Annotated in this window: 50 protein-coding genes (2 of these 50 cut by a window edge); 17 read left to right on the top strand and 33 right to left on the bottom strand. The window is 71.8% G+C overall.

The genetic code is table 11. The features are described from left to right. The 5 genes from ACFW5B_RS11055 to ACFW5B_RS11035 form a co-directional block, all read right to left on the bottom strand. A protein-coding gene (locus tag ACFW5B_RS11055) for a zinc-dependent alcohol dehydrogenase family protein (RefSeq protein ID WP_386436618.1) crosses the window boundary here: on the bottom strand, positions 1–446 show its beginning. It extends 583 nt beyond the left edge of the window; 446 of the gene's 1,029 nt are visible here — the first part of the coding sequence; it begins with the start codon at positions 444–446; its stop codon lies beyond the left edge, outside the window. A 120-nt stretch (positions 447–566) separates the two neighbouring features. Continuing rightward, positions 567–818: a hypothetical protein gene (locus ACFW5B_RS11050; RefSeq protein WP_386436616.1), complete on the bottom strand. Its 252-nt coding sequence runs from the start codon at positions 816–818 to the stop codon at positions 567–569. 101 nt (positions 819–919) lie between these two features. Continuing rightward, positions 920–1,360, bottom strand: a complete 441-nt coding sequence (locus tag ACFW5B_RS11045; RefSeq protein ID WP_386436613.1) for a hypothetical protein — start codon at positions 1,358–1,360, stop codon at positions 920–922. A gap of 211 nt (positions 1,361–1,571) precedes the next feature. Beyond that, positions 1,572–2,531, bottom strand: a complete 960-nt coding sequence (locus ACFW5B_RS11040) for a hypothetical protein (RefSeq protein ID WP_386436610.1) — start codon at positions 2,529–2,531, stop codon at positions 1,572–1,574. A gap of 134 nt (positions 2,532–2,665) precedes the next feature. After that, entirely contained in the window at positions 2,666–4,129 is a 1,464-nt protein-coding gene (locus ACFW5B_RS11035) for an amino acid permease (protein ID WP_386436607.1), read from the bottom strand. Between the two features lie 769 nt (positions 4,130–4,898). Here ACFW5B_RS11035 and ACFW5B_RS11030 point away from each other — a divergent pair. After that, on the top strand, positions 4,899–6,287 hold the full coding sequence (locus tag ACFW5B_RS11030; RefSeq protein ID WP_386436605.1) for an NAD-binding protein: 1,389 nt from the start codon (positions 4,899–4,901) through the stop codon (positions 6,285–6,287). Positions 6,288–6,696: 409 nt separating this feature from the next. Here the strand turns inward: ACFW5B_RS11030 and ACFW5B_RS11025 are convergent, their stop codons facing one another. Together ACFW5B_RS11025 and ACFW5B_RS11020 are read right to left on the bottom strand one after the other, a co-directional pair. Beyond that, positions 6,697–8,328 (bottom strand): helix-turn-helix domain-containing protein, encoded by a 1,632-nt coding sequence (locus tag ACFW5B_RS11025; RefSeq protein ID WP_386436602.1) that lies wholly within the window; start codon positions 8,326–8,328, stop codon positions 6,697–6,699. A 211-nt stretch (positions 8,329–8,539) separates the two neighbouring features. Beyond that, complete coding sequence (locus ACFW5B_RS11020) at positions 8,540–9,736, bottom strand: acyltransferase family protein (RefSeq protein ID WP_386436885.1); 1,197 nt, start codon at positions 9,734–9,736, stop codon at positions 8,540–8,542. Between the two features lie 493 nt (positions 9,737–10,229). On the opposite strand from ACFW5B_RS11020, the gene ACFW5B_RS11015 reads away from it, so the two are divergent. Continuing rightward, on the top strand, positions 10,230–11,063 hold the full coding sequence (locus ACFW5B_RS11015; RefSeq protein ID WP_386436599.1) for an undecaprenyl-diphosphate phosphatase: 834 nt from the start codon (positions 10,230–10,232) through the stop codon (positions 11,061–11,063). A 593-nt stretch (positions 11,064–11,656) separates the two neighbouring features. Continuing rightward, positions 11,657–13,624, top strand: a complete 1,968-nt coding sequence (locus ACFW5B_RS11010; protein ID WP_386436596.1) for a SpoIIE family protein phosphatase — start codon at positions 11,657–11,659, stop codon at positions 13,622–13,624. Positions 13,625–13,717: 93 nt separating this feature from the next. Here ACFW5B_RS11010 and ACFW5B_RS11005 read toward each other — a convergent pair whose 3' ends face one another. Next, a complete protein-coding gene (locus ACFW5B_RS11005; RefSeq protein ID WP_386436593.1) occupies positions 13,718–14,542 on the bottom strand; it encodes a hypothetical protein in 825 nt (274 codons plus the stop codon). Then, on the bottom strand, positions 14,542–15,816 hold the full coding sequence (locus tag ACFW5B_RS11000; protein WP_386436590.1) for a VWA domain-containing protein: 1,275 nt from the start codon (positions 15,814–15,816) through the stop codon (positions 14,542–14,544). Before ACFW5B_RS11000 ends, ACFW5B_RS11005 begins: the two co-directional genes overlap by 1 nt. 360 nt (positions 15,817–16,176) lie before the next feature. On the opposite strand from ACFW5B_RS11000, the gene ACFW5B_RS10995 reads away from it, so the two are divergent. Further along, positions 16,177–17,124 (top strand): fumarylacetoacetate hydrolase family protein, encoded by a 948-nt coding sequence (locus tag ACFW5B_RS10995; protein ID WP_386436587.1) that lies wholly within the window; start codon positions 16,177–16,179, stop codon positions 17,122–17,124. On the opposite strand, the gene ACFW5B_RS10990 is transcribed toward ACFW5B_RS10995, so the two are convergent. From ACFW5B_RS10990 to ACFW5B_RS10980, 3 genes are all read right to left on the bottom strand, one after another. Further along, on the bottom strand, positions 17,121–17,939 hold the full coding sequence (locus ACFW5B_RS10990; RefSeq protein WP_386436584.1) for an IclR family transcriptional regulator: 819 nt from the start codon (positions 17,937–17,939) through the stop codon (positions 17,121–17,123). The two genes, ACFW5B_RS10995 and ACFW5B_RS10990, sit on opposite strands and share 4 nt — an antisense overlap. Before the next feature lie 254 nt (positions 17,940–18,193). Next, the gene (locus ACFW5B_RS10985; RefSeq protein WP_386436581.1) at positions 18,194–19,372 is read right to left on the bottom strand and encodes a MalY/PatB family protein; all 1,179 of its coding nucleotides are present in this window, start codon (positions 19,370–19,372) and stop codon (positions 18,194–18,196) included. 118 nt (positions 19,373–19,490) lie between these two features. After that, positions 19,491–21,674 carry a SpoIIE family protein phosphatase gene (locus ACFW5B_RS10980; RefSeq protein ID WP_386436578.1) on the bottom strand — a complete coding sequence of 728 codons (2,184 nt, stop codon included), beginning with the start codon at positions 21,672–21,674 and terminating at the stop codon, positions 19,491–19,493. Positions 21,675–21,944: 270 nt separating this feature from the next. On the opposite strand from ACFW5B_RS10980, the gene ACFW5B_RS10975 reads away from it, so the two are divergent. Next, positions 21,945–23,915 carry an amino acid transporter gene (locus ACFW5B_RS10975; RefSeq protein WP_386436575.1) on the top strand — a complete coding sequence of 657 codons (1,971 nt, stop codon included), beginning with the start codon at positions 21,945–21,947 and terminating at the stop codon, positions 23,913–23,915. Between the two features lie 37 nt (positions 23,916–23,952). Here the strand turns inward: ACFW5B_RS10975 and ACFW5B_RS10970 are convergent, their stop codons facing one another. The 3 genes from ACFW5B_RS10970 to ACFW5B_RS10960 form a co-directional block, all read right to left on the bottom strand. Continuing rightward, positions 23,953–24,690, bottom strand: a complete 738-nt coding sequence (locus ACFW5B_RS10970; protein ID WP_386436572.1) for a VOC family protein — start codon at positions 24,688–24,690, stop codon at positions 23,953–23,955. Between the two features lie 95 nt (positions 24,691–24,785). Then, positions 24,786–25,595: a hypothetical protein gene (locus ACFW5B_RS10965; protein ID WP_386436569.1), complete on the bottom strand. Its 810-nt coding sequence runs from the start codon at positions 25,593–25,595 to the stop codon at positions 24,786–24,788. 85 nt (positions 25,596–25,680) lie between these two features. Continuing rightward, the gene (locus tag ACFW5B_RS10960) at positions 25,681–26,532 is read right to left on the bottom strand and encodes a LysR family transcriptional regulator (protein ID WP_386436566.1); all 852 of its coding nucleotides are present in this window, start codon (positions 26,530–26,532) and stop codon (positions 25,681–25,683) included. A 70-nt stretch (positions 26,533–26,602) separates the two neighbouring features. On the opposite strand from ACFW5B_RS10960, the gene ACFW5B_RS10955 reads away from it, so the two are divergent. The 6 genes from ACFW5B_RS10955 (at position 26,603) to ACFW5B_RS10930 (ending at position 35,498) form a co-directional block, all read left to right on the top strand. Continuing rightward, on the top strand, positions 26,603–27,646 hold the full coding sequence (locus ACFW5B_RS10955) for a DMT family transporter (RefSeq protein ID WP_386436882.1): 1,044 nt from the start codon (positions 26,603–26,605) through the stop codon (positions 27,644–27,646). Between the two features lie 102 nt (positions 27,647–27,748). After that, positions 27,749–28,858, top strand: a complete 1,110-nt coding sequence (locus ACFW5B_RS10950) for a CapA family protein (protein ID WP_386436563.1) — start codon at positions 27,749–27,751, stop codon at positions 28,856–28,858. A 149-nt stretch (positions 28,859–29,007) separates the two neighbouring features. After that, complete coding sequence (gene lanKC / locus ACFW5B_RS10945) at positions 29,008–31,605, top strand: class III lanthionine synthetase LanKC (protein WP_386436560.1); 2,598 nt, start codon at positions 29,008–29,010, stop codon at positions 31,603–31,605. Between the two features lie 58 nt (positions 31,606–31,663). Then, positions 31,664–31,792, top strand: a complete 129-nt coding sequence (locus ACFW5B_RS10940; protein WP_093638117.1) for a SapB/AmfS family lanthipeptide — start codon at positions 31,664–31,666, stop codon at positions 31,790–31,792. Positions 31,793–31,917: 125 nt separating this feature from the next. Further along, on the top strand, positions 31,918–33,693 hold the full coding sequence (locus ACFW5B_RS10935; RefSeq protein ID WP_386436556.1) for an ABC transporter ATP-binding protein: 1,776 nt from the start codon (positions 31,918–31,920) through the stop codon (positions 33,691–33,693). Then, positions 33,690–35,498: an ATP-binding cassette domain-containing protein gene (locus ACFW5B_RS10930; protein ID WP_386436553.1), complete on the top strand. Its 1,809-nt coding sequence runs from the start codon at positions 33,690–33,692 to the stop codon at positions 35,496–35,498. Before ACFW5B_RS10935 ends, ACFW5B_RS10930 begins: the two co-directional genes overlap by 4 nt. Before the next feature lie 60 nt (positions 35,499–35,558). Here ACFW5B_RS10930 and ACFW5B_RS10925 read toward each other — a convergent pair whose 3' ends face one another. The 16 genes from ACFW5B_RS10925 to ACFW5B_RS10850 all read right to left on the bottom strand — a co-directional run bounded on the left by ACFW5B_RS10925 (position 35,559) and on the right by ACFW5B_RS10850 (position 49,938). Further along, complete coding sequence (locus ACFW5B_RS10925; RefSeq protein ID WP_386436551.1) at positions 35,559–36,146, bottom strand: LuxR C-terminal-related transcriptional regulator; 588 nt, start codon at positions 36,144–36,146, stop codon at positions 35,559–35,561. A 542-nt stretch (positions 36,147–36,688) separates the two neighbouring features. Further along, complete coding sequence (locus tag ACFW5B_RS10920) at positions 36,689–38,392, bottom strand: cholesterol oxidase substrate-binding domain-containing protein (protein WP_386436548.1); 1,704 nt, start codon at positions 38,390–38,392, stop codon at positions 36,689–36,691. 205 nt (positions 38,393–38,597) lie between these two features. Next, entirely contained in the window at positions 38,598–39,008 is a 411-nt protein-coding gene (locus tag ACFW5B_RS10915) for a gas vesicle protein K (protein ID WP_386436545.1), read from the bottom strand. Positions 39,009–39,139: 131 nt separating this feature from the next. Further along, positions 39,140–39,349, bottom strand: a complete 210-nt coding sequence (locus tag ACFW5B_RS10910; protein ID WP_386436880.1) for a gas vesicle protein — start codon at positions 39,347–39,349, stop codon at positions 39,140–39,142. Between the two features lie 74 nt (positions 39,350–39,423). Next, positions 39,424–40,242 (bottom strand): GvpL/GvpF family gas vesicle protein, encoded by an 819-nt coding sequence (locus ACFW5B_RS10905; RefSeq protein ID WP_386436542.1) that lies wholly within the window; start codon positions 40,240–40,242, stop codon positions 39,424–39,426. Next, positions 40,239–40,664, bottom strand: coding sequence for a gas vesicle protein (locus tag ACFW5B_RS10900; protein WP_386436540.1), 426 nt, complete (start codon positions 40,662–40,664; stop codon positions 40,239–40,241). The genes ACFW5B_RS10905 and ACFW5B_RS10900 overlap by 4 nt, the downstream gene beginning before the upstream one ends. A gap of 30 nt (positions 40,665–40,694) precedes the next feature. Then, positions 40,695–41,810 carry an SRPBCC family protein gene (locus ACFW5B_RS10895; protein ID WP_386436537.1) on the bottom strand — a complete coding sequence of 372 codons (1,116 nt, stop codon included), beginning with the start codon at positions 41,808–41,810 and terminating at the stop codon, positions 40,695–40,697. After that, on the bottom strand, positions 41,803–42,372 hold the full coding sequence (locus ACFW5B_RS10890; protein ID WP_386436534.1) for a hypothetical protein: 570 nt from the start codon (positions 42,370–42,372) through the stop codon (positions 41,803–41,805). The genes ACFW5B_RS10895 and ACFW5B_RS10890 overlap by 8 nt, the downstream gene beginning before the upstream one ends. Before the next feature lie 29 nt (positions 42,373–42,401). Further along, positions 42,402–42,659: a gas vesicle protein GvpG gene (locus ACFW5B_RS10885; protein ID WP_386436531.1), complete on the bottom strand. Its 258-nt coding sequence runs from the start codon at positions 42,657–42,659 to the stop codon at positions 42,402–42,404. A 70-nt stretch (positions 42,660–42,729) separates the two neighbouring features. Further along, complete coding sequence (locus ACFW5B_RS10880; RefSeq protein ID WP_386436529.1) at positions 42,730–43,443, bottom strand: GvpL/GvpF family gas vesicle protein; 714 nt, start codon at positions 43,441–43,443, stop codon at positions 42,730–42,732. Positions 43,444–43,446: 3 nt separating this feature from the next. Next, positions 43,447–43,887 (bottom strand): gas vesicle structural protein GvpA, encoded by a 441-nt coding sequence (locus tag ACFW5B_RS10875; RefSeq protein ID WP_386436526.1) that lies wholly within the window; start codon positions 43,885–43,887, stop codon positions 43,447–43,449. Between the two features lie 79 nt (positions 43,888–43,966). After that, entirely contained in the window at positions 43,967–44,275 is a 309-nt protein-coding gene (locus ACFW5B_RS10870; protein ID WP_386436523.1) for a gas vesicle protein, read from the bottom strand. Between the two features lie 214 nt (positions 44,276–44,489). Further along, positions 44,490–45,119: a nucleotide exchange factor GrpE gene (grpE, locus tag ACFW5B_RS10865; RefSeq protein ID WP_386436520.1), complete on the bottom strand. Its 630-nt coding sequence runs from the start codon at positions 45,117–45,119 to the stop codon at positions 44,490–44,492. Continuing rightward, on the bottom strand, positions 45,116–47,011 hold the full coding sequence (gene dnaK, locus ACFW5B_RS10860) for a molecular chaperone DnaK (protein WP_386436517.1): 1,896 nt from the start codon (positions 47,009–47,011) through the stop codon (positions 45,116–45,118). Before dnaK ends, grpE begins: the two co-directional genes overlap by 4 nt. 384 nt (positions 47,012–47,395) lie before the next feature. Then, positions 47,396–48,457: a type III polyketide synthase gene (locus ACFW5B_RS10855; RefSeq protein ID WP_386436514.1), complete on the bottom strand. Its 1,062-nt coding sequence runs from the start codon at positions 48,455–48,457 to the stop codon at positions 47,396–47,398. A gap of 272 nt (positions 48,458–48,729) precedes the next feature. Beyond that, positions 48,730–49,938 (bottom strand): cytochrome P450, encoded by a 1,209-nt coding sequence (locus tag ACFW5B_RS10850; protein ID WP_386436511.1) that lies wholly within the window; start codon positions 49,936–49,938, stop codon positions 48,730–48,732. Positions 49,939–50,366: 428 nt separating this feature from the next. Between ACFW5B_RS10850 and ACFW5B_RS10845 the strand changes: the two genes are divergently transcribed. The 6 genes from ACFW5B_RS10845 to ACFW5B_RS10820 all read left to right on the top strand — a co-directional run bounded on the left by ACFW5B_RS10845 (position 50,367) and on the right by ACFW5B_RS10820 (position 55,319). Next, positions 50,367–51,098 carry an SDR family oxidoreductase gene (locus ACFW5B_RS10845; protein ID WP_386436508.1) on the top strand — a complete coding sequence of 244 codons (732 nt, stop codon included), beginning with the start codon at positions 50,367–50,369 and terminating at the stop codon, positions 51,096–51,098. A gap of 178 nt (positions 51,099–51,276) precedes the next feature. Further along, entirely contained in the window at positions 51,277–51,960 is a 684-nt protein-coding gene (locus ACFW5B_RS10840) for a CBS domain-containing protein (RefSeq protein WP_386436505.1), read from the top strand. A 170-nt stretch (positions 51,961–52,130) separates the two neighbouring features. Further along, positions 52,131–52,811, top strand: a complete 681-nt coding sequence (locus ACFW5B_RS10835; protein WP_386436502.1) for a CBS domain-containing protein — start codon at positions 52,131–52,133, stop codon at positions 52,809–52,811. A 112-nt stretch (positions 52,812–52,923) separates the two neighbouring features. Then, the gene (locus tag ACFW5B_RS10830; RefSeq protein WP_386436499.1) at positions 52,924–53,631 is read left to right on the top strand and encodes a response regulator; all 708 of its coding nucleotides are present in this window, start codon (positions 52,924–52,926) and stop codon (positions 53,629–53,631) included. Positions 53,632–53,723: 92 nt separating this feature from the next. Beyond that, entirely contained in the window at positions 53,724–54,620 is an 897-nt protein-coding gene (locus ACFW5B_RS10825) for a universal stress protein (RefSeq protein ID WP_386436497.1), read from the top strand. Between the two features lie 75 nt (positions 54,621–54,695). Continuing rightward, on the top strand, positions 54,696–55,319 hold the full coding sequence (locus tag ACFW5B_RS10820; protein WP_386436494.1) for a CBS domain-containing protein: 624 nt from the start codon (positions 54,696–54,698) through the stop codon (positions 55,317–55,319). A gap of 12 nt (positions 55,320–55,331) precedes the next feature. Here the strand turns inward: ACFW5B_RS10820 and ACFW5B_RS10815 are convergent, their stop codons facing one another. Both ACFW5B_RS10815 and ACFW5B_RS10810 read right to left on the bottom strand, forming a co-directional pair. Continuing rightward, entirely contained in the window at positions 55,332–56,576 is a 1,245-nt protein-coding gene (locus ACFW5B_RS10815) for a SpoIIE family protein phosphatase (RefSeq protein WP_386436491.1), read from the bottom strand. 11 nt (positions 56,577–56,587) lie between these two features. Further along, positions 56,588–56,672, bottom strand: partial view of a GYD domain-containing protein gene (locus ACFW5B_RS10810; protein WP_386436489.1) — the final stretch only. It continues 236 nt past the right edge of the window; only the last 85 of its 321 coding nucleotides appear in the window; its start codon lies off the right edge, out of view — the gene reads right to left on this strand; the stop codon is at positions 56,588–56,590.

Genomic DNA, 56,672 nt, shown 5'->3' with positions numbered 1-56,672 from the left:
GACTCCGGGAGCGGATAGGCGAAGTCCGCGGGCACGACGGCGGCTTCGGCGAAGCCGCCGTCGGCGTCCCAGCCGGTGTACACCGAGGACGGACAGAGGTTCTCGTGGCCCGCGCGGCAGTAGCGGCAGACTCCACAGGTGCCGCGCAGCCACGCGCCGCCCACCCGGTCCCCGGCCCGGAACCGCGTCACGGCCCCGCCCGTCGCGGTCACCCGGCCGACGATCTCGTGCCCCGGCACGGTCGACGCGCGGTGCGGAGGCAGGTCGCCCTCCGCCAGGTGCAGATCCGTACGGCAGACACCGCAGGCCTCCACCTTGAGCAACAGGTCATCGGGGCCCGGGTCGGGAGCGGGACGGCGGACCGCTACCAGCGGCCCGGAGGTGACCGGGCCGGGATGGCGGACGGCCCAGCCGGACAGTGCGTCCGGGCCTGAAACGGGGGCCATGGCTCCAGGATGGCGCGCTCCGGGGAGCCGGACAAACGGTGCGCCGCGCCGGTCTGCCGACGCTCGGCCGGTTCGCCGCGCGGTGGCTCCGCGCAGCGTTCCGCCGGGGGCCGGGCCCGCTCAGCCGAAGGGCGTGATCAGCTTCCGCAGCAGCCTGGCGAGCGGATGCTTCCTGGCGGCGGGAGGGGCGCCGGGAGCGGGACCGGGAGCAGGGGCGGCGGCCGTGTCCGGCGGTTCGACCGGCGGGGCATCCGGCCCGCTCCGGCGCTGCGCCGGAGTCTGGGGTGCGGGCGGCTTCGTGTGCTTCGTGCGGCTGCGGGCGGCCTCGGCGCGGACGAGCGCGCCAAGAGCGGCAAAGACGTCGAGGGGCATGCCGAATCTCCTGCGGTGGGGTGCCGAGAGCTGATGACGGCAGGCCGCAGTCGCCCCGGGCCCCGCTGCGGGGAGGAGGGGGCGGATGCGGCCGGGCCTGCTCAGCAGCGCAGGACGGCCACGCACTTCGGTGATGCGGGAACGGCGGCCGTGACGACAGCCGTGGAAGAGGCGCTCCCCGACGTGGTACGGGTCTCCTCGGGAAGGGAGTCCCCGAGTGCTTTGCCACCGGCCCCCGTGGGGACCTGGTGGCGGAGATGGCAGGCCGTTCCGTCGCACTTGCGCCGGACGCCGCTGCCCGGATGCTTGCCGTCGCCCTCCGTGGACGCCAGCACCTGGCCCGCCGGAATGCAGGGCCGTTCGGCCTGCGCGGAAACGGCGGGGGCGCCGGAGCGGGGCGGGCAGCCGACGGCATCGGGCGCCACCGCTTCGCAGCACCCGATGCTGAGCGCGGCGTGCAGCAGGGCCAGTAACACGAGCAGCATCAGCACGCGCCGGCCGCCGGATGCCGCGGAGCGGCCGGTGCCGGCGGTGTGGCGCATGCGCATCTCCCAACCCTCTTCGGGAGGGGATCGATCCCCCGAAAGAGGACAGGGCACGCCAAATACGCCGCAAGGAGCGACAAAACCACCCGTTCCGGCTATGTGCTCCTGTGTGCAGGCCGTACGCATACGCCGCGCTTCGCACGTCCGTCCGCACGCAGGCGCGGTGGGACGCCGGCTGGTGCCGCCCTTCGGCGCCGCCGGCCCGCGCCTACCGGTCGGCGTCGCGGGTCGCGTACCGGCTGTGGTAGTGCGAGAACCGCTCCACCGGGTCGCCGTCCAGGCTCCACGGCCAGGGCGTCACCACCCCTCCGGTGGCGCGCAGCGCGGTCCCGGCCTCGGCCGTGCGGCCGGCCTTGATCAGGGCGTAGGCCAGCAGGTTGAGATCGGCCAGGGCGGCCGCGTGGGTGAGGAACCCCGGGCCCGACCAGTAGTGCGCCGCCTGGTCGAGGGCCTTGGTGGCGTCGGGGCGCCGCCAGATCTCCGCGGCGCCGACCGCCATCAGACCGCCGCCGGCGAGCGCGCGCTGGTGGCTGCCGACGAGCGCGGTGAGTTCCAGACCGGCGGCGGGGGCGCTCGGCGGCATGGCGGCGCGGACCCCGTCGAGCAGATCCAGGACCAGGGCGCTGGAGCCGCACTCGTCCGGTGAGAGATACCCGAGAGCCTGCAGATGCGCCTCGCGGTTCCATGGATCGCGGGCCTTGATCTCGCGCCAGACCGCCGACAGCTCCGTGGAGGGGCGCTGCTCCAGGCGGAGCGTGGCGAGGAGCAGGGTCCACGGTGTGGGGTCGGCGGGGAGGAGCTCGGCCGCGAGCCGGCAGGTCTCATCGGTGACGTGCAGATCGACGCCGGAGCCCTGCTGCCGGGCCTGGAGGAGATCCGACCAGGCGTGCAGCAGCAAGGCGTGCGGGTCCTGCGGGCTGTGCTGTCGCCAGATGCCGGGCAGCGACCGGCCGGCGGAACGGGCGAGAACCGAGAGCCGGTGGGCCTTGCGGTCCCAGTCCTGGCCGGTCTCGCTGAGTACGTCCGCCATCGAGGCCATCACGGCGGTGTCCAGTGAACCGCGGGACCAGCACGTCTCGACGCGGCGGCGGACCTGCCCCAATGTGCGGTCGTCGAGCTCGGGGACCAGGCGGGGAAGGCTGCCTTTGCGGCGTCTGAAGACGGGCATGAATACGGGGGCCTTCCGGTTGGGAGTCGTCTGTGGAGTTGAGCAGGCGTGCTGCCGGGGGGTGGCTCTCCAGGCGAGACTACGGGCAGGGGTATGCATAGGCATACCCCTGCCCGTATGGCAGACCAATCAGGTCAGCTGGAGGTGAGGCTCTCCTTCTCGGCGGAACCGCGGCCGAGACGGTCGCGGACCAGGGAGACCGCCACCACCACGGCGGCGAGCAGCACCGACAGCAGGACCTGGATCCGGCCGCCGCCCTCGCTGTCGTCGGTGAGCATGTAGACCAGCACGAACGAGATCATCGCGATCGTCGCCCAGGTCAGGTACGGGAAGAGCCACATCCGGACGATCAGCTTGTCCGGGCTCTCGCGGAGGATGATCCCGCGCATCCGGAGCTGGGAGAAGCAGATGACCAGCCAGACGAAGAGCGCGACCGCACCCGAGGAGTTCAGCAGGAACTGGAAGACCGTGGTCGGCCACAGGTAGTTGAAGCCCACCGCGATGAAGCCGAAGAGGACCGAGGCCAGGATCGCGGCCTGCGGGACACCACGGGAGTTCGTCCGGGCGAAGGCCTTCGGGGCGTCGCCGCGCTGGCCCAGGGAGAAGGCCATCCGCGAGGCGGTGTACAGGCCGGAGTTGAGGCAGGAGAGCACCGCGGTCAGCACGATGACGTTCATGATCTGGCCGGCGTGCGGGATGCCTATGGAGTCCAGGGCCGCGACGTACGAGCCCTTCTTCTCGATCGACGGGTCGTTCCACGGCAGCAGGGAGACGACCACGAGGATCGAGCCGAGGTAGAAGATGCCGACCCGCCAGATGACGCTCTTGGTGGCCTTGGTGACCGCGCGCTCCGGGTCCTCGGACTCACCGGCGGCGAGGGTGACGATCTCGCTGCCCATGAAGGAGAAGACGACCATCAGCACACCGGTGAGGATCGCGGTGGGTCCGTTCGGCAGGAAGCCGCCGTGCGAGGTGAGGTTGGCGAAGCCGGTTGCCGCGTTCTCGGAGCCGGGCAGCACACCGAAGATCGCCAGACCGCCGAGGACGATGAAGGCCGCGATGGCGACGACCTTGATGCCCGCGAACCAGAACTCGAACTCACCGAACGAGGAGACCGAGGCGAGGTTGGTGGCGGTCAGGACGACCATCACGATCAGGGCCCAGGCCCACTGCGGGACGGCCGGGACCCAGCTGGTGAGGATCGCGGCACCGGCGGTCGCTTCCACGGCGAGCACGACGACCCAGAAGAACCAGTACAGCCAGCCGATCGAGAAACCGGCCCAGCGGCCGAGTGCCCGGTCCGCGTAGGCGGAGAACGAACCGGAGGTCGGGTTGGCGGCCGCCATCTCACCGAGCATCCGCATCACGAACACGACCAGCGCGCCGACCAGGGCGTACGACAGCAGGATGCCGGGGCCGGCCGCGGCGATGCCGGAGGCGGACCCCACGAAGAGGCCGGCGCCGATGACCCCACCCACGGCGATCATGGAAAGGTGGCGGTTCTTGAGGCCCGACTGCAGACCAGACTGCTCCGGAGACTGCCCGTGCCCCGACGGGGTGGGCGGAGCGGCCACGGGGCTGGGGGGAGGTGTAGTCATCTTCGACTTCCATTGCGGGTTGGAGGGGTCATGCACGGGGTGACTGCTGGGTCGCCTCGGTGTGGACGGACGAAAGGGCCGGCCGGAGGTGGTGGCGATAGTGGCCCTGACGAACTTCGAAGGCCAGACGGGGAGTCGCGGCCTTCGGATGCCTGCGCGGGTGGGGGAGCGCTCCTTGCGCCTCCGCGCTACTGCCCGTCCTCCTCGTGAGAGGTGAGCCGCATCACGTCCGGATTGGGATTTGCGTAAGCGTATGTGGCGGTGCTCGGCGGCGTATTTGTGAGAGTGGACAAATTCGTTCCGGATGGCTGTCCGTCCGGCTAATGCGGAGGACGGGAACGGGGGGCTCGCGCTGCGGGCGCACGAGGGGCGACCGCGGGCGCCGACGGCTTCCCGCGTCGTCCCGGAGCGCCTCGGGACGGGTGCTGGTGCGGACGGACAACGCCGTCGGGGAAGCCTTGGCCGCCGGAACAGAGGCCCCGGAGCGCCCGCGCCCTAGCGTGAGTTCGGCCCTGGGGCCGGTCGGCCGGCCCCGCCGCCGGCCGACGAGCAAGGGGACTCCATGGCCACCCTTCCCTCCGCCCGACAGACCCGCACCGCTCCGGCCGCCGCGCCGTCACCCACACCACCAGGGGAGGGCGGCCGCAGTGGGACGGGGAACGGAATGTCAGGTGAATGGAGCGCTGAATCTCCGCCGGAATATTCGACGGGCGAAGACGTGGAAAACGGTCCAAGTCCGGTAAATCGGGCGGATCGAGGTGCCGGAATCGTGGTGATCGGCGCGACCACGCTCGCGCGCCGGGTCTGTGCCTCCCTCGGGGAGAGCGGTCACCCCGTCGACCACCTCGCGGCACCGGACGACCACGACCTCCGCAGGGCGCTCTCCGCCCAACCGGCCGGGGTCGCCGTCCTGGTGGGCGACGATCTGTCCGCGCTGCGCTACGCCCTCGCGGTACGCCATGTCTGCGACACCGTCCGGATCGTCGTCACCGTCTTCGACCGCACCGTGGCACAGCAGCTCCGGCTGCTGCTGCGCGACTGTGTGCCGGTCTCACCCGCCGACCTCCTGGCACCGACTCTGGCCGGTCTGTGTGTCGACCCCGACGCGCTGGCCGTATGGGACGACGGGAACGGTGCGGTGGCGGTCCGTCCGCGGCAGGGCCGGCTGGTGGAGACCGTCTGGCGGGCGAGCGCGGCCGCCCGGCGGCGGGCGCTGCTGGGACGGCTGCGCGGGCAGCTGCAGCCCCATGACGCGGACGCCCGCCTGCTGCTCATCGGGCTGCTGGGCATCGTCGGCGTCCTGGTTCTGGACTGGGTCTGGCTGGTCGCCGCGTTCCACAAGCCGGTCAGCACCGCCTTCCTGGAAGCCGCCCGGGTCGTGGCCGGGGTGGGGCCGGCTGCGCCGCACGCCGGCCATCCCGGGTACGAAGTGGTCTCCGGGGTGGCGATGCTGGTGACGGTGGGCTTCACCGCGCTGCTGACCGCGGGCATCGTGGACCGGATGTTCGGCCCGCGGCTGGTCGGCGTCCTCGGGCCGCGGGTGCTGCCGCGTGCCGGTCACGTCATCGTGGTGGGGCTGGGACAGGTCGGTCTGCGGCTGTGCCAGACCCTGCGGCAGCTGGGGGTCCCGGTCGTCGGGGTCGAACGCGAGCCCACCGCCCCGAACTTGCGCCTCGCGCGGTCGATGGGGATACCCGTGGTGCTGGCGCACGGCGAGGACCGGGCCGTGCTGGCCCGGCTCGGCCTCGGGCGGGCCCGCGCGCTCGCCGCCGTCGGCTCCGACGAGCTGGACAACATCGCCGTCGCGGTCGCCGCCCACGGCGTGGCACCGGACGTCCGGGTGGTGCTGCGGGCCGGTGAGGACGAGGCGACCGCCGAGACCCGTTCGCTGCTTCCGCTCGGGCTGACCCGCGACATCGTCCGGACCAGCGCGGCCTTCGTGACCGCTCATCTCACGGCCGGGACGGCCGGCGCGGAGCCGCGCCGCGTGGTGGCCGGCGCCGACTGGGACCATGTCGATCTGCCCGGCCGCGGTCTGGTCGGCTGGCCGGTCCCGGCCGGGGACGACTGCGGCCATGTGCCCGGCGGCGGCGAGCCCGACGGCGGCCGGAGCGCCTGGCCGGGCGCCCCGGCGGTTCCGCCTCAGTCCTCGCCGTAGGCGCCTGCGTCGGACGGCACGCACGCCCTGTTCGGTCCAGATGATCTTGCCGTTCGGGGTGTAGCGGGTGCCCCAGCGCCGGGTGAGCTGCGCGACGATGAACGGTCCGCGTCCGCCGTCGTCGGCGGTCCGGGCGTGACGCAGGCGCGGCGTCGTCGGACGGCGGGCCGGTCAGCAGGGTCTTGAGCACGTTCCCGCCGATGTCCTTCAGCGTCTCCCCGGGCACCGCGAGGGCACTGCACTCGTCATCGCCGGCCCGTCAGCTCAATAGAGCAATATCGCCCAGTTCAGGAGTTGTTGACCAGTGGCGGTACCGAGGAGCCGGGTACTTGGGAACCGGCCTCAGCGGCCTTCCGTGCGGAGAGGACGCCGCACGGCGCGGTATCCCGGCCGGCCCGCCGCGCCCCGCTCAGCCGGCGGGCGGCAGACGCAGCTGGAGCATGGCCAGCAGCCGCTGGTCCGGGCGGCTGAGGTCGAGACCGGTCAGATCCTCGGCCCGGCGGATGCGGTAGCGCAGCGTGTTGGGGTGCACATGCAGTTCGGTGGCGGCGGCCCGGACGTCGCCGAAGGCGTTCAGATAGGCGAGCACGGTCTCCGCCAACTGCCCCTGGTTGCGGCTGTCATGGGCGATCAGCGCGGTCAGCCGGGGGTCGCGCATCTCGGGGTGCGCGGACAGCAGCGACAGCACCTCGCTGACGAGCACCTCCGCCTGGATGTCCGGCAGCGCGGCGACCGTGGTGGCGACGCCGACGCTCAGCATGGCGTCGAGGATGCGGTCCGCCTCCCGGCGCGATTCGGGGATCTCCCCGAGCCCCGGCACGATGCAGCCGACCGAGCCGCGCAGCGACAGGCCCAGGTGGCGCCCGGCGGCGTCGGTGATCTCCTGTCCCCAGCCGCGCAGCGTGCCGGTGTCGATGCTGCGCGGCAGCTGCGGCAGCAGCACATAGATCCGCGCGTCGACCTGGGTGACCACGGCACTGCTGTGCCGGGCGGCGGTGTGCACCGAGATCAGGTTGCTGACCTCGCCGCGGGCCAGCTCCGGCGGAGTGGCCTCGGCCGTCCCGTACGAGAAGCCCAGGACGGCGGCCGGGCGGGCCGCGTCCAGGGCCAGGTGGCTGGCCAGTGGCTGGGGCCCGGTGCTGCCCTCCAGCAGCCCGGCCGCGAGTGTACGGGTCAGCGTCAGATCGGCGGAGAGCTCGCGGCGGCGGCGCACCAGATGCAGGGCGGCGACCCGGGCCGCGCCCAGCAGCGCCTGGTCCGCCCGCTCGGTCAGCGGCGTGGAGCCCTCCTGCACCCAGATGACGCCCAGTTGCCGGTCCCCGGACCGGATGGCCACCGCGAGCCGGCGGCGGATGCCCAGCTCGGGGTGGGCGTCGATGTTGATCACGTCGTCGGAGGTGCGCAGTCGCTGGAAGACACCCCACTCGCGCAGCCTCGACAGATACGCCTCCGGGCCGTGCCAGCCCAGGATGGACCGCCGCCGCAGGTCGTCGACCTCGTCGTCATCGGCGGACCGGGAGTAGGCCAGCACGCGGTTGGCGGTGTCCTCGATGCTGACGATGCCGCCGGTGAGGATCGCCGTGGTCTGGGCGAGGGAGAACAGGTCGCCCTCCTCGGCCCCCTCGCCGGGGCGGTCCTGCGGCGCACTCTCCAGCGCCGCGCGGGCCAGCGCGTCCACCTGCTCCCAGCGCGCCTCACCCCGCACGGACAGCAGCGCTATCCCGGCCTCGACGGCGGTCGCGCTGAGCGCCGCGGCCTGCCCGGGGGCGTCCAGCTTCACCGCCACGGCGGCGGCGCCGTCACGGCCGCCGGCCCGCAGCGCGGGGAACGCCGCACGCCCCCGTGCCCCGATGGCGAGGATCAGCTCGCCGGGGTGGGCCATCGGCGGGTCCTCGGGGTCGAGCAGCGCGACGCTGCGGATCTCGACGTCCAGCCCGGCGGGCGCGGCCTGCAGCTCCACCAGGGGCTCGCCCAGCGACATCAGCAACTGGCGCAGGCTGATGCCCGTACGGGGTGGCGGTGCCGCGGCAGCGGGATCCATGATCGGCGCCTCTGCAGGGTTCGGATGGCCGGGGCTCATCGGGCTGCCGGCCCTCTCCCGGGTACGTCCGATCACGTTGTGTCAAGCGCCCGACCGGCCCGAGAGAGAGCCATCACCGCAGGTATGAGCCACGCCAACTGTCACGCCCACAGTACTGGTGCCCCCTGACCCGGCAATCGGGGCCGTGCGGGAGCCCGAGGCGGCACCGCCCCTACTGGGGGGCGTCTCCCCGACCTCCGTGGGCCTGCGACGCCGACGGTTGCTTCCCGGCCGCCGCCGCACCGGCCCGGGGCTCCCTTCTGAAGGCCCAGGCCATCTTCGGCTCCATGGCGAAGCGGAAGACCCGCTGCACCGGCGGGGTGCACAGCAGGGTCACGACCGCCGCGGCGATGAAGGTGACGGCGACGGCGCCCCACGGGGTGCGGACCCAGCCGGTGTCGTACCAGTCCCACCAGCGGGAGCCCTTGGCGAGGAAGCCGTGCAGGAGATAGCCGTAGAGCGTGCCGGCGCCCAGTACGGTGCACCACATCCGGCGGCCGGGCACCCAGGCCAGGAAGCACGCCGTCAGCACCAGTGAGCAGCCGAACAGGGCGGGCTGCATCAGGGCACCCACCCACCAGGGAGCGCCCAGCTTCTCGGCGCTGTCGGTGTGGTAGAACCATGCGTCGTTCATCCGGGGCACGGCCCAGTACGCGAAGGCCAGCGCCCCCGCGAGGACGGGCAGCGCGGCGATCCGCACCGGCCGGCGCCGCACCAGGCTGAAGTGTTCCGCCTTCAGGCACATCCCGAGGACGAAGTACGGCAGGAATTGCAGCACCCGCTGCAGGTCCAGCTCGGTGCCGACATCCGGGGACGCGGACGCCGCGACGGCGATCGCGAGGGCCAGCGGTACCGGCCACCGCACGATCCGCCACAGCGGTGCGGTGAGCCGCCAGATGAACAGCGCTGCCAGGAACCAGGTGAGGAACCACGGGTCCAGCAGGCTGACCGTGAAACCCGGGATGTCGCCGGCCCAGTAGCGGAACAGCGCGAAGGCCGTCTGGAAGACGACGAACGGGACGGCGACTCCGGTGACCAGCCGCTGCAGCCGGTCGCGGCGCATATCGAAACTGCGCGAGAAATAGCCGGAGATGACGGTGAACGCGGGCATGTGGAACGCGTAGACGAAGCAGTAGAGGGCCGCCGCGGTCCGGCTGCCGTGGTAGTACGGCTCCCAGGCGTGCCCGACGGCCACCAGCACGATGGCCAGATACTTGGCGTTGTCGAAGAAGGCATCGCGCTGTTTGGGCGGGGCGGGAGCCGCCGGTTCGCCCGGGGCGCCGGCGGGGTGGCGCGCCGGTTCGGCGGGCGCCTCGTCGTTCGCGGGCCGGCCGGTGCCCTGCCGGGTGGAGGACCTGGGGGCGGGGATCACGACACGGCCTCCCAGTGGTCCGTCGGCCGCCGTGGCCGTCTTGCCGTGCCGGTGGGGGCGATGACCATGGCGATCGTGGTGAACGGCATACCGGCTCCTCGGGTGGACTGCTGCGGGGCGGGTGCGGCGCCCGGCGGGCGTGCCCTTCCTCCCCCTGGTCGTCTACAGTGTTGTAGACCGTCGGTCGAACTGTAGATGCCGGGATGCGCCACAGCGCACCCCGGCCCGGCACAGGAGGGGCGGGTGGCATATCTCAAGGCCCGTCCGTCCGCGCCCAGTTCACCGTCGGCCACGGGCTGCGTTCATCCGTATCGGATCACGGCGGCCCGCCGCCACTCGATGTGGCAGTCGTGAGCCATCTCTCCCCGTCCGCGCCCGCCCGCGGGGCGTACCACACCGGCGCCCGCCGTCCCGCCGGACCGCGCCGCCCGTCGGCCGGACCGCCGCGATACCAGTACAGTCACCACACCGACCACCCGAAATGGACCCCATGAGCGCGATCAGCATCGGCCAAGCCGTCGTCCTCGGAGCCGTCGAGGGGGTGACGGAATTCCTTCCGGTCTCCTCCACCGGCCACCTCAAGATCACCGAAGGCCTGATGGGCATCCCCGTCAACGACAAGGCCGTCGTCGCCTTCTCCGCGGTCATCCAGGTCGGTGCGATCGCCGCGGCCCTGGTCTTCTTCTTCAAGGACATCGTGCGCATCGTGGGCGCGTGGTTCCGCGGACTGCGCAACCCTGAGGAGCGCTACCACCACGACTACAAGTTCGCCTGGTGGGTGATCTACGCCACCCTCCCGATCGTCGCCGTCGGCCTGGCCGCCAAACCGCTGATCGAAGGCCCGCTCGCCTCGCTCTGGGTGGTGGCCGGCTCACTGATCATCGGCAGCGGTGTGATGTGGGCGGCGGACCAGATGGGCCGTCACAAGCGCGGTGAGGACGACACCTCGCTCAAGGACGCCATGCTGGTCGGCTGCTCACAGATCCTCGCGCTCCTCTTCCCCGGCTTCTCCCGCTCCGGCGCGACCATGTCCACCGCCCTCATGCTCGACCTGGAGCGCGTCGCGGCCACCCGGCTGTCCTTCTTCCTCGGCATCCCGGCCCTCACCGGCGCCGGAATCTACGAGCTGAAGGACGCCATCGGCACCGGCGCGGCCGTCGCACCGCTCGCCATCGGCACCGTCGTCTCCTTCGGCGTCGCCTACGCCTCGATCGCCTGGCTGCTGAAGTTCGTGGCCAAGCACTCCTTCAACTCCTTCGTCATCTACCGCATCCTCGTCGGCGCACTGCTCTTCGGCCTGCTGGGTACGGGCGTCCTCACCTGACGGCCACCACGGGCGGGCCGGCGCTCGGCCGCACGGAGGGCCGGCGCGGGCGCCACGGCCCCCCGTTGCCGTGACGAATCCGGAAGCCGGCTGAACGCTCCCGGCGCGCGCTGCGTATCCCAGGGTGAGCCGAGGAATTTTCCCCGATTCCCGGCTCGGCCCCGGTTTTGCCTGTGAACCCGGGCCGTGCGGTTCGCCCCGCCCCCGCTACCCCCTGGCAGGGGCGGGGCGACCGCCCGACTGTGGGTCAGTGTGGTCCCACCCCTTCCGCTGACGCTGTTGTCCTTGCCGCTGGAGGGTGCACAACGGGATCTGGACGCCGTGCGAAACATGACGCTTTCCGGTGTCGCCGCCGCGATGTACGTCGCCTGGAGCCGCGTCACCAGCCTCTCCGGTCAGCACACCTGGATCAACGGCCGTTCACCAGGAAAATCCACACATCACCTCCTATCTTGGTGAAGACGGAAAGAACGTGAGTGATGGCGCGTGCCATCCTGTGCGCACGTGCCCATGCTGCTGGGACGGTGTGCACGGTGGATTCTGCGCATGCGGGAGGCCGGCCTGGTCCGCGATCTGCGTCGCCACCGTTGGTAGTGGCCGAGCCACAATCCGGGACCTCACTGGCCACCGCGCTCATCGATCCCGACGGGCGCGTCCAGCTCTGGAGCGACGGCGCTGAGGCACTGACCGGCTATCCGGATCAGGAGGTCATCGGCCGGGACGCGGCGCTGCTCGCCGACCGGACGGAGCTACGGGGAGGAGCGCTCGTCCAGGAAGTGCTGCGCACGGCCGACAGCGTGCACACGGACTGGCTCCGCTGCCGCGACGGTACATGCCGCAGCGTCACCTGGCACCCCGTGCCGGTTCCACTGGCGACCGGTATGGGCGTACTCGCCGTGGCGGTGCCCGAGGCACAGGTGACCAGCCAGGGCCACGCGGTCATGCTCGACCATCTCGTGCATTCCTCCCCCGTCGGCCTGGCGGCAGTCGACACGGAATTGCGCTTCGTGTACGTCAACGAGACGTACGCCCGCGTGCATCGCATCTCCGTCGAACAGCATCTGGGCCGGTCCGTCCTCGAAGTTCTGAACCTGCCTGATCCGGAAGCGATCGAAAGGATGCTGCGCCGGATTGTGGACGAAGGGGAGACCATCGAGAACATCCGGGTGGCGGCCAACAGGCCGGACGGCGATCCGTACGAGGTCATCGGAAACCTGTTCCCGCTTCAAGGGCCCGACGGCAGGATCCTGGGCGCGGGAGGCATCGTCTACGAGTTGACGGACGGTGGAGGGGAGCTCCTGGACACGGCCCGCGGCCGGCGCAGGCTGGAACTGCTGGGCCAGGTCAGTGCCAGGCTCGGCCAGGGGCTGGACCCGCGAACCGTCGCGGCCGAGCTCGTAGCAGCCTGTGTTCCGGGATTCGCCGAAGCCGTCGAGGTCGATCTGCTGGAGAGCGCGGCGCAGCCGGCCGCCGATTCCTTCGACGCCCGCGCGGCGGAATCCGGCGAGCATCCCGCTGCCCCGCCGGGGCCTCTCTTCCACCCCCTGAATCTCACGTCAGGCGCCAGCAGGCCACGTCCCGAGGACGAGCTGCCCCAGCCGCGTCCGACGCTCCGGGCCGCCGCCCAGTGCGTCAACTCGGCGCAGCCGGTGGCATTCGAGACCACCAAGAAGGACGGGGCCGCACTGCACGGCATGGCGGTGCCGCTGATCGCGGTCGGCAGGATGATCGGAGCCGTGACCTTCCTGCGTCAGGTGGATGCCTTCAGTTCCGAGGACGCGCTCCTGGCGCGCGAGATCGCGGCCCGTACCGCCACAGCGATCGACAACGCGCTGCTCTATCGACGCGAACGGCTGGCAGCTCTCGCGCTCCAGCGCCACCTGCTCCCCACCCAGCTGCCCTCGGCGAAGTGGTTCCAACTGGCGTACCGCTACCGTCCGGCCGAAGACGACACCCTGGCCGGGGGCGACTGGTACGACGCGGTGCCCCTCCCGGGCGGCCGGATCGGGTTGGGGATCGGTGACGTGATCGGCCATGGCGTGGGCGCCGCCGCCGCGATGGGCTGCTACCGCTCCTCGGTGCACGCGCTCCTGGCAGTTGGACTGCCGCCAGGACAACTGCTCACCCGCTTGGACGGGTTGTTCGCCGGCAGCGACGGTGAACTCGCCGCGACCTGTACCTGCGTCGTGTACGACGGGGGTGTGGGACGCTGCCGCATCGCACTCGCCGGGCACCCGCCCCCTTTGCTGGTCAGGCCGGACGGATCGGTGGCCCTGCTGGAGTGCGAGCCGGGGCCGCCCGTGGGGATGGGCCTCCACGAGGTGTACGCCGACCGGGAACACCCCGTCCCGCCGGGGAGCCTGGTGGTCCTCTACACGGACGGGATGATCGAAGACCGCAACGCGGTTCTGGACCTCGACCAGGGAATCGCGCTCCTGAGCCGTGCCGTCCGCGATCCGAAGGCACCCCTGGACGAGATCTGTGACGCGATGACGGCGGTACGTCCAGCCAACTCCACGGACGACGCCGCGCTCCTTGTCGCACGATTGGGCCGGCTCTGAACGCCGCCGGCAGCGGCCATGGGCCGTTCCCGGGCGGGACGCGGCCCGGTGTGCGGGGCGGCCACGGCCAACTGGCCTGGCCGCCCCGGCCGGTCAGGCGCCCGGCGGCAGGTGCGACGGGCGTCCCGCGCCCCGGGTGAGGCGGTAGCCGGCGATCCCGCCGAGGGCCGCGAGCAGCCCGCCCACCGCGGTCCAGATCCAGCGGTCGGACCACCAGCCCGAGGACCAGCCGCCGTCCGGTTCGTCGAGGGCCGCGGCGGCTCCGGGAGCGCTGCTCTCCTCGGCCTGCGGGGTCGCGGTGCCGGCGCCGGGCACCAGGGGCGCGGCGAGGCTGCCGTCCACCGCGTGCGCACCGCCCATGTCGGCCGTGGTGGCGTCGACCTCGGCGCGTACCGGCAGGCCGAGGTCGTCCTTCGGCAGGTCGGTGACGGTCAGCCGGACGTAGTAGCTGCCCGGCAGCGGGTCGTTCGCCCACGGCTCCGCCCAGGCGCGGACCGTGCGCAGGGTGCAGGACAGTTCGACGGAACCGGCGTCCTGCTCCGCCGTCCTGGTCTGCGCGCCGTACATGCACGACTGGCGGCGGCGCAGGCCGTCGTAGACATCGAGCTGCCAGGTGGCCGCGCCGTGCCGGGCGGCCTTCGGGAGGGTCACCTCGGCCCGTACGGTGGCGCGCTGTCCGGCGTCCACGGGCAGTACCCAGTAGAGGTAGTCACCGGTGGAGGCGCTGGCCGTGGCCCGCTGGTCCGGCTTGATCGCGGTCGCGGTACGGAACGAGGTTCCGGCCTCGGTCGGCGCGGCCGTCTCGCCGTCGGCGCTCGCGCTGGGGGAGGGGCTGTCGGCGACGGCGGTGCCCGCCGGGCCGAGGAGCGCCGCGCCCGCCAGCACGGCGGCGGATATCAGTGTGCGTATGGCACGCATCAGTTGGTCCTCCAGACGGTGATGCGCCAACGGGAGATCCAGCCCCACAGCAGGCCGGCCAGCAGCCCCGTGAGCACCATCGCGATCAGGAACCACCAGCCGTGGCCCAGGCCGAAGAAGGCCGCGTCGGAGGCGTCATCGGGACCGTCCACCAGGTCGACGGTCAGCTCGACCGGCAGGCCCGGGTCGGTCTTGACCGAGGCGGGCGCCGAGAAGGAGTTGCTGACCTGGAGGCAGACGGTCTCCTTCGCGGACTCGTCCGCCTCGTCCGAGGAGTCGAGCTGCGGCTTGGGGTAGCGCAGCCCGGAGGAGATCACGTCGGTACGGCCGTCACCGGCCTCCGCGCCGCGGACGATCTCCCGGCCGTGCACGGTCGAGGCGCGGAGCAGGAGGCCGTAGTCGTTGTTGACCGCGCGGTCGGCGCCGATGCTCACCGAGGCACGCAGCTCCTGGCCGGGGCGGACCGCCACCCGGTACCAGCGGTGCTCGGCGAACTTCTCACGGTCGGTGTAGACGCCGGGCTTGAGCTCCGGGGCGCCGGCGCACTGCTGGGTGCCCTCGGTCGGTTTCGGGGTGACCACGGGCTTGGCCGCGCGGTCCACCAACTGGTGTACCCGGTCCCGGAGTTCCTTGGTGTGCTGCACCGAGGTGTAGGTGCCGCCGGTGGCCTCCGCGATACAGCTCAGCTGGTTGCGGGTCTTGGCGTCCGGCAGCAGTCCGAGGGTGTCGACGGTGAGGTGGATGCCCTTGGCGGCGATGTCCCGGGCCACCTGGCAGGGGTCGAGCGGCGCGCACGTATCCTCGCCGTCCGTGATGAGGACGATCCGGCGGGACCCGTCGCCGCCCTTGAGGTCGTCGGCCGCGCCGAGCAGGGCGGGGCCGATGGGCGTCCAGCCGGTGGGGGCGAGGGTGGCCACCGCGGTCTTCGCCTCGGTCCGGTCCAGCGGCCCGACCGGATAGAGCTGCCGGGTGTCCTTGCAGCCGACCTTCCGGTCGTCGCCGTGGTAGTTGGCGCCGAGGGTGCGGATGCCGAGCTGGACGTCTTCCGGGACGGCGTCCAGCACCTCGTTGAACGCCTGCTTCGCCGCGGCCATCCGGCTCTGCCCGTCGATGTCCCGGGCCCGCATCGAGCCGCTGACGTCGAGCGTCAACTCGACCTTGGGGGAGGATTTCGCCACCGGCTCACCGGCGGTGGCAGGTGTGGGTATCAGCGCGACGGCCATCGCGGCGAGCAGGCCGCACACCCCGGCCGCCAGCCGTTTTCTAGTGATCATTGCCGGATCGTATGGAGAAACCCCCCGCAGGCCAAAACGGCCTCAAGAGCGGGGCGGAGAACGATCGGTGGCTGGTTCGGCCGGCGGGTGCAACCCAGTGGTCCGGGTGCCCCGATCCGCCCTCCCCGCGGGCGCCGTCCGCACCGTGCGCGGTCTCCCCGCTTCCCCCGCCTGCCGCTGAGATCCGGCCATTGCGGCCGACGGCTCGCCTCCCGTACCGTCGGGGCTCATTGCGTCTCACTGAATGGCGTTGAGTCCCAATTGGTGGGACACGCCGTGTTGTTGAGGGGTAAATCATGTCATGGGCGACCCGGAGACGGGGCGGGGAGGGGGAATTCGCGTAGCGCCGCACATGGCCTCATGCCTCGCCGCTCCCGGAAGCGTCTGGTCCGCATCTGTCGAGCGCCCCGCCGCATCGCGACGGGGCGCCGTACCGCCCTGGAGGGCACCGTGTATCTGGCCACCCTCATTCATCAGGGGCGCGCCCGGCTGGCCGGCCGGCTCGCCCCGCAGGACCCCTGGCGGCTGGCACCGCCCTCGGTCTCCCTCGCGGACGTGATCATCGGCGGCACCCTGCCCTGGTCGTGGGGCCAACTGCCCACCGGGGCCGACCTGGTGCCCGCCCTGCCGTACCGGCCGGGCGCGCTGTACGGCGTCGGGATGAACTACCCGGACGCCATCGTGGAGCGGGGCGGGCGGCGCCCCGCCGAGCCCCGCCTGTTCCCCAAGGTCTCCTCCAGCGTCATCGGCAGCGGCGAGGCGGTCGTCATCGACCCGGAACTCACCCGGCGCGTCGACTGGGAAACCGAGTTGGCCGTCGTCATCGGTACCGAGGCCCGGCGGGTGTCCGAGGCGGACGCGCTGCGGTACGTCTTCGGCTACACCGTCGCCAACGACATCTCCGCCCGCGACCTCCAGGAGCGCGACGGGCAGTCACTGCGGGGCAAGGGCCTGGACACCTTCTGCCCCTTCGGGCCGGTGCTGGTCACGGCCGACGAGATACCGGATCCGCAGCGGCTGCGCATCCGCACCCGGGTCAACGGCGAGACGGTGCAGGACGGTTCGACGGCCGACATGGTCTTCCGGGTCTCCGCGCTGATCGCCTACCTCAGCCGGTTCTTCACCCTGCGGCCCGGCGATGTGGTGCTGACCGGAACCCCGGCGGGCTGCGGCGACTTCATGCGGCCGCCGAGGGCGCTGCGGCCGGGTGATCTGCTGGAGTCGGAGGTGGAGGGGATCGGGCGGCTGGCCAATCCGGTGCGCAGCAGCGCGCCCGACGCCGCTGCGGAGTGCGTGCCCGTGTCCTAGGCGCCGGGCGCCAAGTAGCCCAGCGCCGAGGAGAGTTCACTGCACACCTGAGCCACCACCGGGCCGTAGGCCGGCACCAGCGGCGCCATCCGTTCGGCCACCCCGGCCACGCTGACGCTGGCGACCGGGAGCCCGGTGTGGTCGTAGACGGCGGCGCCGCAGCAGCAGCTCGACTCGTCGAAGTCCCGCAGGTCCTGGGACCAGCCGCGCTCCCGGGTGCGCTCGATCTCGGCATGCACGTCCGAGACCGTGGCCGCGGACACCGGGCACCGCGGGTCGCGGACCAGCTCGATCAGGGTGTCCTCCAGCTTCTGCCGCGGCAGCGCCGCCAGATAGGCGCGGCCCAGCGAGGTGGAGTGCAGCGGGCGGGAGCCGCCCAGCTCCGCGGTCACCACGGCCGGCCGGGTGCCGCGCTCGCGGTGCACGAACACCATCGTCAGACCGTTGGGCACGCCGAGGCTGACGGTTTCCTGGGTGAGTTCGGCGAGCTTGCGCAGCGCGGGCGCCGCGGTGTCGCGCAGCGTGGTCGAGGCGACCGCCGCGGACGCCAGCCGTACGGCCGTCGGCCCCAACTGCCACTGCCCGCCTGCCGGGGTGCGGGTCAGCCAGCCCTGCTCCTCCAGGCGGTCGACGAGACGGTAGGCCGTGCTCCGGGTCAGCCCGAGCGCCTGGGCGAGCTCAGGAGTCGAGACACCGCGGTTGCCCGCCACATGGGTCAGGATCGCCAGCCCCCGGTCCAGCGCGCCCGCGGCCCGCTCGCCGGGACGCCCACCGCCGGACGTCCGGCCGGTCCCCGGCGCCACTGACTCGCTCATCGTCGCCCTCGGTCTTGTCGCCACTCGCTGCGGATCGGATCGGTCGGGTGACACTACCGACCCAATTCCGGCGCTGTCACCGGTACTTGTGCGTCCCGTGGGGGCGCTGACCGGTCCGGTGTCCCGCACTGAACGAGATCATGTCCTAATGAATGGGACTCCCGCAAGGTGTGGTGACGGGGGCAAGGGGCCTGTGCGCACCCGGCCCGCGCGCTGCCCGGACAAGGCCCCGGGCGTCGCGCGGGCCGACGTGGTCAGTCCACCGCCGCCGCCATCCGCCGTACCGCCTCGGTGAGTACACCGGGTGAGGTCGCCAGGTTGAGCCGGACGTGCCCGGCGCCGCCGGTGCCGAAGCCGGCGCCGGGGCTGAGGGCCACTCTGCCGCGGTCCAGGAAGGCCGCCGCGGGGTCGTCACCGAGGCCCAGCGGGCGGCAGTCGAGCCAGGCGAGATAGGTCCCGGCGGCGGGGCGGTAGCGGACCCGGGGGAGCCGCTCGTCCAGCAGGCCGGCGAGCAGCCGGCGGTTGTCGTCGATGCCGGCGCACACCGCGTCGAGCCAGTCGCGGCCGTCCCGCAGGGCGGCGGTGTGGGCGATGATGCCGAGGTGGCTGGGGCCGTGGCTGACCTCTTCCGGGAGGCCGGCCAGCTCGTCGGCCGCCGCCGGCCCGGCGACGGCGAGCGCCGCCTTGAGCCCGGCCAGGTTCCACGCCTTGGACGCCGACATCAGCGCGAGCCCGTTCTCCGCCCCGGGCACGGTCAGATAGGGCACGAAGGCGGCGTCCCGGGCCACCACGGGCGCATGGATCTCATCGGCGACGACCCGGACGCCGTACCTGTCCGCCAGCGCCGCGACGGCGGTCAGCTCCTCGGCGCCGTGCACCGTGCCGGTGGGATTGTGCGGACTGCACAGCAGGTACGCGGCCCGGCCGGCGCCCGCCGTGGCATGCCGGAAGGCGCCCTCCAGCGCGCCGAAGTCGATCCGCAGATCCTCGCCCAGCGGGGCCTCCACCACGCGCCGGTCCATATGCGTCACGAACTGGTAGAACGGCGGATAGACAGGGCAGTTGACGACCACCGGGTCGCCCGGACCGGTGATCAGCTTGAGCATCTCGACGATGCCCAGCATCACGTCCGGCACGATCGCCGTGCGCTCCACGTCCAGCCCGTCCCAGCCCCACCGGGTGCGGGCGAAGTCGGCCAGCGCCGAGGCGTACGCCGTCCCCGCCGGGTAGCCGGTGTCGCCGAGCGCGACCGCGTCCGTGATCGCCCGGGCGACCGGTGCGGCCAGTGGCACATCCATCTCCGCCACCCACAGCGGCAGCACGTCCTCCGGGTAGGTGCGCCACTTCATGCTCGTTCGCCGTCGCAGTGCGTCGAGCGAGAGCCGGTGCAGCGGATTGAGGTCGTCGGTGGTGTCACGCGGCGCGCTGTCCATGAGGCCAAAATAGGCACGTTCCGCGGCGAAGGGCAGAGGGCCGGGCCCATCGGACGAACCCGTGCGCGGCTGGGCGGGGTCCCGTGCGCAGCGTCGGTGGTGGGTGTGCCGTGGCGGTTCAGGTGGCGGTGAGGACCAGCGCGGCCTGGTCGTCCGGGGTGGACCGGCCCGCGAAGGCGGTCACCGCGGCGTTCACGGCGGCGATGAGACCGGCGGCGCCCGGCGGCTCGGCGTGCTGCGGGCGCAGGGCCTCGGCCAGGCGCTGTTCGTCGAAGAACGCGCCGGTGGCGGAGCGGGCCTCGGTGATGCCGTCGGTCACCAGGACCAGGCTGTCACCCGGACGGAGAGCGAGCCGGCACGGGGACCCGTCGAAGACGGGGGCGACGCCCAGCAGCAGGCCCGACTGGGCGAGTTGCTCGATCGTGCCGTCGGCGCGGCGGACGAGCGGGGGGACATGGCCGGCCCGGATCAGGTCCAGCGTGAGACCGGACCCGGTGGGCCGCAGCTCGCCGTAGACCAGCGAAACGAAGAGGTCCTCGTCGACGGAGCCGCAGGTCAGCGCGTCGTTGATGGCGGCGACCACGGACATCGGGTCGTTCAGCAGCCGGGCGGCGGCGCGGGCGGTGTGGCGGACCATACCGGTGGTGGTGGCGGCGCGGGCGCCGCGCCCGCAGACATCACCGATCATGAGCGCCCAGCGGTCACCGGGGAGCGGGAAGACATCGTAGAAGTCGCCGCCGACATCGAGCCCTTCGCCCGCCGGGTGGTAGGAAGCGGCCAGATCGGCGCCGGGAATCCGGGGCAGTTCCGGCGGCAGCAGTCCGGCCTGCAGATCGCGGGCCAGTTGCACCCGGTCGGTGAACTGGTGGGCGTTGTCGGCGCCGGCCGCGGCCCGGCTCGCCAGCTCCTCGGCCAGGGCGACGGTATGGCCGTCCAGGGGCGGGCCGGTGGCCAGCAGGGTCAGCACGCCGAAGGTGCGGCCGCGGGCGCCCAGCGGAACGGACACATAACCGGTGACGCCCGGCAGTGCGGGACGGCCGCCGCGGGCGACATCGGCGTGGTCCGTCTCCGTCGTACCGGAGGCCAGCACCCGGGCCACCGCCCGGCCGATCTCGTCGTGCATGCCGGGGGTGGCGAGCAGCTCCTCGTCGGCCCGGGTGGCCGCGGCCACGGCGATCCGCCGGAGACGGCCGTCCTCCTGCACATGGACCGTGCACAGCGGCGCCAGGGTCGGCACGGTCACCCGGGCCAGACGCTGCAGGCAGTCGGCGAAATGCAGCTCGCGGGTGATGGCCGTACTGGCCTCCAGCACGAAGGCCAGGTCGTCCCTGACCGCCTTCTCCCTCTCCTGGGCGGCGCGCCCCGCCTCCAGGGCCTGGTGGCGCTCGATGGCCAGCGCGGCAATACGGGCGAACGCGCCGCTGAGGGCCACGTCCTTGTCCGTGGGGGCCTTGGGGACGCGGTGGTAGATCGCGAAGGTGCCCAGCAGCCGGTCGTCGGTCCCCATGATCGGGGTGGACCAGCAGGCCGCGACCCCGGCCCGTGCGGCCAGGTCGCGGTAGTCCCGCCACCGGTCGTCGGTGGCGATATCGGTGACGATCACCGGCTCGCGGAGATAGGCGGAGGTGCCGCAGGAGCCGACGTCCGGGCCGATGACGACCCCATTGATGGCGTCGTTGTAGAACGCGGGCAGGCTCGGGCCGGTGCCGTGCAGCAGATGGGTGCCGTCCGGATCGGTGAGCAGTACCGAGACGATCAGCTCCGGTGACAGCTCTTCGATCGCCCGCGCCATGCCGGTCAGGACGTCGCCCAGCGGGGCCTCGCTCGCGATCTGCTCCAGCAGGAGCCGCTGTTCGGCCGCGAGGAGCTGGGCGTGCTGGTACGCGGTGGTCTCCACCGCGATCACGACCACCCCGTCGATCCGGCCGAACGCGTCCCGGCGGGGCTCATAGGTGAAGTCGAAGAAGCCCTCCCGCTCCGCCCCCGGCGGACCGAGCACCAGCCGCCCCGCGCGGGCCCGGTACGCGGTGCCGGTGCGGTAGACCGCATCGAGCCGGTCGAGCACGCCCTGCGGGCCCAGCTCCGGGATCAGCTCACCGATCGGCACATCGATCCGTCCGCGGTCGCCCCCGAAGGCCTCGAAGAACGCCGGATTCCCGGCCTCCAGCAGATGCTCCGGACCGCTCAGCGCAGCGAAGATCACCGGAGCCTGCTCGAAGAGATCCTCGTACTCCTCGCTCCGGCGGGGCGGAGATCTGGGAGGTGTGGCGACCGCACCGAGGCGATCCGACTGAAGGGACATGGCAGGCCACCCTTCCTGCGGGCACCGATCCGTCCACCTCCCACTTTGGCACACCGCCCGGGGGAGTCCAGGCCACGGCCGGAACGGTCGCGGAGGGGAACCGGGCGGCGCCGCGCCGCATTCACCGTCTGACCACCCGGCTGCCGCCGCGGGCCGGGACACGAAGGCGCCGGACCGCCGAGCGCCACGGTGGCCGGGCCCGGACTCCGTACGCTGACCTGGCCGTCCCGTCGACGGCGGGATGCTTTCGCAGTACGACAGGAGCACACCATGGCTGCCTCCGCCCCTGCCGGTACGCCTTCCGGGGCCTCGGCGCGGCAGCGCCTGCGCGCCTGGATGCTGGAGGGTCTGTCCGATATGGCCCGGCATCAGAACGGTCCGCACGCCGGGCCGGTGAGCGCCCACAAGGGGCAGCGGTGGTGGCGGGTGATGTGCCTGACCGGTGTGGACTACTTCTCCACCCTCGGCTATCAGCCGGGGATCGCCGCCCTCGCCGCGGGGCTGCTGTCCCCGATCGCCACGATCGTCCTGGTCATCGTGACGCTCGCGGGCGCACTGCCGGTCTACCGGCGGGTGGCTGAGGAGAGCCCGCACGGTCAGGGCTCGATCGCCATGCTGGAGCGGCTGCTGTCCTTCTGGAAGGGCAAGCTGTTCGTCCTGACCCTGCTGGGCTTCGCCGCCACCGACTTCCTCATCACCATCACCCTGTCCGCCGCCGACGCCGCGACCCATCTGGTGGAGAACCCGCACCTCACCAGCGCCCTGCAGAACGGCCAGATGGTCATCACCCTGCTGCTGATCGCGCTGCTCGGCGCGGTGTTCCTCAAGGGCTTCCTGGAGGCGATCGGGGTGGCGGTGGTCCTCGTGGGCGTCTACCTCACGCTGAACGTCGCCGTGGTCGTCGCCGGACTGTGGCACGTGGCGACCGCCGCGCATGTCGTCACCGACTGGTCCCGGGCACTGACGGCCGAGCACGGCAACGGCCTGGCGATGCTCGGCGTGGCCCTGCTGGTCTTCCCGAAGCTGGCGCTGGGGCTGTCCGGATTCGAGACCGGTGTGGCGGTCATGCCGCACGTCGAGGGCGACCCCGGCGACACCGAGGCGCGTCCCCGGGGACGCATCCGGGGCGCGAAGAAGCTGCTCACCACCTCGGCCGTGATCATGAGCGTCTTCCTCATCGTCACCAGCTTCGTCACCACCGTGCTCATCCCCGAGCAGGAGTTCCAGCCCGGCGGATCGGCCAACGGCCGCGCCCTGGCGTATCTGGCCCATGAGTACCTGGGCTCGGCCTTCGGCACGGTCTACGACATCTCCACCATCGCCATCCTCTGGTTCGCCGGCGCCTCGGCCATGGCCGGGCTGCTGAATCTCATGCCGCAGTATCTGCCGCGCTACGGAATGGCGCCCCACTGGGCGCGGGCCGTCCGCCCGATGGTGCTGGTCTTCACCCTCGTCGCCTTCCTGGTCACCTGGATCTTCAACGCCGACGTGGACGCCCAGGGCGGCGCCTACGCCACCGGCGTCCTGGTCCTGATCAGCTCCGCCGCGATCGCGGTGACCATCGCCGCGCGGCGGGCCCGGGAGCGCGGCTGGACGATCGGCTTCGCGGTGATCTCCCTGGTGTTCCTCTACACCACCGTGGCCAACGTCATCGAGCGCCCCGACGGCGTGAAGATCGGCGTCTGCTTCATCGCCGGGATCATCCTGGTGTCGTTCCTCTCCCGGCTGGCCCGCGCCTTCGAACTGCGCGTCACCAGCGTCGTGCTCGACAAGATGGCCGAACGGTTCATCCGCGACATCGCCCACCGCAAGATCCGCTTCATCGCCAACGAGCCCGACCAGCGGGACCTGGCCGAGTACCGCGACAAGCTCGAACAGATCCGCACCGACAACGACCTCCCGGTCGACGACGACTTCATCTTCGTCGAGGTCACCCTCGGCGACCCCTCGGAGTTCGAGAGCGAACTACGGGTCCGCGGCGAGGTCCTGCACGGCCGCTACCGCGTGCTCTGCCTGGAGAGCTCCACCGTCTCCAACGCACTGGCCGCCCTCCTGCTGCACGCACGCGACCTGACCGGGGCCCGGCCGCACATCTACTTCGAGTGGACCGAGGGCAGCCCCTTCGCGCAGTTCCTCCGCTTCTTCCTCTTCGGCCAGGGCGAGGTCGCCCCCGTCACCCGCGAAGTCCTCCGCGAGGCCGAACCGGACCGAGAGCGGCGGCCTCGGGTTCATGTCGGGTGAGAGGCGCTGCTGTTGGGGCCGAACCCGGAGTTCCGCGTCAGCCCCGGCCGAGGACGCAGAACTCGTTGCCCGCCGGGTCGGCCAGGACGACCCAGGAGACGTCCCCCTGTCCCACGTCGGCCCGTGTCGCGCCGAGGCCTTCGAGCCGGGCGACCTCCCGCGCCTGATCCTCGACGGGGTCGGACATCAGGTCGAGATGGACGTGGCTCCATACGACGTCGTCGTCGGGCGTGCGGCGGAACTCCAGGTACGGCCCGACGCCCTTGACGGAGCGCAGCAGGGCGTGGTCGTCGGTCAGTTCGTGGACGGTCCAGTCGATCGCCTCGCCCCAGAACCGCACCATGGCCCGTGGGTCGGCGCAGTCGACAACTATGGCGGCTATCGGCCCGGTGTCCCGGTAGAGCTCCCGGGGCTCCAGGACACTGAACATATTGCCTTCCGGGTCGGCCATCACCGTCCCCGGCGCGTCGCCCCGGCCCATATCGGCGGGCGTCGCCCCCAGTTCCTTCAGACGCGCGACCAACTCCGCCTGATGGGCGTCGGAGGTGGTGGCGAGCTCGATGTGCACGCGGCACTTCACCGTCTCCGGGTCCGGGACGCGGACGAGATCGATACAGACGGCGGACGGGTCCGGCCAGTCGAAGCCCACGGGTTCCAGGTTCGTGACGCCGGGCCCTTCGCTGGAGACACCCCAGCCGAGTGCCTCCGCCCAGAACCGGCCGAGTGCCGAGTCGTCCCGGGCCTTGAAGTTCACCTGAACAAGTTGCAGCGTCATGCCGCTTACCCTAGGTGATCCTCATCGGGCAGGCGTGCGAAAAGGCCTGCTGAGTGATCACCTCCCCATGCGTTCGCACCCTGTGTTCGCTCCTTTTAAGGGCGCACCGTCGCCCGGCCCCTTCGCAGCACGCAATCGCCGCACAGCGCGCCCGCGGCATCCGGTGCCGCCCGGTAGAGCAGGCAGCAACTCCGGCGTGTGAAGCGCCCGTTGCGGGGTTGCGGGGTGTGGAGGTCCATGTGGGGTTCCAGGGTGTGGGTGTCCCGCAGGAGCGGATGCCGGAGGAAGGTCAGGGCCGCGGTGCGCGCGGGCCGTGCCAGGGGTGGGGCCGCCGCGGTGACGCCCGTGGCCGCGCCGTGCACGGCCGAGGCCACATTGCCCCACAGAATGCGCGGGGAGACCGAGAAGGGGGCGAAGGCGTCCACCAGAGCGCGGACCGGACCGTCCAGCAGGTCGTCGGCGATGGCGCTGACCGGGCGGGTGCCGCCGTCGGCGGTGGGGGTCACCGCTTCCCGGGGCAGTGACAGCCGGAACGCGCCGCCGAGGGCGGAAGCCCACCACAGCTCGCCGAGGGTGAGCGGCCGCGACGGCAGGCCGTGCAGAGCAGCCAGGCCGAGGACCGGTGAGATGACCCGCGCCACCAGCCCCAGATGGGCCACCGAGGCGGCCACCCGTGGCTCCACGGCCTCGGGCGGTCTGCCGCCGTTCGCCGCGAGCGAGGACCGCACCGCGGCGACCCGCTCCCGCAGCACACCGCTCCCGTTCTCTTTCCCTCCCTCCGTCACCTCGCTCAACGTCCGCCAAGGGACGCTGAGTTCCGCCCCCGCGGAATGCGTCTCGAAGGCGCAGAAGGGCCCGAGCGCCGCCAGGTGGGTCGTCGTCGCGGCCGTGGGTTCTTCCGTCATGCGGTGGGTTCTTCCGTCATGGTGTGCGGTCCGAAATCCTCGAATTGGGGTGGTGACAGGGACCGGGCGGGGCGGGGGCGGCCGTTCACCTTCGTTGCCGGTAGAGGTCGGTGAGCAGCGCGACGGCGGCATGGGTGGCCGGATGCGGGTCATGGCGCCGCCAGACGAGGTGGACGTCGACGGGCGCGGCGTCCCGCAGCCGCCGGAAGACGATGCCGTCGCGCCGGTACTGGTTGGCGGTGCTCTCCGGGGTGATGCCGACACTGCGGCCGGTGGCGATCTCCGTGAGCCAGTCGTCGATGTCCTGGGTGTACTCGACGACCGGACGGGCATCGGGCGGCCACAGATCGGCGGTGGTGGTGCCGGTGCGCCGGTCGAGGAGGAGGGTGCGGGTGCGGACGTCGGAGAGCGGGATGGCGCGGCGGGTGGCCCACGGGTCGTCGGCGGCCATGGCGCAGTAGCGGCGTTCCTGGCCGACCACGGCGCCGGCGAAGCGTGCGTCGTCGAAGGCCGTACGGACCACGGCGAGGTCGCACAGCCCCTCCGCCAGACCACCCGTGGCGGAGTTGGTGCGGACCAGATGCAGCTCGATGCCGGGGTGGCGGGCCGCCCAGCGGCGCTGGTACTCGGCGGTGTGCCGCCCCATGGCCGACCAGGCGTGGCCGATGCGCAGCCGGGTGTGACCGGTGGTGGCTTCCCGGATGAGGTTGTCGGCCTCGGCAAGCACCTTCCGGGCGCGCGCCAGTACCTGCACTCCGGCGGTGGTGGGAACGACACTCCTGCTGGTGCGGTGCAACAGCCGGACACCGAGGGAGTCTTCGAGCGACGCGATCGTCCGGGACACCGCCGCCTGGGAGATCCCGAGATCGATGGCGGCGTCCGTGAAGCCACCGGAATCGACGATCGCCACAAGACAGCGCAGATGTCGCAGTTCCATCCCCACATCCATAACCACAGCGTATTGATGCGTACGGGCATGCATTTTAGGTATGGACACCCGGGGGCGGATGCTGCCGGGCATGACACGAAGCACGCAAGGCCTGCCGGACCTGGAGGCCGCCCGTGGGGGACCGGCGGTGCGCTCGGGCCGGCTGACGGGCGTGGCGATGATGTGCGGCAGCGGACTCGCCAACCAGACCGGCGCCGCGACCGGGGCGCTGGCCTTTTCGGCGATCGGGCCGGCCGGGGTGGTGGCCGTACGGCAGTGGGTGGCCGGGCTCGTCCTCCTGGCGGTGGGCCGGCCCAGGCTGCGCGGGTTCACCTGGCGGCAGTGGTGGCCGGTGCTGTGCCTGGCGATGGTGTTCGCCACGATGAATCTGACCCTCTACACCGCCATCGACCGCATCGGGCTGGGGCTGGCGGTGACCCTGGAGTTCCTCGGCCCGCTGGCCGTGGCGATGGCCGCCTCCCGGCGTCCGGTGGACCTGCTGTGCGCCCTCGTCGCCGGGTCGGCGGTCGCCATCCTGACCCGTCCCCAGGCAACCACCGACTACACGGGCATCGCGTTCGGCCTGGTCGCCGCCGTGTGCTGGGCGTCCTACATCCTGCTCAACCGCCTCGTCGGCGCCCGGCTGCCCGGCGTCGAGGGGTCGGCCGCGGCCGCCGGTGTCTCCGCCCTCCTCTACCTGCCCATCGGGATCACCGTCCTCGCCCACCACCCGCCGAGCGTGCGCGCCCTGGGATACGCGGCCACGGCGGGCGTCCTCTCCTCGGCCGTGCCGTTCCTCGCCGATCTGCTCGCCCTGCGCCGGGTCCCCGCGCGGTTCTTCGGGATCTTCATGAGCGTCAACCCGGTCCTCGCGGCGCTGGTCGGCCTGGTCGTCCTGGACCAGACCCTGCGGGGCATCGAGTGGCTGGCCGTCGCCGCGATCGTGGTGGCCAACGCGGTCAGCATCCTGGCCTCCGGTACCCGCCCGGCGTCCCGTGTCGCCGCGGGCGGCAGCAGGCCGCTCCCCGCCCCGGCGCCGCTCCCCACGCCCGCGGCGGACCCCGTCACACCGCGGGGTCCCGCGGCCGGAGCGGCGGCGCGGTGCGGTGAGGAAGCGCGTTGAGCCGGCGCATCGGACGGCCCGCCGCGCGAACCCGGGCCGCCCGTCACGAGCCCTCGCACCGCTCGCCGCGAAACCTCGGCGTGACCGCTCTAACCTGGGGGAATGGGCGGTGACTTGCTCACACTGTTCCTCTGCGGTGACGTCATGCTCGGCCGTGGTGTCGACCAGATCCTGCCGCACCCCGGAGACCCGGCGCTGCGTGAGGGATACATCCGCGACGCCCGCGCCTATGTCGAGCTGGCGGCGGCGCTGAACGGCCCCGTGCCGTGCCCGGCCGGCTTCTCCTGGCCATGGGGGGACGCACTGGAGGTGCTCGACGAGGCGGCGCCCGCCGCCCGGGTGCTGAATCTGGAGACCAGCATCACGCAGTACGCCGGATTTGCACCCGAGAAGGAAATTCACTACCGGATGAACCCGGCGAACCTGCCCTGTCTGGCCGCAGCCCGCCCCGATGTCTGCGTGCTGGCCAACAACCACGTCCTGGACTTCGGCCGGCAGGGACTGGCGGACACCCTGGGCGCACTGGCGGGTGCGGGACTGCAAACGGCGGGGGCGGGAGCGGACTCCGACGCGGCGCGCCACCCGGCGATCGTGTCCGTCGCGGAGGGCCGGCGGGTCCTGGTGTTCTCGTTCGGGATGCCGTCCAGCGGTATCCCGCGGGCCTGGGCGGCGGCCGGGGACCGCTCCGGGGTCGACTTCGTGGCCGGGCCCTCACCGGCCGCCGCGGACGAGATCTCCGGGCGGGTTCGACAGGTGAAAAGGCCGGGGGACATCGCCGTCGCCTCCGTCCACTGGGGCTCCAACTGGGGCTATCACGTGTCCCGTAGCGAGGATGCCTTCGCCCGTGGCCTCCTGGACGGCGGTGTGGACGTCGTCCACGGCCACTCCTCGCACCACCCCCGCGCCCTGGAGGCATACCGGGGAAAGCTCGTGATCCACGGGTGCGGCGACTTCATCGATGACTACGAGGGCATCACCGGCTACGAGGCGTACCGGGACGACCTGCGGCTGCTCTTCCTCGTCGCGCTGGACGCGGACACCGGCAGGCTCCACGACATACGGATCGCCCCTCTGCAGGCCCGGCGCATGCGGCTGCGGCACGCGTCGCGTCAGGACACCCGGTGGCTGAAGGCGCTCCTCGACCGGATCGGCTCCGGCTTCCGGCCCTGCGCCACCGAGCCGGACGGCGCGCTCGTCCTCCGGCCGTCCTAGGGGACGGGCGGCAATCCTGGCCGCCCCTTCACACCACTGCGAATTTGCAGCAAACATGCATTTCTCACGGGTTCTTCGTGACAGACATGACTGTTTCCCGGTCCCCGTGCCGTGACAGCGTCATCCCTGTCACCAGCCGAGGGAGTGCAATGAACAAGGGTTACGCCGTCTTCTGCGACGCCGACCGCCAGTTCTACGACGCTCCCCACCGCCTGCCCGCCGACAGCACCGGCCGCAGCGCTCCGTACGAGACCCTGAGCCGGGAACTGCCCGAGGGCTGGCAGCGCCACCGCTCCGGCGACTGGCTGGCGTTCCGCCCGCTGGACCGCGAACTCCCCAGCCAGGGCTGGAAGATTCATGTGTCGGCCCGCCTGGACAACGCCGAACGCGTGCTGGCGAAGGTCTGGGACTACTGCGTCCCGCGCTCGATCGCCTTCAAGTGCATGCCGACCCGGTACCTGCTGCACATCCGCAACGCCAAGTACGCCGACCGCGGCGCCAGCGGAAAGTTCCTCACGGTCTACCCCGCCGACGAGGCACAGTGCCGCCGCATCGCCGAGGAGCTGAGCGAACTGCTCGCCGGCGAACCGGGACCGTACATCCTCAGCGATCTGCGCTGGGGCGCCGGCCCGGTGTACGTGCGCTACGGCAGCTTCACCGAACGGCACTGCTACGACGACAAGGGCGAACTCCGCCCCGCCGTCGAGGACGACCAGGGGCGGCTGGTCCCCGACCGCAGAGAGCCCGCGTTCCGCGTCCCGGAGTGGATCACCCTCCCGGAGTTCCTCCAGCCGCATCTGGACGCCCGCTCCGCCACCGATGTCACCGACCTCCCGTACAAGATCGAGCAGGCGCTGCACTTCTCCAACGGCGGCGGCGTCTACATCGGCCGCGACCTGCGCACCGACCGGCGGGTGGTGCTGAAGGAGGCGCGGCCGCACGCCGGACTGGCCGCCGACGGAGCGGACGCCGTGACCCGGCTGAAGCGGGAGCGGGACGCGCTCAAGAGACTCTCCGGACTCGGCTGCGCCCCCGAGGTGCACGACTGGTTCACCCTCGGCGACCACACCTTCCTGGTCCTGGAGTTCATCGAGGGACGGCCGCTGAACAGCTTCTTCGCCCACCGCCACCCGCTGATCGAGGCCGATCCGGGCCCCGAGCGGCTCGCGGAGTACACCGGGTGGGCCATGCGCGTCCACGCGCTGGTGGCCGACGCGGTCGAGGCGATCCACTCCCGCGGCGTCGTCTTCAACGATCTGCACCTCTTCAACATCATGATGTCCGAGGACGAATCCTCCGTGGTGCTCCTGGACTTCGAGGCCGCGTCCGTCGACGACGAGTCCAGCCGCCAGGTGATCGCCAACCCGGGCTTCGTCGCCCCCGCCGACCGCCGGGGCCGCGATGTCGACCGCTACGCCCTGGCCTGTCTGCGCCTGGCCCTGTTCCTCCCGCTCACCAGCCTCTTCGCGGTGGACCGCGGCAAGGCGGCCCATCTGGCGGAGATCGCCGCCGCACAGTTCCCGGTGCCCCGCGACTATCTCGACGAAGCGGTGACGGAGATCCTCCGGGGCCACCGGCCGGCCCGGACCTCCGGCCGGGCGGCCCGGCCCGGGGGAGCGGACTACCTCCCCGTCGCCCTCGGCGACTGGCCGCACAGCCGCGACTCCATGGTCCGGGCCGTGCTCGCCTCGGCCACCCCGGACCGCGAGGACCGCTACTTTCCCGGCGATATCGCCCAGTTCGCCACCACGGGCGGCGGCACCTGCTTCGCCTATGGAGCGGCCGGGGTGCTGTACGCCCTGGCGGAGACCGGCGCGGACCGCTGCCCGGAGGCCGAGGAGTGGCTGCTGCGGAGGACGAAGAGCCCCGCGTCCGGCAGTCCGCTCGGCTTCTACGACGGCCTCTCCGGCGTCGCCTGGGTCCTGGACCGCCTCGGACACCGGGAGCAGGCCCTGGACCTCGCCGACACCGTCACCGGCCGGCGCCGGCAGGACATCGCACCGGACCTGCACAGCGGACTGGCCGGGCTCGGCCTGGCGCTCGACTCCCTGGCCGCCTCCACGGGCGAACGCTCCCTGGCCGAGCAGGCGTTGCACTGCGCCCAGCTCGTCGCCGACAAGCTCCGGACCGCGCCGGCGGCCGAAGGTGCCGCGACGCCCCGCGCCGGGCTGCTGCACGGTGACAGCGGAGCGGCCCTGCTCTTCCTCCGCCTGTACGAGCGCACCGACGACACCGCGCTGCTCGAACTCGCCGCAGAAGCCCTGCGCCGGGACCTGTCCCGCTGCGTGCGCGGCGCCGGCGGCGCCCTCCAGGTCAACGAGGGCTGGCGGACCATGCCCTACCTCGGCGCCGGCAGCGTCGGCATCGGCATGGTGCTCGACGACTACCTGGCCCACCGCCCGGACGACGAGTTCGAAGGGGCACGGCGCGAGATCGTGCAGGCGGCACAGGCCAAGTTCTACGCCCAGCCCGGCCTTTTCCGTGGCGCGGCGGGCATGGTGCTCCACCTCGCCCGCACCACGACCGGCGGTCCCGGCACCCACGCCGCCGACCTCCGCCGCCAGATCGACTCCCTGGCCTGGGGCGCCGTCCCCTACCGAGGCCATCTCGCCTTTGCAGGGGAGCAGATGATGCGGCTCTCCATGGACCTGAGCACCGGCACCGCCGGGTGCCTGCTCGCACTGGGCAGCGCGCTGCACGACACCCCCGTGCACCTGCCCTTCCTCCCGCCGCCACGGCGGCCCTGAAGCCGGCCCCATCCGGGGCCGATCGAGAAACACCGTCCCCATCAGAGAGGAACGACCCATGTCCCTTCTTGACCTGCAGACGATGGAAACCCCCAAGGCCGAGGCCACGGAGGAGCTCCACACCGGCAGCCGCGCGAGCCTGCTGCTCTGCGGTGACAGCAGCCTGAGCGTCACCACCTGTAACTGACGTCGCGCAGCTGCGGGCCCTCGGTCCCCGTAGCGCGTCAGTCACGGCAAGCCCCGGGCGGCACCACCGCCCGGGGCCTGCCGCTGCCGCCCGTAACCGTCCCCCGGAGGCGAGGTCCCACCCGTATGCCCCGCACCCCCGGGCCCTCCTCGCCCCCGACCCCGCCGGACACCCGGCACGGGCCGGACCCCGGTGCCCGCTCCGTCCTGACCGGCACCTTCCGGCACAGCCCCGTACGCACCCTCGCCGTCTGCCTCTTCAGCCTGGCGTCCGCGGGCGCCGCCGTGGCCCTGCCCGCCGTACTGGGCCACACCCTCGACCTCGTGCTCGGCGGACGCACGGGCCTGCACGGCGCCCTCGTCCTCTGCGCCGTGCTGCTGACCGCGGAAGTGCTGCTCGACGCGCTGGTGGCGCTCACCGGCGGCGTCACCACCGCCCGTAGCACCGCCTGGCTCCGCCGCCGCGGTATCGACCAGCTGCTGTCCCTCGCCCCGCACCGGGTCGCCGACCGCTTCACGCCCGGAGACCTGGTGACCCGCCTCACCGGAAACGCCGCCGAGGCCGGCACCGCACCCACCGCGGCGGCCACCGGCCTGGCCGCTCTCCTCACCCCGGTCGGCGCCCTGATCGCCCTGGCGCTCACCGACATCTGGCTGGCCGCCGTGTTCCTCGTCGGGCTGCCGCTGCTCACCCGCCTGCTGCGCGCCTTCGCCCGCGGGTCCTCCGACAGCGTCCGGCGCTACCAACGCGTCCAGGCGGACATCGCGACCCGGCTCGTCGAGGCGCTCGGCGGCGCCCGGACCATCGCCGCGGCGGGCACGGCGGCCCGGGAGCGGGACCGGGTCCTCGCCCCCCTGCCCGAACTGGGCGCGCAGGGACGGCAGATGTGGCAGATCTACGGCCGCGCCGTGGTCAGCAGCAGCATCCTGGTGCCGCTGCTGACCACCGTCGTCCTCGCCGTCGGAGGCATCCGGCTGGCCTACGGCAGTCTCACCGTCGGTGAGTTGCTGGCGGCCTCCCGGTACGCCGCCCTCACCGCCGGGCTGGGCGGGGTGGTGGGACAGCTCAACGCCCTGATACGCAGCCGCGCCGCCGCCCACCGCACCGGCGAACTCCTCACCCTCCCCGCGGCACCGCAGGGCGCGCGGCCGCTGCCGGCCGACGGCCCCGGCCGGCTGGAACTGCGCGCGGTCACCGTCCTCCGCGGCGGTGCCCCCGCGCTGCGCGACATCGACCTGGTGCTGCCCGGCGGCACGACCATGGCCGTCGTCGGACACTCGGGGGCGGGCAAATCGCTGCTCGCCGCCGTCGCGGGCCGGCTCACCGACCCCGACAGCGGACAGGTACTGCTGGACGGCATACCGCTCGACGAGGCCGACCCCGCGCAGCTGCGACGGGAGATCGGTTACGCCTTCGAACGCCCCGCCCTGTTCGGCAGCACCATCGGGGACGCCATCGGGTTCGGCCCCTACGAGCCGTCGGCCCCGGCGCTCCAGGCCGCCTCCCGCGCGGCCGGCGCGGACGCCTTCGTCCGCCGCCTCCCGGACGGCTACGCCGCACCGCTGGCCGGCGCCCCGCTGTCCGGCGGCGAGGTCCAACGCCTGGGCCTGGCACGGGCATTCGCCCATGCGGGCCGGTTGCTGGTCCTGGACGACGCCACGTCCAGCCTGGACAGCGTCACCGAACTCCACGTCAGCCGGGCGCTGGTGGACGAGGTACGGACCGGCAGCCGACTGCTGATCGCCCACCGTGTCTCCTCCGCCGCCCGCGCCGACCTGGTCGCCTGGCTGGAGAACGGCCGGCTGCGCGCCGTCGCCCCGCACGACCGGCTCTGGGCGGACGCCGACTACCGCGCGGTGTTCGCCCATACCGACGACGAGGACATCCGGACCGCCTCATGACGACAGCGACGGCACGACTGCTGCCCCGGGCGCGGCGTTTCCTCCGCCGCCGGACCCGCGTACTGCTGCTGCTGGCCGGCTGGTCGCTGCTGGAGTCCGCGCACACCTTCCTCGGCGGCTACGGCCTGGCACAGGCCCTGGACCAGGGCTTCCTGGCCGGCCGCACCGGTATCGGGCTGGTCTGGCTGGCCATCACCGCACTGGCCGTGGTCATCGGCGGCCTGGCCGGACGGGGCGTCTTCCGCGGCCTGGCCGACCTCGTCGAGCCGCTCCGCGACGGCCTGGTACGCCAGGTGGTGTCGCGCTCGCTGACGGAAGCGGTGGCACACCCGGCGCGCGCGGCGGACAGCGCCGCGGTCTCCCGGCTCACCAACCAGACCGAGATCGCCCGGGACAGCTTCGCCGGACTGGTCCTGGTCGCCCGCTCCTTCGTGTTCACCGCGGCCGGAGCGGTACTCGGACTCCTGTCCCTGGCGCCGCAGTTGCTGCTGATCGTGCTGCCGCCGCTCGCGGCCGGGCTGCTGCTCTTCCTGGCCACCCTCCGGCCCATGGCGACCCGCCAGCGCGCTTTCCTGGCGGCGGACGAGGCCCTGTCCACACAGTTCGGCGGTGTCGCCGAGGGGCTGCGCGACGTGGTGGCCTGCGGTGCGCAGCAGGAGACCGCGGCGCGGGCGTACGGCGTGATCGAGGACGAGGCCCGCGCGGCCCGGCAGCTGGCCGGCTGGGCCGCCGTCCGCTGCCTCGCGCTCGGCCTGGCCGGACAACTCCCGGTCCTGCTGCTGCTGTTCACCGCGCCCTGGCTGCTGCGGGAGGGACTCACCCCGGGCGCCGTGCTGGGTGCGCTGGCCTATCTCACCCAGTCCCTGCTGCCCGCGCTGCACACCCTGATGAACGCGCTGGGCTCGTCCGGCACCCGGCTGCTCGTGGTCCTGGACCGGCTCACGGCGGGCTCCGGCCCCGCCCCGGGAAAGCCCGCACCGCCCCGCAGCACCCCACAGGAGCCCGCGCCGCACGTCCCCGCCGCGCCCGTCACCCCCGCCGGCCCCCGTGTCGAACTGCGTGCCGTCACCTTCGCCTACGGCCCCGCCGCGCAGCCCGTGCTGCACGACCTCGATCTGACCGTCGAACCGGGCGAGCACCTCGTCGTGGTGGGGCCGAGCGGTATCGGGAAGTCGACCCTGACCGCTCTCGTCGCCGGTCTGCTCGCACCCGCCCACGGCGAGATACGCGTGGCCGGCCGCCCGGTCCGCACCCGGCCCGGCCTCCATCGGTCCCGGTCACGGGTGCTCATCCCGCAAGAGGCCTATGTCTTCTCCGGAACCCTCCGCGAGAACCTGCGCTATCTGTGCCCCGACGGCGTCGCGGCGCCCGGCCTGGAGGCGGCGTCGGACGCCGTGGGACTGGGCCCGCTGGTGCGCCGCCTGGGCGGCTTCGACGCTCCGCTCGACCCGGCCGCCCTGTCCCAGGGCGAGCGCCAGCTGATCGCACTGGGCCGGGCTCATCTGTCCCCCGCCCGCCTAGTCCTCCTCGACGAGGCGACCTGCCATCTCGACCCGGCGGCGGAACGGCGGGCCGAGCGGGCCTTCGCGGAGCGCCCCGGAACACTGATCGTCGTGGCACACCGGATCACCTCGGCCCGCCGCGCCGACCGCATCCTGGTGCTCGACGGCGCACGGGCCACCTGCGGCACCCATGAAGAGCTGCTCGAATGCTCGCCCCTTTACCGGGATCTGGCGGGGAGCTGGCAGCCCGATTCGCCGGAGAACGCGGAGCGAATCTCCGTGAAGTCCCGTTATCTCGGCTGACGGCGGTACTTTACGGACGTACGAGGCCACCGGGGACCGGTCCGATGCGAAGGTCCGGGTTCAGACCCAGCCCGCCCCTTGCGATATCCGTATGGCGTCCACCCGGTTTCGGGCACCGGTCTTCCGATTGATCGCCGCCATGTAATTGCGTACCGTCCCGCTGCTCAGATGCAGTTCCCGGGCGATCTCGGAGACCGAGGCACCGCCCGCGGCCAGCGAGAGGACGCTTAACTCACGCGGGGTGAGCGGCATGTCGGCGGCCTCCAGGAAATCCGGGCTGAGCGAATGGTCGACGTAGCGCTTGCCGGCGGCCACCAGACCTATCGCGTGCAGCAGCCGGGCGGGTGGCGCGTCCTTGTCCACGAAGCCCCGCGCACGGGCCGCGATGGCCCGGCGCAGGGTGCCGGGGCGGCAGGCGCTGGCCAGGACCAGCAGGGCGCACCCCGGGCCGCCCGGGTGGTCGGCGGACGACACCGATCCCGCGCAGTCGCCGTCGACGATGCACACCTGGGGGCGGAAGGACCGGGCTCGGCCGGGGGCCGTTCTCCAGCAGGCGGCGACAGCGTCGATACCCTCCTCGTCGCGCAACAGCGCGGTGAGCGCCGAGCGCAGCAGCCGCGTTTCGTGCACCACCAAGACCCGGATCACGTTCGTCCCTTCGTTTCTGCTTCTGCTGTCTGCCCCCGTCGTCGGACAGCGGCCAGGGAACAACCGGCGATGTGGCGACAGTTACCCGACGAGCCGCCGCCGCAGCACACACTTTCGGCCCCGAGTGCCGCCCTGCAGAATTGTTACGGCTGGCATTCCCGCCAGATGCACTTTTGCTGGAGATGACTGGAATCCATGTCACCCTGCGCGGAGGTGGCCTCGTTCATTACCGCTGAGGATGGCAGGACTCCACAATTCGCGGTCCGGCCGGTGTGCGCCGGAGTACCCGGAGGCCGGTGTGCGGGCGGAGTTGCCGCGACAGAACGGTGGATGTCCGGAGGGCGGCGGTGTCGTAGGAACTTCACACACCCGGGGGGCGGAATCCGGAAAGCGCGGCGGGCGTCGGACGGATAATTCCCGCCATCCTCGTGATGACCACTTAGCCGGTTGTTTCCTGGGCTTGTTACGGGTGTGACGCGGGGGTCAGGTGATATCCGAAGGGGGGCGCGCGGAAATTTCGCGCGCCCCCCTTGGAGGAGGTCTCAGGGCAGCAGGGTGTCGAGGAAGGTATTCGAGAACACCCGTGCCGGGTCATAGGAGTTGAGGATGTCCCGCGCGGTGCGCCACCCGTCGAAGGCGGCCGGAACGCTGCCGCCCAGCGTGGCGGCGTCCCGCCACGGACCGCTGTCCGTATAGGCCCAGCCCTTGGACCACTCGGGACGCACGGTCGCATACGACCCGGTGTAGGTCCGCCAGATCCACTGCTCCAGTTCACGGAAGAACGGCGCGGCACCCGGCGTACCGGGATACGTGGCGAAGTCCAGCCACACCACGGTGTCCCACTCCGGCCGGTCCGGACGGGCCCGCGCAGGGGACAGCAGGGGACCGTCGACCGGGTCGGTGCCGGTGATCCGCAGTTCGATCGGACCGTTGACGGGGAAGGAACCACGGCTCTGATGAGCCGAGAGCACCTGCTGATAGCGGGAGTAGAAGTCGTTCACCACGCGCTGCACATTCGCCCGGGAGGTCAGCACCGCCCACCCCGCCTCGACGATCCGCAGTGTCGTGGGCTCGACGTACAGCAGGGCGTTCTTCGACCAGCCCCACACGTCCCAGGTGCCGGTGACGATCAGTCCGGAGCCGACGATGGACATGGCCAGCTTGGTGAACGCGGGCGTCTTGTCGCCCCCGCCGGAGGCGATCTCCCCGAGCAGCCGCGACATCTCCTCCGTGACCCGGTTGGCGAAGGTGTAGGCGTACGGGGTGTCGATCTGCTTGGCGAACAGCGGCTTGCTGGGCGTCACGCTCCACACCTTCAGCCACGGCACATCGGTGAACGGGAACCAGATCGCCTCGATGCGACCGGTGCGGTCCAGGTAGGAGCCGATCGTGCGGCCGCCCGTGCCCGGCGGACCGAAGACGGTGCCCACGTTCACGTCGTACCAGTTCTGGCAGCGTATCCGGGTGTTGGCCGCCGCGGTCATGGTCACCTCGGTGACGAAGGCGCGGCCCAGGTGGACCAGGAAGGCCCGGATGTCCGGGTCGGAGCGGGAGAACGTGCGGAGCACATAGCGGCCTTCCGCCGCGCTCCAGACCACCGCGGTGAGCGAGGTGACCAGGGAACTCAGGGTGCCGAAACCGGAGCCCGCGGGCGGGTTCTCGGTGGCGGTGGGCACCCCGGTGCCGTGGCCGCCGATGGCGAGCACCCCGCCGATGGTGAGGTCCCCGGGCGCCGTGGTGGTGGCGAGGCCCAGCCCCGACTCCTCCAGGCGGGCGAGGATGCTGTCGAGGGTCGCGCCCGCCTGCGCGGTGACGCTCCCCGGATTGCCGCCGCGCACGCTGACCGCGGTGAGGTGGGAGGTGGTGTCGACGATGACCGTACGGTTGGTGTCGGCCCCGGCAGGCACCACCAGCGGCGACCAGGTGTGCCCCTTACCCCGGGCGCGGAGCCGGTAGCCGTGCTGATGGGCCCAGTTGGCGAGGGTGACCACATCGTCGGGCGTACGGGCCGAAGCCGTCCAGACGCCCTCGACGACGATCTCCAGCGACCAGTTGCGGAAGGCCTGTTGGGCGAGCGGAATGCCCGCGGGAAAGTCGGGCGGAGGGGTGAGCGTCGCCGCGGCGCTGCCCGCGGGGATGCGATGGGCGGGCTGGAGCCCGGCTGCCGCCGCAAGTCCCACTGCGGCGGCCCCGGTGAGTAACGAACGGCGGGTGAGGGAGGTGCGGCGAGCGCTGTCGTCGGACATGGCTGTCCTTCCGGCACGCGGCGCGCCGGCCCCGTTGCACCGCGCACGGATCGAAGGGGTGAGACGTACGAGCGCCCCGGTGCGGTGGGGGTGTGCCGGAAGAGTAGGGTGACGGGCTGTCAGTTGCAATGCCCGTGCGGGTGGGCGGTGGGCGGCGGGTGGCGGTGGCGGAATCGGGCGGTGCCCCGGTCTGTGCGGCCCCGGATCAGCCCGCGTCGTGGCGGGGCAGCAGCGACCCCAGCGGGCCGAGATCGAGATTGAGATCCTGCATGGTGAGTCCGTAGCGCGCACAGAGTTCCGTCATCCGGTCCTGGAGGATCATCAGCGTCAGCCCGATCCGCTCCTCCTGCTCCTCGCTCAGATCTCCCTGGTCGACGCGGTGCACCGCGGTCCGCTCCATGAGCTGCCGCAGGAGCTCCACGATCGTCAGCACCAGCTTGATGAGGTCGCGCTCCACCGTCTCCGGATCGGTCCGCAGCCGTTGGGCGAGCGCGCTGCCCTGCCCCTGCGACGGCTCCTCGGCCGGTGCCGGCGCCAGGTCGAAGGCGCGCGCCGCGGCTCGCGCCACCTCCGCGAAGGCGGGTTCCACCGCTGCGGCGGCCAGTTCGTTCGTCATGGGGTACCCCCCTTGATCGGCTTCATCGGCTTCATCGGCTTCATGGGCTTCATGGACCGCACGGCTTCATGGCTTCATGGTCGGTCCGTGCCGGCGGAGTGAGCCGTACGGGAGGGGCTGGCGTGCGGGTCTCACCACGGCGCCGGATCATCGGGCGTGATCGAGCGAATGACGGCCCGCAGGTTGATGTGCACCAGATCCACATCGGCGATCGACAGCACCACATCTCCGGTGAGCACCGCGCCACCGTTCAGCAGCCGGTCCAGGAGATCGACGAGCGCGATCTGCCGCCCCGCGAGCGACTCTTCCGCGCAGAGACCGTCCGGATACGGGGCCTGCACGCGCGCGATCCCGTCCCACGCGGTCTCTGCGCCCGCGTTCTCTGTTCCCGCGCTCTCATGAAGGTCACCCGTCATCACGCACTCCGGCTTCCCGCGGGCGCGGTCGCGAAGGAGTACGGGGCCCACGGCCCGGTCACCTCGACGCGTACGCCGGGGGCGCCGTCGGCCACGCCCGTGAGGGCCCGGTGGAATTCCCGGATGCGGTCCGTGGGCACCAGATAGGCCTCATTGGCGATGTTTTCGCCCGCGCCCGGGGCCAGTTCCCCCTGCTGCGGGCGATGCGCGACCCGGTCCCGGGCCAGGGCGCTCGCCCGCTGCCGTACGTCCTCGGCCACGGCGCCCGCCGCACGGTAGGTATCGCGCTGCGTCCGGTGCTGAGCCCGGCGCCGCTGGAGGTACGCCCGGCCGGGGCCGGCCGGGGAGGTGGCGGAGGCGGGGCCATCGGGGGCCGGAGGCGGCGCCGCCGCTGCCGCGCGCGGGTCCGCGTACACCTTCACGCCCAGCTCGGCATGGTCTTCGAGCCGGGAGAGCAGCGCCGCGAACTCGGCGCCGCGCTCCCGCAGCATCGACCCCACCCGGGCGTCGTCCAGATACACGGTGGCCAGCCGCATCGGGAGGACGGTCGTGCCGCTGTGCGCGCCCTCGACGACCGTGTGGTGGGTACGTGCGATCTCCGCCAACTCCGGCAGATTCTCCAGCTGCGCCTTCATGCCCTCCGCGCTGAAGGCGTCGGCCGGGACGGAGGAGACGAGCGCGGTGAGGCGGCCGGCGGTGACGGTCCGCAGCTGCCCGGCCCGCAGCCCGGTGAGCCGGGGGGCCGTCCTGTCGAGCCCGCTGCCCGCCCGGCCGATGGCGTAGACGTACGAACTCCAGGGGCGAGCGGACGCTCTCACTGTTCCTCCTCGTGGTCCGGCCGGTGCCCTCCGGGACTCCGGGGCGAGCCGATCGCCGCGCGTAACTCGGCTATTTCGGCGCGCAGTTGCTCATTCTCCTCGGCCAGGGCATCGGGGCCGGCCGGTGCCGAGGTCCCGGCGGGCACCTGCTGCGGTGGGCGGGCGCGGGACGAGAGTGAGGGGTCGTGCTCCCACCAGTCGATGCCCATCTCCTTGGCCTTGTCGACGGAGGCGACGAGCAGCCGGAGCTTGATGGTCAGCAGCTCGATGTCGAGCAGATTGATCTGGATATCGCCCGCGATCACCACGCCCTTGTCGAGGACGCGTTCCAGGATGTCGGCCAGGTTGGCGGACGATCCCGGTCCGCCGTAGGGGGACGCAGCGGAGGGCGGCCCCATACGGCCGGCCAGTGAATCGGACATGATCAGCCTCGTCTGTGCGGTCGGGACGGGTCAGCGGGTGGCGGCGGTACGACGGCCCCGGGAGGGCGGCGCCGGCTCGTCCTCGTCCTCGTCGTCCGCGTAGGTGCCGCGCTCGTCCGGAGGGATGCCGTCCTCGTCGACGGGCTCTTCGGGGTGGTCGTCGTCCTCGGCGGGCGGCTCTTGCAGATCGGCGTCCTCATCGAGCGGAACTTCGGGGTCGTCGTCCTCGGCGGGCGGCTCGTCAGGGTCGTCGGCCTCGTCCTCCGCGCTCTCGTACGGTTCGGCGTCCTCCTGCTCCGCTTCGACGGCGTCGGCGTGCTCGACCACGACCTCGCCGTCCTGGATCTCGCCCCGCCAGCCGTCGGTGGCCTCGCCCCGCTGCATGAGGAAGGCGCGGTAGAGCTTGAGGTCCAGCCGGGCCCGGCGGCCCTGGGCGCGCCAGATGTTGCCGGTCTTCTCGAACAGCCCCTTGGGGAAGTACTCCAGCACCAGCAGGACCCGCGTCAGGTTGTCGGTGAGGCGGTGGAAGGTCACCACACCCTTGACCGTGCCCTTGGCGCCCTCGGTGGTCCAGCTGATGCGCTCGTCGGGCACCTGCTCGGTGACATTGGCCCGCCAACTACGGGTGGACTTGGCGACCTTCACCTTCCAGTTGCTGGTGGTGTCATCGGAGGTCTCGACACTGACGACGCCCTTGGCGAAGGTGCTGAACTCCTGGAACTGCGTCCACTGGTCGTACGCCTCACGCACGGGCACGCCCACATCGATGTCCTCGACGATGGTCACCCTCTTGGACTTCCCGCCGCCGCCCTTGCGGCCCGCCCCGAACAGCCCCTTGACCTTGTCCTTGAGGGTGCCCTTGACGGTGTCCTTGAGATGGGAGGCGCCGGCGGTCAGCGCGGCCCGCTGCGGCGAGGTGCCCGCACCGAGCGCCGCACCGCCCTTGGCCAGGCTGCCCAACAGCCCTCCGGCGCCCTGGCCGGGTTCGGCGAGTTTGCCGATGCCCTCGCCCAGCTTGTGCCCGAGGCGGGTGACGGTGTGCTGGGCCCGTGCCTGGAGGTACTGCTGTAGCTCCTCCTTGAGCTGTTCGGCCGCCGGGCTCCGGGTCACCTCGTCCTTCACCTTCCGGAACGTGGACTCAGCCATGGCGGCCTCCGCGGTCGGCGGCCGTGCGCGCGGCAGCGGCGGACTTCTTACGGGCTCCCGAGGCGCTCCCGGCCGCGCGGCGCGCGGTGGTGCGCCGGCCGGCGCTGCCCGGGGACGTCTTCTCCCGTTGCCGCTCGCGCTCCCGCCCCTGCTCCGTGGGCGCCGCCCGCTGCTGCTTCTCGTCCGTCGCCCGCTGCTCCTCCTCGGCCGCCGCCGGCCGCGGATGCTCGTCGCCGGGGGTCCGCTCGGCCTCGTCGGCTGTCTCCTGGCCCTCGGCCAGGGCCGCGGTCCGCTCGCGCAGGGAGCCGGCCAGGCCGTTCATCCGCTGGGTGAGCGCGGTGCCGGCCGCCGCCTTCGTGGCGTCCACCAGTTCCTTGCGCACCTGGTCGTTGAGGGGGCCCAGAACGGGGGAGTTGGCCACCAGCGTGCGCAGCTGCCGCGAGTCCGGTTTCAGCTTCCGGCCGGCCAGGAACATGCCCAGGCCGATGGCCATCTTGGCCTTTTTCGTGCGTCCCAGTAAGTAGCCCCCGACGAGGGCCACACCTATCTTCGCGGTGCTCATCATCCTTCGTACACCTCAATCTCCTCTGATCAGGAGTCGCTACGTAGTCGTTGTCGGTGGGCCTCCAGCCACTCCAGCCGGTCCAGCAACTCGTCCTCGCGGGCGTCGAACTCCTCCGGACCGATGCTGCCTTCCACCAACTGCCGCTCCAGAGCGGCCAGTTCCGCACGGACCGGCGCCGGGTCGCAGTACTCGCGCTCGGCGGTGAGCAGCACCTGATCCAGGACCCAGACCGTGCCCCGTACCGGAGCCAGGGGCAGGGTCAAAAGCTGTCCGAGCAGGCCCATGGACCGGCTCTCCCTTCTGTGTTCGGACGAGTCCTCGATCCGCCGAGTCCGCGATCCGGCTCATCCGTGGTCAGACGAAGCTGTACGGCGGCAGCGGGCCGTGCAGGCTGAAGGTGTAGGCGTCGCCGCGCCGCCCGGCCTCCTCATGGACCGCCTCCGAGAAGGCCGCGACCCTGTCCCGCTCGACGAGGAAGGACACCGTGAGGAGGTGGTCCCGCGTCGGTCCGGCTTCCGCGGTGCGTTTCGCGGTCCGGCCGAGCCGGGTCACGATGTCCGACCGGGCGTGCTCCTGACGGGCCCGTACCTGCTGCGAGATCAGCTCGCCGAGCGCCATCTTGTCGTCGTACGCGCCGGGGTTCTGCCGGGTACGGTCGTTCAGCCGCCGCACCTCGGCGGACTCCCGCATGATCTCCCGCAGCAGATCGTCCTCGTCGCGTACCACTTTGAGGTGGTACTCACGGCAGCCGTCGGTCTCGGCGAGCCGCCGGAGGTAGCTGTCGCGGTCCTGCTCCAGAGCGGCGGCGACCTCTTCGTCGTCGGCGCCCACCAGCCCGAAGCGCATCGGCAGGGCGGCACCGTCGGCCAGCAGACGCTCCTGAACGTCCTGGTGGGCCGCCACATCGCGGCGTTTGGCCCGTAACCCGGGGGGTGCGTCGCTGACCACCGCGCACAGGTCCTTCGTGCTGACGGTGCGCAGCTGGGCAGCGGGGTTGCCGACCCCGCCGACACCGGACAGCCGCAAGGGGTGGCCGACTGCGGTGATGGCGTAGAGGTAGGTGCCCATCGCTCAGTCCTCCCGGCGGCGTGTGGTGCGGCGGTTGCCGGTCGTGGAGGTTTTCCGTGCCGGGCGCTCTTCCTGTTCCGCGGCGTCGTCCTGGCCCTGCTGAAGGGATTCGCTGAAGGCCTCGACGGCGCCGGTCAGCGCGCCTTTCGACTTTCCTTTGGCGCCGCTCTCGGCGGTCTCTCCGACCAGATCGGTGAGCTGGCTCGGTGCCTTGCGGCCGGCTTCCAGATCGAGCCGGTTGCACGCCTCGGCGAAGCGCAGATAGGTGTCCACGCTCGCGACGACGACGCGTACATCGATCTTGAGGATTTCGATGCCGACGAGGGAAACCCGGACGAAGGCATCGATGACCAGTCCCCGGTCGAGGATCAGCTCAAGAACATCGTAGAGATTTCCCGAACCACTCCCAGTGGTCGCGGTGTTGGAGTGCTGAACGGCAGTCACGGTCGATCGTCCCTTCCAGTTGACTGGAGCGGGTCATGGGGCCGTGTGCGGTGGTGACGGATGCGGAGCGGTGGACGGCCTATCGGTCGATCTGGCCCCGCCCGTACCGGCGGGTCCGCTCATATCCCATGAGCTGACCTCGTTCATCGAGGTAGACGCGGTAGGAAGCCATCACGCTCGCGGTGTCCGGCACTCTTTCGATCTCCACCACTTCCACGTCCGCCAGCCAACCGTCATCGGTGGGCTTGAGCGCCGATACCGTGCCGGGCTCGCACTGCAGTAGCTGGGCAAGTTGCCCGGAGGCGTGGCGCATTGCCGCGGGGGCGGTGATGCGCTCCGGTCCGTCGCCGGGTGCTTTCTCGCGTTCCGTGCTTTCCTCGGTCGCCATGATCCCGCCTGTCGCGCGTCGTAGGGCTTCTGTCGAAGTGCGGAGTCCGTCAGCCGGCGGTAGAGGATCGGGTGCCCCTCGGGCTCGAACATATGCGTAGCCGCGTACGTGGGCGGCCCATCATGGCGACGGAGAGTAGCGCAGGCAGGCAGCGGAACCCGCAAACCGGCCATGTCAATTCCGGTGTGCGGGGCGGTAATTCAGAGGAAAGGCGTCACGAGGCGGCGGGCGGTTCGCCCGCGACCGCCACCTCGGCGGGGCGCAGCAGCTGATCGCCGACCCGGTAGCCCTGGCGGAGCACCTCGGTGCAGATGGCCTGTTCCAGCCGGTCGGTGGGGGTGTAGGTGATGGCCTCGTGAATCAGCGGGTCGAACGGGTCGCCCACCGCGCCGAGGGCCTCCAGGCCCAGCGTCCCGAGCTGGGTGCGCAGGGCCTCGGCGACCTGCTGGAAGCCACCGGTCACCTCGCCCTGCGCGGTGGCTTCGGCGAGCGAGTCGAGCACGGGCAGCAGCCGGCTCAGCACATTGGCGACCGCGATCTCGCCGACCGCCAGCCGGTCGCGGTGGACCCGCTTGCGGTAGTTGTCGTACTCCGCCTTCAGCCGTTGCAGATCCGCCGTCCGCTCCCGCAGTTCGGTCTGCAGCACCGCTTCCGGCGGCACGGGCCGGCCGGCGGGCTCGTCATGTCCGGACGGCCTGCCGGTCACGCCCTGCCCGGTCGTCCGTTCCTCCGGGCGGCCGGTGGTGTCCGGCGGGCCGGGCGGGGAGCCCTCCGCCGGGCCGTGTCCGACGAGGGCCAGCGGTGGGTGAGGGCGGCCGTGCACGTTGGTCGGGCGGTGGTTCATCGTGCGCTGCCCTCCTGTTTGTCGTCGTCGACGATCTCCGCGTCGACGACATCGTCCTGCTCCCCGCCGGCGGCACCCGCCCCCTCACCGGCGGCCGCGCCCTCGGCCCCCGGGGTGGTCTGCGCGCCCTGGGTGTCGGCGTACATGGCCTGGCCCATCTTCTGGGAGACGGCCGCGAGCTTCTCGGTGGCGGTGCGGATCTCCGCGGTGTTGTCGCCGTCGGAGGACTGGTTCTTGAGCTTTTCCTTCAGCTCGGTGACGGCTTCGCCGACCTCGGTCCTGACCTCGCCGGGGATCTTCTCCTCGTTGTCCTTGAGGAACTTCTCGGTCTGGTAGACGAGCTGCTCGGCCTGGTTGCGGGTCTCGGCGGACTCGCGCCTGCGGCGGTCCTCCTCGGCGTGGTGCTCGGCGTCGCGGACCATCCGGTCGATGTCGTCCTTCGGCAGCGAGGAGCCGCCGGTGACGGTCATCTTCTGCTCCTTGCCGGTGCCCAGGTCCTTGGCCGTGACGTGCATGATGCCGTTGGCGTCGATGTCGAAGGAGACCTCGATCTGCGGGACCCCGCGAGGAGCCGGCGGCAGTCCGGTCAGCTGGAACATCCCGAGCTTCTTGTTGTACGCCGCGATCTCGCGCTCGCCCTGGTAGACCTGGATCTGCACGGACGGCTGGTTGTCCTCGGCCGTCGTGAAGATCTCGGAGCGCTTGGTCGGGATCGTGGTGTTGCGTTCCAGGAGCTTGGTCATGATGCCGCCCTTGGTCTCGATACCGAGGGACAGCGGGGTGACGTCCAGCAGGAGGACGTCCTTGACCTCACCCTTGAGGACACCGGCCTGCAGGGCGGCGCCGACGGCGACGACCTCGTCCGGGTTGACGCCCTTGTGCGGGTCCTTGCCGGTCAGCTCCTTGACCAGTTCGGTCACCGCGGGCATCCGGGTCGAGCCGCCGACCAGGATCACATGATCGATGTCGGAGACCTTGATCCCGGCGTCCTTCACCGCGTTGTGGAACGGGTTCTTGCAGCGCTCCAGCAGATCGGCGGTGAGCTGCTCGAACTGGGAGCGGGTGAGCTTCTCGTCCAGGTGCAGCGGCCCGTCGGCCGACGCACTCAGATACGGCAGGTTGATCGTGGTCTCGGTCGCCGCGGACAGTTCGATCTTCGCCTTCTCGGCGGCCTCCCTGAGCCGCTGGGTGGCCATCTTGTCCTGGGACAGATCGATGCCGTACGCGTTCTTGAACTGCTTGGTCAGGTAGTCGACGATCCGCTGGTCCCAGTCGTCGCCGCCCAGGTGGGTGTCGCCGTTGGTGGCCTTCACCTCGACCACGCCGTCGCCGATCTCCAGCAGCGAGACGTCGAAGGTGCCGCCGCCGAGGTCGAAGACCAGGATGGTCTGGTCGTTCTCCTTGTCGAGGCCGTAGGCCAGGGCGGCCGCGGTCGGCTCGTTGACGATCCGCAGCACCTTCAGGCCCGCGATCTCACCGGCCTCCTTGGTGGCGGTGCGCTGGGCGTCGTTGAAGTACGCGGGAACGGTGACCACGGCGTCCGTGACGTCCTCGCCCAGATATTCCTCGGCGTCGCGCTTGAGCTTCTGCAGCACCCGGGCGGAGATCTCCTGTGCGGTGTACTGCTTGCCGTCGATGTCGCCCTGCTCCGGGAAGCGCCACTGCGCCTCGCCCATGTGGCGCTTGACCGACCGCGCGGTGCGGTCGACGTTGGTCACGGCCTGCCGCTTGGCGATCTCGCCGACCAGCACATCACCGCCCTTGGCGAAGCCGACCACCGACGGGGTGGTCCGGGCGCCCTCGGCGTTGGTGATGACCGTGGGCTCGCCGCCCTCCAGCACACTGACCACCGAGTTCGTCGTCCCAAGGTCAATACCCACTGCACGCGCCATGGTCTTCTCCTCACCTTGCGGCCCGCCTGCGGAACGGCCCCGCGTAGGCCTCCTCACCTGCTGATACGGAGAGCAAGCCGCCTATTCATCTGCATAAAACGCACTGACCCACATGTCAAGATATTCCCATTCAAGAGAAAAGTCCGTAATGCGCCAACCGCTGTCGGGCGCCTGGACAGGGTGGCCCTCGGGTGCCCCCGCTCCCGGCACTCCGGCCGCCCACGGCACCTCCAGGTGTGGCGTGCTCCTGCCGCCTCCCGCGCCGCCGCACCGGGCCGGGGCCGCTCGCTACCCCAGCGGAGTGAGGCGTCGCCGGCCGTGCCGCGCGGGCACACGGGCGGTGCGCCCGGCGGATCACCGTCCGGACGCACCGAGCGGACGCGCTCACGCCGCGGCGGGGTCCGAGGCCCAGGTGCCGAGGGCCATCTCCGCCGTGATGCCGGGGCCGAACCCCGCCAGCAGCCCCCGCTGCCCCTCGGTGACCGACGCCTCGTCGAACATCCTCGCCAGGGCGTCGAGCACCACACCGCTGGCGATGTTGCCGTACTCGGTCAGCGTCGCGCGGCTGAAGCGGAACGCCTCGGGCGGCACCTCCAGGAAGCGGCACAGGTCGTCCAGGATGCGCGGACCGCCCGCGTGGACGATGTAGAAGTCCAGTTCGCCCGCGTCCCATTGGTGCTGCTCCGCGACGGCGCGCAGGGCCGGGGCGAGCGGCTCCATGGTGCCGGGCACCCGCTTGTCCAGCTGGAAGTGGAATCCGGTGGCCCGCACCGCGTAGGAGATCCAGTCCTCGGTGTGCGGGATCAGATACGAGCTGTTGCGCTCCAGTTGGACGCCGGTGCCGCCGTTCCCCCGGACCACGGCGGCCGCGACCGCATCGCCGAACAGCCCGTTCGACAGCAGCGATCCGACGCCCAGATCCGTGGGCTGGTAGCACAGCGAGCAGAACTCACAGGCCACGATGAGGACATTGCCGTCGGGGTACGCCCGGCAGAAGTCATGGGCCCGGTTGATCGCGGCGCCTCCCGCGGCACAGCCGAGCTGGGCGATCGGCATCTGCCGGGTCTCCGAGCGGAAGCCGAGGGTGTTGATGAGCCAGGCCGTCAGGGACGGCATCATGAAGCCGGTGCAGGAGACATAGACGATCAAGTCGATCTGATCCGGCTCCACTTCGGCCTGGTCGAGCGCCCTGCGCACGACGGCCGGGACACGCGCCTTGGACTCCTCCTCGTAGACCGCGCTGCGGGAGTCGAGACCGGGGTGCTTGAGCACCTTGTCGATCGGCTGGATCAGATGGCGTTTGCGTACCCCGGTGTGCTCGATGAGGCGGAGCACCAGCCGCAGCTGCGAATGATCCTTGTGCAGCCGTCGCGCGAGGTCGAGGGTGTCGTCCTGGGTGATGACGTATTCAGGGACCGCGATTGCAGGTTTGCACAGAACCGCCATGGGATGGGCTCCTTGCAGACATTGGCCCGCCAGGGAATTCCCGGATTCCCTTTCGGGTCGCTGCCGCCCGGTGCCCCGGCGGGGCCAACCTGCCGGAATAGCCGGAAGGTTGGCCCCGGCGGAAAACAGCGGACGGATATGCGCGACCCGGGAGAGAACGGTGCGCGGACCAGCCGTCGAAGAATGAACTCTCCCTCTACGGGTGGATCTTCTTTCCGACTAGTAACCGTACGCCAGTGAGGTGAGTTCTGCATGCGCGGCGTCCGCCCGCGTCACCAGGCGACCGGCAGCTCCAGCGGATAGCGCCAGATCGAGTTCGTGTTCCAGCGCACCTCCTCGGCCGGCTGCGCCAGCCGGAGGCCGGGGAAGCGCTCCAGGAGGGCGCCGAGGGCGACTTCCAGCTCCGTGAAGGCGAGCGGGGCGCCCAGGCAGTGGTGGCCGCCCCAGCCGAAGGTCATGTGCGACGGCCGCTCCGCACGCTCCAGGTCCAGCTCGTCGGGCCGGTCGAACTTCCGGCCGTCCCGGTTCGCGGTCAGGTACGAGACGTGCACGATGTCGCCGGCCTTGATCGTCACACCGCTCAGCTCCACGTCCTCAAGGGCGACGCGGGGAATGCCGACGCCCTTACGGAACGGGATGAAGCGCAGCAGTTCCTCCATCGCGTGCGGCAGCATCTCCGGGCGGGCCCGCAGCATGGCCAGGTCCTCGGGCCGGGTGAGCAGGGTGTAGGCGAGATTGCCGATCTCGTACGTCGTGGTGTCCTGGCCGGTGATGAGCAGCACCATGGCCAGCACCGTGAGTTCCTGGTCGTTGAGCAGCTCATCGCCGTCCCGCGCCGTCGCCAGCGCGCTGATCAGGTCGTCTCCCGGGTGCTGGCGCCGCTTCGCGGTCAGCGTCTTGAAGTACGCGCGCATGTCGGCCTTGGCGTGGACCGCTCTGTCCCGGTTCCCGGGGGTGAGGTTCATCATGGTCCGTGCGTGCCCGCGCAGTTGGGCGCGGTCGGCCTCGGGGATGTCGAGGACCTCGCAGATCGTCGTCAGCGGCAGCGGGGACGCCAGGCTCTCCATCAGGTCGACGGGGGAGCCGTGCGCGGTCATCCGGTCCAGCAGGTCGTCGACGACGTGCTGCGTACGGACCCGCATCCGCTCGACCTGACGCGGCGCGAACGCCTTGGAGACCAGGCTCCGCAGGCGGCTGCTGGCGGGCGGGTCCATCACGTTGATCGCCTCGTCCTGCACGATCGGCTCAGGAGTCATCCGCGGGAAGTCCCGGCCGATGATGGCGCTGCGGCTGAAGCGCCGGTCGGTCGTCACCGTGCGCACATCCTCGTACCGGGTCACGAGCCAGGCTTCGCCCTCCCCGTAGGGCAGTTTGATCCGGGCGACCGGTTCCTCGGTCAGCAGACGCTTCAGCGTCGGATCAAACTCCAGTGCCTCGGCATAGTCGAAGGGGCAGTTCCACACGGTAGCGCCGGGTTCCATAATGAGCTCCCGAAGTCAGAAGATGACGAGCGGATTCACCGCCTGTGAAGGAAGAATCGAAGGCGCAGGTACGCATGGGTACCGGGCCGTCAGCCGGCAGTGCGCCAATTCATCCCGGATATCGTAAACACGGGGATGCACGGGCGGCTTTACCGTCCGATCACGCTGCGGAATGGCAGGCGGCGAGGTCCGCCATTCCCCGGTGAATTCCGGCTGGGGGTGGGCGCCCGGGGCATTGCGCCATAAGGGTGACGGACCCGCCGGCTCCCGGGGCGAACGGCTCGTCGTCGAACGACACCAGTCCGTGCCGATACGGCGGGAGAGGCCGGGGCTGCCTGGGTGTGCGGCACCCCGGCACGACCCGTCCTGGTTGCGGTGCGCTCCGCCGTCGAGGCTCGCCGGTGAAGGCAACGGACAAAGGAGCAGCCATGACAGAGCAGCCAAAGGTCGTCCTGATCACCGGCGCGAGCAGCGGTATCGGCGAGGCGACCGCCCGCCGCCTGGCCGCCGACGGGCACCGGGTCTTCCTCGGCGCCCGCCGCACCGACCGGCTGGAGAAGCTGTCCGACGAGATCCGCGGCGACGGCGGTACCGCGGCCTTCCGGCGGCTGGACGTCACCTCCGCCGAGGACATGCGGTCCTTCGTCGCCGCCGCGAGCGCGGAATTCGGCCGGATCGACGTCCTGGTCAACAACGCGGGGGTGATGCCGCTGTCGCCGCTGGAGTCGCTGCTGGTGGACGAGTGGGACCGGATGCTCGATGTGAACGTGCGCGGTGTGCTCCACGGCATCGCCGCCGCGCTGCCCGTGATGCGGGCCCAGGGCGCCGGACACTTCGTCAACATCGCGTCGATCGGGGCGTATGAGGTGGTGCCCACCGCCGCGGTCTACTGCGCCACCAAATTCGCCGTACGCGCGATCTCCGACGGGCTGCGGCAGGAGTCCACGGGCGGTGTCCGGGTCAGCGTCATCTCACCGGGCGTCACGGAATCCGAACTCGCGGACACCATCACCGACCCCACGGCCAGGGACGCCATGACGGCCTACCGCGCCACGGCCCTGCCGGCCACCGCCATCGCGGACGCCATCGCCTACGCCGTCGGACAGCCGCCGGAGGTCGATGTCAACGAGCTGGTCGTGCGCCCGGTGGCCCGTACCTGAGGACCTCCGCGCGGTCTACTGCGCACCTGGGGCCGCCGCCGGGTGTGCGGCCGTACGGGGGCGGGTGGCCGACCGGCGAAGGAAGGGACCGGACGGCCCCTGTCCGCTGCGGCCCGGCGCATTCCAGGCTGGAGGTGTCATGGGCCGGCCGGCGCCGGCCGGGTTCCGAGGAGGCATCATGCAGAACACTCCGCACCTCGTCAGCGATGTGATGACGCGGACCGTCGCCGCGGTCGACCGGGCGGCGCGGTTCAAGGAGATCGTCGAGACCATGGAGCAGTGGCAGGTCAGCGCGCTGCCGGTGCTGGCGGGGGAGGACCGGGTGGTCGGCGTGGTCTCGGAGGCGGATCTGCTGCCCAAGGAGGAGTTCCGGGAGTCGGACCCCGACCGCCTGGAGCAGCTGCGGCAGGTCGACGACGTACGCCGCGCGGGCGCGCTGACCGCGGGGGAGCTGATGACCGCTCCCGCCCTGACCGTGCGGGGCGATGCCACGCTCTCCCAGGCGGCCCGGATCATGGCGCGCGGGCCCGTGAAGCGGCTTCCGGTGGTCGACGGGCACGGGGCGCTCCAGGGCATCGTCAGCCGCGCCGACCTGCTGAAGGTCTTCCTGCGCTCGGACGACGACCTGGCGCAGGAGGTCCGCTATGTCGTGGGCGAGCTGTTCACGACACCGGTCCGGGATCTGCGGGTCACGGTCGCCGACGGGGTCGTCACGCTCAGCGGCCAAGTCCGGGACACCTCGCTCATCCCGGTGGCCGCCCGGCTGATTCGGGCGGTCGAGGGGGTCGTGGACGTGGAGTTCGATATCAACGCCCCGGCCGCGACGCGGGCCCGGACACCGATGACGGGGCCGCAGCGGTGACGGGCGCAGAGCGTTGCCCGGCCGCGGCGCTGACCGGATCTCGCACTGACCGGCCCGCGGCGCCGCCGGAACCGTGCGCCGCGGCCGCTGCGGCCGGACGTGCATGACCACCACCGGCCGGCCGGGACCCGGTACCCGTGCGCGGTATCGGGCCGTACCGAGGAGGCGACATGGCGGACCGCCCGTACACCGTCGGTGACGTGATGACCCGGGCCGTGGTGGCGGTCGGGCAGGAGGCGTCCTTCAAGGAGGTCGTCGAGACCCTGGAGCGGTGGCGGGTCAGCGCGCTGCCGGTGCTGGCGGGGGACGGCCGGGTGATCGGTGTGGTCTCGGAGGCCGATCTGCTGCCGAAGGAGGAGTTCCGGGCCGCGCAGCCGAGCCGTGTGGAGCAGCTGCGGCGGGTCGAGGAGGTGCGCAAGGCCGGCGGGCGGACCGCGGGGGATCTGATGAGCGCGCCCGCGCTGACGGTGCACGCCGGGGACACCCTGGCCCAGGCGGCGCGGACGATGGCGTTCAAGTCGGTGAAGCGGCTGCCCGTGGTCGACGGCACGGGGCTGCTGGCCGGCATCGTCAGCCGCGCCGACCTGCTCAAGGTCTTCCTGCGCCCGGATGAGGAGCTGGCGGCGGAGGTGCGTACGGAGATCCTCGGCCGGCTGTGCGCGGGGTCCGCCGACGCGCCGGCGGTGCGTGTGACCGACGGGGTGGTCACCCTCGGCGGCACGCTCCGTGACCCGTCGCTGCGTCCCGTTCTCGCGCGCCTGGTGCAGGCGGTCGAGGGCGTGGTGGCCGTGCGGTTCGAGGCCGAAGGACCGGCGCTTGCCGGACAGCGGCGCCGGGCGGACCACGGCTGACGGGGCGCCGCCGGTCGGCGCACGGCCGCTACGGGACCGTTCGGCCTGGCAGGCCCCCGCGCGAGGGGTGACGATGGGGGTGAGACGGACGTCGTACCGCCAAAGGGGCGTCATGAGCGAAGCCGAGGCCTTCTCACCGCACCGGCCGATCCGGGTGTTCCTGCTCGACGACCACGAAGTGGTCCGGCGCGGGGTGGCGGACCTGCTCGATGCCGAGGCCGACATCGAGGTGGCCGGGGATGCCGGGACGGCCGCCCAGGCGTTCGCCCGCGGCCCGGCGCTCCGGCCCGATGTCGCGGTGCTGGATGTGCGGCTGCCGGACGGCGACGGCATCACCGTGTGCCGGGAGCTGCGCTCGCACCTGCCGGGCCTGGCCTGCCTGATGCTGACCTCCTTCGACGACGACGAGGCGCTGCTCGACGCGATCATGGCCGGCGCGGCCGGCTATGTCCTCAAGGAGATCAAGGGCGCCGATCTCGTCGCCGCGGTGCGCACCGTCGCCTCCGGCCGCTCGATGCTCGACCCCGCGACGACGGCCCGGCTGATGAGCAGCCTGCGGGGCGGCGACTCCGACCAGCCGCCCGAGGCGGCGGGGCTCTCCGGCCTGTCCCCGCGCGAGCGGGAGATCCTCGGCCTGATCGGGGACGGATTGACGAACCGTCAGATCGGGCAGCGGCTCTACCTCTCCGAGAAGACCATCAAGAACCACATCTCCCGCCTGCTCGCCAAGCTCGGTGTGGAGCGGCGCATCCAGGCGGCCGTCCTCGCCACCCAGGCCGCCTCGGCACCCGGTGCGGGCGCGGGCCCGCACGGGAACTGAGAACGGGAGCAACGGCGCTGTGCCGCAGGGGCCCGGAGCCCGGGTGACGGGCCGCTGCGGCCCGTTTCCCCGACCATGAAGGGAGGACGGTCATGGAGCCGGACATCATCACCGTAGGGCTCGACGGTTCGCCGGCGAGCCTGGCCGCAGCGCAGTGGGCCGCCGACGAGGCGGACCGGCGCCAGTCGGTGCTGCGGCTGCTCCACGCGTGGGTACCGCTGGCCGCCGAGACGGTGGACACGCCCCCCGAACGTGACCAGAACGCCGCCGCCCGCCAGCTCGTCCGCCGGGCCCTGGACGAGGTACGGGAACGCCGCCCGCACCTCCAGATCATCGAGGAACTGGTGGGGGCGGAGCCGGAACCGGCGCTGCTGCGCGCGGCCGGTGAATCGCGGATGGTCGTGCTCGGCTCGCGGGGCCTGGGGACATGGGAGAGCTATGTGCTCGGCGATGTGAGCCTGAACGTCGTGGGCCGGGCCGAGGGACCGGTCGTCCTGGTACGGGAGGCCGGCCGGGCGACGACACCGCGCCATGTCGCGGAGGACGGCGCGCCACCCGCCCCCGAACCACGGGTCGTCGTCGGCGTCAGCCTCAACGGCCCCTGCGACCGGCTGTTCGCCTTCGCCTTCGACGCGGCGGCGAGCCGCGGCCTGTCGCTGCAGGTCGTCCACGGGCGCCCGTTGCCCGTGCAGGCGTACACCCCGTGGGGCATCGACCCCGATGCCGCGAAGGAACTCACCAAGGAGGCGGACATCGAGCTGCGGGACGCGCTGCGCCCCTGGTGCGAGCGTTTCCCCGGGGTGCTCGTACAGGAGACCGTGCTGCCGGAGAGCCCCACCCGGGCCCTGGTGCAGACGGTCTTCGGCGCGGAACTCCTGGTGGTCGGCCGCCGTATGCACCGTCCCCTGCTCGTACCCCGCGTCGGCCCGGTCGCCCATGCCGCCATCCATCATGTGACCTGCCCGGTCGCCGTGGTCCCGCATGACTGAGCGCGGCCCGCAGCGCACCCCCGCCCATGGGGCCGACGAGATCCGGCCCGGCACAACCGGAGGGACTGGCCAGAGATGAGGCACCGCACCGTGGCAGATCTGATGACGCCGGAGGCCGTCGTCGTCCAACGGGGCACCACGTTCAAGGAGATCGCGCGGCTGCTCGACGAGTACGACATCACCGCCGTACCCGTGGTCGACGACGACTACCAGCCGGTCGGCGTGGTGTCCGAGGCCGATCTGCTGCGCCGGCAGATCGCGAAGCTCGGGGCGACCACCGCCGAAGCGATCATGACGAGCCCCGTCGTGGTGGCCCGGCCCGGCTGGAGTGTCGTCGAGGCGGCCAAGACGATGGAGAAGAAGAAGGTCAAACGGCTGCCCGTGGTCGACGACACCGGACGGCTCATCGGAGTGATCAGCCGTAGTGACCTCGTGCAGCTCTTCCTGCGCCGGGACCGGGCCATCCAGGAGGAGGTGCTGGAGGAGGTGCTGACGCGCACGCTCGGGGTGGCACCGTCCGCGGTCACGGTCGATGTCTCCGACGGCCATGTGACCCTCACGGGCGCCCTGGAGCGCAGAAGCCTGGTCCCGATCGCCGTGCGGCTGTGCGAGAGCGTCGACGGGGTGGTCGAGGTGATCGACCGGCTCAGTTATCTGCGCGACGACGCCGCCACGCATCCCCAGGAGGTGGCGGAGTAGCGTGAACGGCCGCTACAGACGGACGATGACCAGCGCGATGTCGTCGCGGGCGCCGGCGCTGACGCCGAGGCGGGTCAGCAGGGCGTCGGCGAGGCGCTCCGGGCTGAACCGGCTGTAGCGGGCGAGGGCGTCGGTGAGCCGGGCGAGGCCGGTGTCGATGTCCTCGCCGCGGCGCTCGACCAGCCCGTCCGTGTAGAGGACGAGGGTGTCGCCCGGCAGATAGGGAAGATCGGCCTCGGGGCGCGGCTCCTGTTCGGGATGGGCGCCCAGGGGCGGGTCGGTGGCCCGGTCCAGCAGCTCGTGGCTGCCGTCGGTGTGCAGCAGGACGGGCGGGGGATGGCCGGCGCTGCTGTAGGTGACCCGGCGGCCGGCGGTGTCGATCAGCACCTGGACGACGGTGGTGGCCAGCGCCTTGTCGACGGACCGGGCGTACAGGCCGAGCACCTTCAGCGCCCGCGCGGGGCCCTCGACGGAGCGGGCGGCGGCGCTGAGGGCGCTGCGCAGCATGCCCATCACGGCGGCGGCCTCCAGCCCGTGGCCGACGACATCGCCGACCGCGACGGCGAAACCGTCCCCCGGGACGTCGACGATGTCGTACCAGTCGCCGCAGATGTTCAGCGAGCCGATGGCCGGGAGGTAGCGCACCGCGATGTCCCGGTGTCCGGCCAGGTCCGGCGAGTGCAGCATGGCCTCCTGGAGGGTGACGGCGACCTGGCGTTCGCGGGCATGGGCCCGGCGCAGCTCCTCGTTGAGGTGCTGGAGCGCCCGTGCCCGGACATACAGTTCGGCCTCCATCGCCTCCTCCCGTGCGCTCAGCTGCTCGCCGGGCAGCGGACGGGCCTGGCGGGAGTGCACGAACGCGGTCACGTCCTCGACCCGGTGGATGATCCACGCCACGCTGCCGTCCGGCCCGGGGACGGGGGTGTTGATCGTGGACCACCAGCGCTCCTCGAACTCCCCCGGACGCTCCGTGACGGGGATGTCGTACCGCTGCACCGCCATCGTGTCCGGCTCCCCGGTGGACAGCACCCGGCACAGTGAGGGGTGCAGGTTCTGCACGCCCTCGGCGTCGGGGTCCGCCGGGTTGTCGGGGAAGGCGTCGAAGACGTACTGCCCGAGCAGTTCGTCGCGGGTCCGCCCGGTCGCCTGCAGGTACGCCTCGTTGACGTCCACGATGACCAGATCCGGATCGAGGACCAGGCACGCGCTCGGGGTCGCGGCGAACAGCGCCGCATGATCGAGCTCCGGTGTCGGCACGCGCCCGCGGGTCAGGCGCCCGGCGGGCGGAAGCCGACCGACTTCTTGGTGGCCGCGTCGATCTCCTCGACGGTCAGCAGCGGAATCGTCTTGGAG

This window comes from Streptomyces sp. NPDC058773 (assembly GCF_042746015.1).
In the GTDB taxonomy this organism is placed as follows: domain Bacteria; phylum Actinomycetota; class Actinomycetes; order Streptomycetales; family Streptomycetaceae; genus Streptomyces.
Note: the sequence above shows the minus strand (reverse complement) of the source record. Positions and strands in the feature narration are given on the sequence as shown.

Coding starts and splice junctions, on each gene's coding strand:
- ACFW5B_RS10855 (WP_386436514.1), bottom strand. CDS start 48,457: ATGGCGGTTCTGTGCAAACCTGCAATCGCGGTCCCTGAATACGTCATC.
- ACFW5B_RS10840 (WP_386436505.1), top strand. CDS start 51,277: ATGCAGAACACTCCGCACCTCGTCAGCGATGTGATGACGCGGACCGTC.
- ACFW5B_RS10990 (WP_386436584.1), bottom strand. CDS start 17,939: ATGAGCGAGTCAGTGGCGCCGGGGACCGGCCGGACGTCCGGCGGTGGG.
- ACFW5B_RS11045 (WP_386436613.1), bottom strand. CDS start 1,360: ATGCGCCACACCGCCGGCACCGGCCGCTCCGCGGCATCCGGCGGCCGG.
- grpE (WP_386436520.1), bottom strand. CDS start 45,119: ATGAACCACCGCCCGACCAACGTGCACGGCCGCCCTCACCCACCGCTG.
- ACFW5B_RS11005 (WP_386436593.1), bottom strand. CDS start 14,542: ATGCGTGCCATACGCACACTGATATCCGCCGCCGTGCTGGCGGGCGCG.
- ACFW5B_RS10850 (WP_386436511.1), bottom strand. CDS start 49,938: ATGGAACCCGGCGCTACCGTGTGGAACTGCCCCTTCGACTATGCCGAG.
- ACFW5B_RS11000 (WP_386436590.1), bottom strand. CDS start 15,816: ATGATCACTAGAAAACGGCTGGCGGCCGGGGTGTGCGGCCTGCTCGCC.
- ACFW5B_RS11050 (WP_386436616.1), bottom strand. CDS start 818: ATGCCCCTCGACGTCTTTGCCGCTCTTGGCGCGCTCGTCCGCGCCGAG.
- ACFW5B_RS10880 (WP_386436529.1), bottom strand. CDS start 43,443: ATGGGCACCTACCTCTACGCCATCACCGCAGTCGGCCACCCCTTGCGG.
- ACFW5B_RS10940 (WP_093638117.1), top strand. CDS start 31,664: ATGTCCCTTCTTGACCTGCAGACGATGGAAACCCCCAAGGCCGAGGCC.
- ACFW5B_RS10995 (WP_386436587.1), top strand. CDS start 16,177: ATGCCTCGCCGCTCCCGGAAGCGTCTGGTCCGCATCTGTCGAGCGCCC.
- ACFW5B_RS10820 (WP_386436494.1), top strand. CDS start 54,696: ATGAGGCACCGCACCGTGGCAGATCTGATGACGCCGGAGGCCGTCGTC.
- ACFW5B_RS10975 (WP_386436575.1), top strand. CDS start 21,945: ATGGCTGCCTCCGCCCCTGCCGGTACGCCTTCCGGGGCCTCGGCGCGG.
- ACFW5B_RS10980 (WP_386436578.1), bottom strand. CDS start 21,674: ATGTCCCTTCAGTCGGATCGCCTCGGTGCGGTCGCCACACCTCCCAGA.
- ACFW5B_RS10845 (WP_386436508.1), top strand. CDS start 50,367: ATGACAGAGCAGCCAAAGGTCGTCCTGATCACCGGCGCGAGCAGCGGT.
- ACFW5B_RS10930 (WP_386436553.1), top strand. CDS start 33,690: ATGACGACAGCGACGGCACGACTGCTGCCCCGGGCGCGGCGTTTCCTC.
- ACFW5B_RS10835 (WP_386436502.1), top strand. CDS start 52,131: ATGGCGGACCGCCCGTACACCGTCGGTGACGTGATGACCCGGGCCGTG.
- ACFW5B_RS11015 (WP_386436599.1), top strand. CDS start 10,230: ATGAGCGCGATCAGCATCGGCCAAGCCGTCGTCCTCGGAGCCGTCGAG.
- ACFW5B_RS10960 (WP_386436566.1), bottom strand. CDS start 26,532: ATGGAACTGCGACATCTGCGCTGTCTTGTGGCGATCGTCGATTCCGGT.
- ACFW5B_RS10900 (WP_386436540.1), bottom strand. CDS start 40,664: ATGTCCGATTCACTGGCCGGCCGTATGGGGCCGCCCTCCGCTGCGTCC.
- ACFW5B_RS10955 (WP_386436882.1), top strand. CDS start 26,603: ATGCTGCCGGGCATGACACGAAGCACGCAAGGCCTGCCGGACCTGGAG.
- ACFW5B_RS11035 (WP_386436607.1), bottom strand. CDS start 4,129: ATGACTACACCTCCCCCCAGCCCCGTGGCCGCTCCGCCCACCCCGTCG.
- ACFW5B_RS10970 (WP_386436572.1), bottom strand. CDS start 24,690: ATGACGCTGCAACTTGTTCAGGTGAACTTCAAGGCCCGGGACGACTCG.
- ACFW5B_RS10915 (WP_386436545.1), bottom strand. CDS start 39,008: ATGACGAACGAACTGGCCGCCGCAGCGGTGGAACCCGCCTTCGCGGAG.
- ACFW5B_RS10965 (WP_386436569.1), bottom strand. CDS start 25,595: ATGACGGAAGAACCCACGGCCGCGACGACGACCCACCTGGCGGCGCTC.
- ACFW5B_RS10985 (WP_386436581.1), bottom strand. CDS start 19,372: ATGGACAGCGCGCCGCGTGACACCACCGACGACCTCAATCCGCTGCAC.
- ACFW5B_RS10920 (WP_386436548.1), bottom strand. CDS start 38,392: ATGTCCGACGACAGCGCTCGCCGCACCTCCCTCACCCGCCGTTCGTTA.
- ACFW5B_RS10870 (WP_386436523.1), bottom strand. CDS start 44,275: ATGGCGACCGAGGAAAGCACGGAACGCGAGAAAGCACCCGGCGACGGA.
- ACFW5B_RS10895 (WP_386436537.1), bottom strand. CDS start 41,810: ATGGCTGAGTCCACGTTCCGGAAGGTGAAGGACGAGGTGACCCGGAGC.
- ACFW5B_RS10885 (WP_386436531.1), bottom strand. CDS start 42,659: ATGGGCCTGCTCGGACAGCTTTTGACCCTGCCCCTGGCTCCGGTACGG.
- lanKC (WP_386436560.1), top strand. CDS start 29,008: ATGAACAAGGGTTACGCCGTCTTCTGCGACGCCGACCGCCAGTTCTAC.
- dnaK (WP_386436517.1), bottom strand. CDS start 47,011: ATGGCGCGTGCAGTGGGTATTGACCTTGGGACGACGAACTCGGTGGTC.
- ACFW5B_RS11025 (WP_386436602.1), bottom strand. CDS start 8,328: ATGGATCCCGCTGCCGCGGCACCGCCACCCCGTACGGGCATCAGCCTG.
- ACFW5B_RS10950 (WP_386436563.1), top strand. CDS start 27,749: ATGGGCGGTGACTTGCTCACACTGTTCCTCTGCGGTGACGTCATGCTC.
- ACFW5B_RS10935 (WP_386436556.1), top strand. CDS start 31,918: ATGCCCCGCACCCCCGGGCCCTCCTCGCCCCCGACCCCGCCGGACACC.
- ACFW5B_RS10830 (WP_386436499.1), top strand. CDS start 52,924: ATGAGCGAAGCCGAGGCCTTCTCACCGCACCGGCCGATCCGGGTGTTC.
- ACFW5B_RS10890 (WP_386436534.1), bottom strand. CDS start 42,372: ATGAGCACCGCGAAGATAGGTGTGGCCCTCGTCGGGGGCTACTTACTG.
- ACFW5B_RS10825 (WP_386436497.1), top strand. CDS start 53,724: ATGGAGCCGGACATCATCACCGTAGGGCTCGACGGTTCGCCGGCGAGC.
- ACFW5B_RS11040 (WP_386436610.1), bottom strand. CDS start 2,531: ATGCCCGTCTTCAGACGCCGCAAAGGCAGCCTTCCCCGCCTGGTCCCC.